The organism is Okeania sp. SIO2B3, from assembly GCF_010672525.1.
Taxonomy (GTDB): Bacteria; Cyanobacteriota; Cyanobacteriia; order Cyanobacteriales; family Microcoleaceae; genus Okeania.
In genome coordinates, this window is sequence record NZ_JAAHGH010000005.1 from 479,358 (window position 1) to 537,028 (window position 57,671).

The following is a 57,671-nucleotide window of genomic DNA, read 5'->3' on the forward strand; positions in this document are numbered from 1 at the left end:
TGTGCTTTTAGGAAAATCTAGATTAAACATTATTTAGGGTTTGCGTATAGAAAGTCTTTTGGTAGGTGTAGGAGACAGGAGACAGGAGACAGGAGACAGGAGAAATGGAAATTATAGACGAGGTAGTATACAACAATTAATAATTAATTAGGGTTTGCGTATGGAAAGTCTTTTAGTAGAGGTAGGAGACAGGAGACAACCCACCCCTAACCCCTCCCAGGAGGGGAGAAATGGGAATTTACAGGAGGTAGGAGCGGGCGTTTTGTCCCTTAATTTTTCTGCCCAAATCTTGACCAAAATCCGCTCCTAATTGAACAATTACCACTTAAAACCTCGAACTTTTTGATACTTAAAAAGTCACTTACCTTTATCTATAAAGACTTTTAGATTAGATCGGTAAGCCCTAATTATTAATAATTAATAATTACCTCTCTTTGAAAAGAAGAGGATTGACTAATTATGAAAAATTTTTCTTTTCTTGGTCGATTGGATATAGTTAGGTAACCCATCCATCCCTCGACCGCTGTTTCTCCTTGAAAGAAGGAGTCAGAATGAATAGCTTCAATACCACTTTTTAGGTCATAAATTCTCTTTTTCTCTTGGTGCGCTACCAGGTGCGACTGGTGTCGTCGCGGGGTCGCACCGCTTTGCGAAAGGAACACCTCATGCACGTGTCTTTTAATCACACTTATTATTTGTAACATTCTTTTTTCAATTTGGTATAACTCCTGTTTCCTATCCCTACTAAAACCCACATTCGGAACTTCAAGAGCGTATCATTAAAAGTAGTATATAAATTTGTATTTTGGTAAGTATTTATACTATGCAAATCATCTCAATTACTTTTTTCGTTCATCAAATTCCGAGTCAAAAATTTACGCATAAATACTTGTTTGATTGATTACTCGATCACGGCAGTTATGATTTTCTTCTCAAATTCTGTCTCCTGTCTCCTGTCTCCTGAGGACTGATTCGGTTGCTACATTTTGTGGTGCGGAATGTGGGCTAAAAGACTTTTTCAGCAAACCCTAGTTAGGAGTCTAATTTGTTTAAAGAAAAGTATGCTTCTCGAAATATTTGACCATGAACCTATCCCACTATTTTTAACAAACTTATTTCTTTAAGTAAAATGTGTTTAAAAAGCTTAATTTTTGGTTTTTAACTCTCAAAATATTTAGGGTTTTTAGCAAAAATATTATTAGTGGGATAGGTTCATAAGTGTCTGTCATTTCTGCAAAGGTATTTAATGACTCCAGTACATATATTTAATCAGCAGAGCAATAGTTAATCCGTACATCTGTGCCATAATCTCTGTGTGCTAATTTGTCTAAAGAAAAGTATGCTTCGCGGAAGATTTGACCATAATTTTCTGTCATTTCTGCAAAGGTATTTAATGACTCCAATACATATTTAGAATTACTTGCGAGTCGATGACGCAATACTTCATCTATCAACAAAGATGTCAAAACATTTGCTAATTCTTCTGGGTTATTGGGAGTATAGAATAAACCATTAATATTTGGTTTTACTTGTTCAACAATGCCAAATACTGGAGTAGTAACTATGGGTAAATTATAAGCCATTGCTTCTAATATGACTCTTGGGAAACTCTCGACCCGAGAAGTACAAACAAATATATCTGCTGCTTGATAATATTTTGCTGTTTCTGGAGTTTCTTTTACTATTTCTACTCGCTGTTGAATTTCTTCTGGTAATTCAGTCAAAAGTTCGTGTAATTTTAAACTGTAAAGATTTGGGCGATCGCCTACTAAAAAACATTTGATTTTTTGACTTTCTGTTTCAGGGATAAATGATAAGGCTTTTACTAAATCTTGTTGACCTTTTCTTTCACAAACAGTACCTAATAATAGAATGACAATTTCATCATTTTTTACTTCTAAAGCTGACCTTGCTGATTGTTTTGACCATTTCTTAGCTGCTGATTTTAACAATTGTAAATCTAAGCCATTATGTACCACTGTAAAATTGTGATGACTATTCAAAGGTAAGTATCTATTTCTAGTAGCATCTGCCACAAAAATTACTCGATAAGGATAGCGGAAACATTCTAATGCTCTAGCAGCTATTTCTGTGCCAAACCGATTAAAATAAGTTTGCCAAGGTTCACTTTCATGTACATTCCAGACACTGGGAATATTTAACATCTGAGCGACATCTACCATGAAAAAGTTTTCTAAAGTATTGATATACATAACATCAATATTTAGCGCTTTTATTTCTTTGGCAAAACTAGCTAATGCTTCATCATAAATATCTCTTTGATAAATATGTTCTAGTGGATTATCTAGAACAACTACCTGAATATTATGCTGTTCATAAATTTCTCTCAATTCTCCATCATTGACAGAAAAAATTATTGGTTCAACAATTCCATCATCTGCCAATTTCAGGGCAATTTCTAATTGATGAAGTGGCGCACCAGTTAAATCTAAGGAATTACTACACATCAATAATTTAATTCTGGGAAAAATGTCTTTCATCTCAGGGAGTAAGTTTTGCTCACTATAATTAACCAGTTCGTTTATTGGTGTTTGATTTGGATAATTTGTCTCTAGTGTTGGATTATTTATTTGTGATTCTTGCTGAGACTCATTAACTTTTGCCTGGCTATTTATTTGTGGTTGATTTGGAGAGTTTATCTCTAGTGCTGGATTATTTATTTGTGGTTGATTTGGAGAATTTGCCTCTAGTGCCGGATTATTTATTTGTGATTCTGACTGAGACTCATTAATTTTTGCCTGACTATTTATTTGTGGTTGATTTGGAGAATTTATCTCTAGTGCTGGATTATTTATTTGTGGTTGATTTGGAGAATTTGCCTCTAGTGCCGGATTATTTATTTGTGATTCTTGCTGAGACTCATCCACTTTTGCCCGACTATTTATTTCTAGTTCATTTTGAGAATTTGCCTCTACTGAGGGATTATTTATTTCTGGTTTATTTTGAGAATTTGCCTCTACTGAGGGATTATTTATTTGTGATTTTTGCTGAGACTCATCAAATTTTGCCTGACTATTTATTTCTAGTTCATTTTGAGAATTTGCCTCTACTGAGGGATTATTTATTTCTGGTTTATTTTGAGAATTTGCCTCTAGTGCCGGATTATTTATTTGTGATTCTGACTGAGACTCATTAACTTTTGCTTGACTATTTATTGGTGGTTTATTTTGAGAATTTGCCTCTAGTGCTGGATTATTTATTTGTGATTCTGGCTGAGACTCATTAACTTTTGCTTGACTATTTATTGGTGGTTTATTTGGATAACTTCCAACTTTTGCCTGACTATTTATTTGTGGTTGATTTGGAGAATTTGCCTCTAGTGCTGGATTATTTATTTGTGATTTTTGCTGAGACTCATTAACTTTTGCCTGACTATTTATTTGTGGTTGATTTGGAGAATTTGCCTCTAGTGCTGGATTATTTATTTGTAATTCTTGCTGAGACTCATCAACTTTTGCCTGACTATTTATTTGTGGTTGATTTGGAGAATTTGCCTCTAGTGCTGGATTATTTATTTCTGGTTTATATAGAGAGTTATCAACATTTTCCAGAATATTTATATCTGATTCTTTCTGAGACTTATCAACTCCTTCCCTCTTCCTTCTTCCTTCTTCCTTCCCAATAAAATTTATTTGTGGTTCATTTGAAGAATTATCAAATTCCTTCTTCCCTCTTCCTTCTTCCCTCTTCCTTCTTCCCTCTTCCTTCTTCCTTCTTCCTTCTTCCTTCCCAATAAAATATCGTCTTGGTTGAATTTCAAATAACTCACTTTCCAGAGAAAAATGAGGACTATAAAACCTATCTACCATCTGAGAATATTTCTGACGATAATTTGCTTCTTCCTGGGGATTATCAGAATAACCGCGACTCGTTCCTTCTTTATGAATTAATTCAGCATCAGGACAATAAACTGAACGATAACCTCTTTCCAAAAGTCGATAACCATAGTCAGCATCATTATAAGCAACGGCAAAATTTGACTCATCAAAACCACCTAAATCTAAAAATAATTGCCGGGAAGTTAACATACAAGCAGCAGTTACCGCAGAATAATTTCTTGACACAGAAGCTTGAGAAAGATAACCCCTATTTTCACTATGTAATAATTTAAACGCATGACCAGCTAAACCATGATGTAAACCATGAATTACACCTGCGTGTTGAATCCTTTTATCGGGATAAATTAACTTAGCTCCCACCGCTCCAACACCAGGGAATTGTGCATAACCAATCATTTGACTTAACCACTGGGGAGAAATAACCTCCGTATCATTATTTAAAAATAGAATATATTCACCATCTACCTGTTCTACAGCACGATTATTAATTGCAGCAAAATTAAACTTACCCCCACTATTAGGAATAGAAAGAACCGATATATTTGCCGAACCAGAAAATGAAACTTTCAGACTTGCCAAATATTCTAAAGTCTCAGACTCATCACTTTCATTATCAATCACAAATACTTGATAATTCTGATAAGTTGTCTTTTTCAAAGACTCAATACAACTCTTCAATAACTTGGCTTGATTTTTAGTCGGAATAATAATACTTACCGACCCACCTTCGTCCGGAAAAGCAGCTTTAAAAATTCCCAAATTTTCTCGCATTGCCCAATCTGGTTGATAAACATCTCCCTCCACACCAAGACGTTTTAAACTTTCTTGAACTGCCGTTTCACCTGCTAGAAAACTTTTCGGTTTTTCCCCACCAGAAATAGCAGTAGAACCTGGAGAAGTTCGCCAATGATATAACACCAAAGGTAAATGCCCAACTTCACGAGAAATTTCCGTTGCTCTTAAAGCAAAATCATAATCTTGAGAACCTTCAAAACCAATTCTTAAACCTCCAACTCTCTCAAAAATTTCCTTTCTAACTACGCACAAATGACCCATATACATATAGGAAAGTAATAGCTCTGGAGAATATTCCGGTTTAAATTGAGGATCGAATCTTTTCCCTTCCACATTAATTTTGTCGTCGTCCGAATAGAGAAAATCTGTTTCTGGATTTTCACTTAAATATAAAGCCACCTCTCCCAAAGCATCAGGAGTAAGTTCATCATCATTATCCAAAAAGAGAATAAAATCTCCCGTAGTAAGTTCAGCAGCAGAATTCGTCGCAGCACTAATATTTCCATTCTCAGAACGGAATATTAACTTAATCCGGGAGTCCGTCTCAGCTATTTCCGTCAGAAATTCCCGAATATTTGGATTACTACTACAATCATCCGCTATACAAAATTCCCAATTTTGGTACACTTGGTTTAGTACACTGGCTATTGCTTTGTCTAAAAATTCCACGGGTGGGTTATAAACTGGCATAACCACAGAAATTTTAGGCAAAACTGTCTGGCAACCCTCTAACCGAGCAATTAAATATTCAACCGAGCGATCGCCCCAATTATTCACCGCCAACCAAGCGTCATAAACATCTATAGTTTCTGGCACTACAAACCCGGGAGGCGCTAATAATTCCCCTTCTTGCCATTGTTGCTGTCGATATATCTGTAATATTTGTCTAGCAATACCAGGTAACTCTGAAGGTAGGGGGATGATGCGACCCAACCTTTGCTTCCTTTCCGCAGTCCGTTTCCCAATAGCTTTGGCAAATTTGGATAACTTCTCGAATTTATCCTTAGCCTTTTCCCAGAAACTATAACGTCTTAGTTTTAAAACTTCTGAGCAAGGGAAACCAACTATTTCCCCAGTTTCCAAATGTGCTTCTAAACTAACTTGCCATTTTCCGGGTGGAAGTTCCACCGTTGCTTCAAACCCACTATCTGAACTTCCGACTAAGTCTGGAAAAACCTCACCCACATCCTTTCGACGCAAACCATAAGCACAGTCCACCGAAATATCCCCACATTTGAGAACTAACTTTGTAATTTTCTGCTCCCGATGGCAACACCAACCCGCAAATAAAATTACTCCCTCCCGTTGTTGCCAATTTGTAGGTGCATCAAAATTTGCTTCAACAGTAGATACCGATACTGGATAGGAGGCAAATTTATGCCACTTTCCTTTTTTATCCTGAGCTTCCAGAATTAATTGATAATTTCCTGGGGAGAGTTGTAAAGGAATTTGGAAACCAGAATTTTTTGCAGCGGAAATATCTGGAAATCTTTGGGCGACATCTAGTCGTTCGATATGATAATTACCTGCAAAAATTTCTTCTCCCACCCTCGCACGAATAGCTTGGATATCCAGACCAGCATTGCGAAAACACCAACCCACTATTTCTATTTGAGAATTAGCAAAATTCCAGTTAGTAGGAGAGTCGATAGAGAAAATGAGGCGCATTTGCAACTTACTCAATTTCCGTTTTAACCCAGACCATTTTTCTCGCAACTTCCAGAACTTGGAAGATTTCATCGCCGAAATTTCTGCCTTGAGAGTTTCATTTTCGTAGTGTTGGTTTATTAATTGGTCTTGAGTTTCCCCCAAAATTGTCTGAGTTTCCCCCAAAATTGTCTGAGTTTTTCCCAATTCAGCTTGAGTCTGTTCAAGAGTGGTTTGAGTCTTTCCCAATTCAGCTTGAGTTTGTTCAAGAGTGGTTTGAGTTTCCCCTAAATCTGTTTCTAATATTCCTATTTTGTTCTGAGACTCAGATAATTTTATTTGAGTAGCATCTAACTTTTGTTGAGTTTGCCCGAATTCTGTTTCTAATATTCCTATTTTGTTCTGAGACTCAGATAATTTTATTTGAGTAGCATCTAACTTTTGTTGAGTTTGCCCGAATTCTGTTTCTAATATTCCTATTTTGTTCTGAGACTCAGATAATTTTATTTGAGTAGCATCTAACTTTTGTTGAGTTTGCCCGAATTCTGTTTCTAATATTCCTATTTTGTTCTGAGACTCAGATAACTTTATTTGAGTAGCATCTAATTTTTGTTGAGTTTGCCCGAATTCTGTTTCTAACTGTTGAAGTTTAGTTTGAGATGCTTGTAATTTAATTAGATTACCGTCTAGTTGTTGTTGAGTTTGACCTAATTCTGTTTCTAATATTTCTATTTTTTGCTGAGATTCTTGTAACCTAATTTTTTTTCTATCTAGTTCGACTAAACTTTGCCCTAATTCTGTTTCCAGTCCTAGTAATTTTTTCTGAGATTCAGTTAATTTTATCTGAGTACCGTCCAGTTGAACTAAAGTCTTACCTAGTTCTGTTTCTAGACTTAATATTTTTGCTAAAGCTTCTTGAAATCTTGTTGCTGAGTTACTGAGTTGTGCTTGAGTTTGCCCTAGTTCTATCTCTAATCTAATCACCTTCCTTTGAGAATCATCTAATTTAATTTTGGCACCTTCAAATTGCGCTTGAGTCTGTCCTAGTTTTCTCTCTAATGTAGCAACTTTGGTTTGAGATTCTTGTAATTTTGTTACCTTGCCGTCCAGTAAAGCTTGGGTTTCTCCTATTTCTGTTTCTAATGCTTCTAATTTTTTAGCAGATTCTTTGAGCTTAATTTCTCTACTATCAAGTTGTTGCTCAGTTTCACCCAGTTGTTTTTCTAAATTATCTACTTTTTGCTGTGCTTCTCGAAAAAACTCCTGCCTTTTTTTGACATCTGTTTCTAACAGATTAATTTGTTTTTCTAAACCTCGAATATTCAACCAGTCTTGAAATTCCCAGAATTGGCAATCATTCTGGATATTTTTGATTAAATCTGCTCCTGACTCCCCTCCTAAACCAACTTTTTCTAGTTGTTGATAAACTTCTAACGTTTCTGGGAAATATTTTTCTATGAGATTAGGTCTACTGGTTTTAATAATATCCTTTACTAATAAAGATTCTTCAAAATTTCCTGGAGGAGGCGTTGGTAAGTCTATTTCAAATTTATCGTTAACTGCCTGAATAAAACCTTCAGGATTTTTGCCAATACTATCAACCTTTGCTATTAAACATTGCTGAGAAAAATTTTGATAAAAATCTAAGATTCTTTGATTAGAATTCAACCACATTTTCACAGCTATTTCTGGTTGTTCCAATAATTTTTCATCCGTAGCTCGTCGATAAAGAGAGTCTGCTACTTCCCACGGCGAACGATAAACAAAAATAAACTTTGCATCTGGTAATAACTCTAACCAAAAGTTTAAAAATAAAGTTGTTCTTGGGTCTTTCCATCCCCAGTTTTTTCCTGAATTATCTTGAGTTTCTTGACGGTTTTTAATTAATCGTTTAGCTGCCTTTAAATATTGTTTCTTAACAGGAATTTCTGTAATTTCAACATTACTTCCTAAATCATCCAAACCTTGGGAACCTAATATTCCTTTTTGCAGTTCCACAAATTCAATATCTTCAAAATGCCCCCTAACATTTCCATACTCTGGTCCCACTAAATTTGCTCCAATATTTACCCCTACACTCTGAAATAAAGAAGCAGTTAAAGAGGTTCCCGAACGGTGCATTCCTGTAATAATAAAAACTGTTGATTTCATCTAATTTTTCTCCTTATATTAAGCAAAGTTGTAAGCAAACAGCGGTGAGCTATAGCGCTGTGCGCAGGCAACAGCTCATCTGGCAACAGAGGGAATAAAAAACTGATAATATAAGACTTTCAGCTATTGGACAGTTATTGTAATTTGTACATAAACCAGCGCACATTGCTATATAAGCTATCAGTTATTAAGTTATTATCGCACCGAAGTCCGAATTAGTCTCCAAAAAGAATTAAAAGTTATGTTTAATTCTGCATTTTGTACCGAAAGAAAGCGGAAGTTAAAAGTCATACATTTAAAAGTCAATCATTTTTAATCCCCAATTGTTTGAGGATTTTGTAACCAGTTATTTTCTCCTTCTCCAAAATACTGAGGCATTTCTACTTCTATTACCCCTGATAATTTCACTTAATTTTTCTCCTCATGTTAAGCAAAATTTGCCAAATTCCAAGATAATATTACTTTTTTTTCTGCTGCTAGTGCCACTACAGGAAAGTTGAAAGTCTAGCATTTCAAAGTCAATTATTTTTAATCCTAAATTGTTTGAGAATTTTGTAATCAGTTATTTTCCCCATCCTACACTAGGGATATTCTGTCTGTAATTACAGCATTTAACTTGATAACTACTTCTTCAAAATACTGATTATTTTTTACTTCTATTACCCCTGATAATTTCACTTAATTTTTCTCCTCATGTTAAGCAAAATTTGCCAAATTCCAAGATAATATTACTTTTTTTTCTGCTGCTAGTGCCACTACAGGGAAGTTAAAAGTCTAGCATTTCAAAGTCAATTATTTTTAATCCTAAATTGTTTGAGAATTTTGTAATCAGTTATTTTCCCCATCCTGCACTAGGGATATTCTGTCTTTACAGCATTTAATTTGATAACTACTTCTTGAAAATACTGATAAATTTTTACTTCTATTACCCCTGATAATTTCATTTTGTTTTTCTCCTGATGTTCAGCAAAATTTGCCAAATTCCAAGATAATATTACTTTTTTTTCTGCTGCTAGTGCCACTACAGGGAAGTTAAAAGTCTAGCATTTAAAAGTCAATCATTTTTAATCCTAAATTGTTTGAGGATTTTGTAACCAGTTATTTTCCCCATCCTACACTAGGGATATTCTGTCTGTAATTACAGTATTTAACTTGACAATTACTTCCCTAGAATACTGAGGAATTTATGCTTCTCCTACTGCATATAATTCCATTTAATTTTTCTCCTCATTTCTCGTCATATTAAAAAAATTGGCAAATTTTACAGATACTATTAATTTGATAACTAATTCCCCAAAATACCGAATAATTTATACTTCTACTACCCCATATAATTTCATTTAATTTTTCTCCTGATATTCAGCAAAATTGGCAAAATTTCAAGATACTGTGTTAACGGCCGTTAACCCCTACTATATGTTCTGAGGCTATTGATATTCTGCCTGTCATTACAGCATTTTATCTCACAACTAATTCCCCAAAATACCGAATAATTTATACTTCTACTACCCCATATAATTTCATCTAATTTTTCTCCTGATATTAAGCAAAATTTGCAAAATTCCAAGATACAATTACCTCCTGCTCTAGTGCTAAGGATATTCTATCTGTAATTACAGCATTCAATCTGACAAGTACTTCTCCAGAATACTGAGGAATTTCTACTTCTACTACAGCATAATTAGTTTTGCCAAATATATGATTATGATTAAAAGCAATAGTTTTTTGTACTAATATTTTTCCATCCTCACTTTTAATAATCTCAATTTCACATTCTATTGAATAAGCAGCAATAGGCTCTATTTGTGGATAAACTCGAAATCTTTTTTGACCTTCAATTTGAAATTGAATTTCAGTCTGACATTGATGACTACCCGGTAAAATTTTATCAGCAAATTTCCAAGTTTCTCCACCATCAAAAAAAGGTAGTTCCTCAACTTCTGTTTTTACTTGCCTCTTTGTTTGGCTATCAGACAATATTTTATCCGACAAATTTTTAGTTTCTTCATTATCAGATATGAGTATTTTTTCCACTTCTATCTTTTTTCCTATCATTTCTTCCTTTGCATTTCCAACTTCTTCCTTCTTGCCAAAATTCTTAACTTCTAACTTATTACTTCTGACTTCTGAGACTTCTAACTTGATATTTGCAACTTCTTCCTTCCAACTTCTTCCTTCCAACTTCTTCCTTCCAACTTCTTCCTTCTTCCTTCTTCCTTCTTCCTTCTTCCTACTTAAAGGTTGAGCAACTAAACCACCAGAAATTGGCTTTTGTAAAATATATAAATCTTGCCCATTTGCCATAGTACTTTGAGGAAATCTTTTAATATGTTTGAACATAGAAAATATTTCCTGATAAGCCGCTGGTGTATGTAATGCTGCAACAGTATGTTGACCTTGACCGTCCGTTTCTCCTTGATGGTCTAGATACAAAAATAATCCCTCTTCTCCAATACTATACATTTCAGCTTGATGAGTATTTCCAGTGCGAAAAATATCATAAACTATCGGAAAAAATTGAGGTCCGTGAAGTGTCATAAATAATATTCCACCAGGGCGTAATACTCGATAAATATCCCAAGCCCAAAGATGTTGTAAATCTAAACGTAGGTGTGTGAATACTGAGACAGCATTAACTAGGTCAAACTGATTATTTTCAAAAGGTAATGGAGGTTTAATATTGTTATGTTTGACTGTGGCAAATTTGATATTTTCTTCACACCATTCAGCACATTCAGGAAAAACGTCACAACCAAATAGTTTTTGATTTGGCAAAAGTTCTGGTTTAAATGCCATTAAATAACGTCCTACTCCACAGCCAAAATCTAGAATATTCTCAAATTGATGAAAATCAAATCCTGCTTTTTGCAGATAATTTTTTACTGTATATTTGAGGTCATCGAATGAACTAAGAAAAGCTTTAACACTGGAATTTCCACTAATTCTGAGTAACAGATGGTTTGGTGGTAATAAGACAATGGAATTAACTGCAGAAATATTAACGACTCGCTCTAAATGGAAATTATTAATAATTTTGACCAAGATAACGTCATCTGGGGATAAATGTTCGCTGTTAATGCTACATGACCATTGATATTTTTGGGTTTGATTTTTGTATTTTGGTAAACAGCTTTTTACTTTTATTCCATTTACTAAAACAGCTACTTCTTCTACTTTTTCTTCAGGATTAATATCTACTGCCCATCCTTCTATATAAATGTCTCCTGTAGATGTAACTTCGATACTTCTACAACCACCATCAGGATGACAATAAAAGTTTAATAATTTATCTCTTTGTTCCTCAACTTCTCCCTTTCCAACTTCTTCCTTTATAACCTCTTCCTTTCCAACTTCTTCCTTTCCAATTTCTCCCTTTCCAACTTCTGAATTTTGACTTTTGAATTTTGAATTTATAGCTTCCCTCTTTCCAACTTCTTCATTTCCAACTTCTTCATTTCCAATTTCTTCCTTTCCAACTTCTCCCTTTATAACTTTTGACTTTTGACTTTTGACTTTTGATTTTATAACTTCTTCCTTCTTCCTTCTTCCTTCTTCCTTCTTCCTTCTTCCTTCCTCATTCCACAGAATATATAGATCGTGATATCCACAAAGACCTTTTTTAATCCGATGCCATTTTGCTTTTCCCTTAGTTGCTTGGTGAATAATTTTACCTACCCATTTTTCTCCTACATAAGTAACTCCATAATCTTCAGTGTTGAGAAAAAGACTTTCACTTTCTGGAGTAAAGTAAATTTCTTCTGCATCTGTTTCTATTTCTATAGTCATTAAAGATAAATCATGGGTACTGAAAATTAATATGCCGTTTTCTGTCAATAAACTATATAACTTTTCTAACCAACCACTAAAAGTTTTTTGGGGAGTATGACTAAAAAATGAACAGGCAAAAATGCAGTCAAATGTTTGATTGAGTTGATAATCTTCAGGATGATTAGTTGAAACTATCCCCTCTACTCCAAGTAATTTTTTTTGAAATTCTACTGCTTGAGAATAAATATCAGAAATCCAAATTTTATGAGCTGGTATTTCCTGAACTAAAAATCTACTAAAACGCCCATAACCACTGGCAAAATCTAGAAAAGAAGAGATATTTTCAAAGCCATCAAAATGCCATTCTACAATTTGTTTAACTGCATCTAATATTCTTTTGCCATTAGAAAAATATCGTAGTAGTGCTTCATCAATCTTTCCTTCAGTATTTTTCAAAGCATAGAGATACATTTCATCCTGTGGATGAATATTTACCTTTATTTCTTCAGGTTTTCTAGTTTGGTCTTGAATAAATGTATCTATAATTAGCTGATTATCTATTTCATTTTTTTCAGGATTCATATTTTTAAATAGGTGTTAGTTTTTAGGAGAAGTACAAATACAAGTTTTTAATAATTTTACGTAAGCATTTCCTGCGGACTGCTGCGCAAACAGCTATTAGCTGTTAGCTCTCAGCTATCATGACCAGGTTTTAATCAATATATACTTTAAACCCAGCTTTGATAGTAAGTATAAATTCTGACTCAATTAGTCAAGCTTTTATCTAAAACTAAAAGTAATAGCTGACGGCTGAATGCTTACAATTTTACAGACAATTTTACTGTAACTATCTTTTTAATTTGATATAAAAAGAGTATTTTTTTTTCTTTAAATATATGGTGGTAATTAAAAGTATTTACATCTACTTTAAAATTAACTTTCTTTCTTCCTCCTTCAATCGTTACAGTGAAATTTTTCCCGCAACTATTAATATATTTGTATTACTGCTAACTCCAAACTCCTGACTCCTTTTTTTCCCAGTTATTCAGGGTATCATTGTCAATATTTAAGTGAGGTTCTATTAAAAAGTCAACTACTCCCGTACCGCATGAATCACTACAATGCTGCACTCTAAACATAGCAATATCAATGCAACGGGATAAATAAGTTAGATGGTCGCCTGCCATACCAACAACTCCAGCATTTAAAAAATATACCCCAGGATTTAGCAAACATTTAAACTTAAATTTCACTATAACTTTCTGTTGTGCTTCTACATATTCTACTGATTTAGTATAACCATGTAATGATGCTCCACCTAACTCAAATCCACTCAGAGTTTTAATCAACATTCCAAACCTAACTTTAGATGTAGAGTTAATAAATTTTACTGTATAAGTATAGTAATATTCTCGACGATTAATTAAATGATTTACTCTCTTACCATCCAAAGTAATAATATGAGGATCAATAATTTCCGACCCTTTATTAGGATAATGTATCGTATTTGAAGGTATCATCTCCGGGTCATAAATTTCTTCATATTCTGTTGATTCTGAAATTAGATTATCGCCTTGATTTTGACCGTTTTTATTTTCAGATTTAGACTCAGCTTCATTTATTTTTTCATCATCCAATAAACTATCAATACTCAAATTAGGAATCTGACGAATTTCTTCCCTAATTGATGAGATTTTATCAGGAAAAGCATAGATTAGTTTCTGATATTTAGATACCACATATTTAGGAGCATGATAAAGTAACATTTCACCACGATCCATCAAAATTGCTGAATCACAAAGTTGTACAACTGTTGAAGCAGCATGAGATACAAATAAAATTGTGCCTCCCCTTTCTTGAATGTCTTGAATACGAGCAAAACACTTTCTCTGAAATGCTTCATCTCCCACCGAAAGTGCTTCATCAACTACTAAAATATCTGGATCAACACTTGTCGCCACAGCAAATCCCAACCTAATAAACATTCCACTAGAATAAGTTTTTACAGGCTCGTCAATAAAATCACCAATGTCAGCAAAACCAGCAATTTGCTCAAATTTTTCCTCTATTTCTGATGGTTTTAATCCTAATAATTGACCGTTAAAAAAAACGTTTTGTCTACCTGTAAACTCTGGATTAAATCCACTCCCAAGTTCCAAAAGTGCAGAAACTCTGCCTTGAACTTTTACAGTTCCAGTTGTCGGTGTAAGAGTACCAACAATTATTTGTAGAAGAGTACTTTTTCCCGAACCATTCCGCCCCACAATTCCTAAAGTATGCCCTCTTTCTATTTCTATACTTATATTTTGCACTGCCCAAAATTCATCGGCACGACTTTTTCCTGGGAATAGAATTTCTTTTAAACGGTCTACCGGATGCCGATATCGTTTAAAGCATTTAGAAACATTTTGCAGTGAAATTACAGTTTCAGCCATGAATTTTCTGGGAAATATTAATCTTTTATAGTAAGCATTTCCTACGGAATGCTGATATTTTATATAATACCAAATTGATAAATTTTTGCTACAAATATCTAGGGTCTTTCTGATAATTCAGCGGTAGGGATAAACGGCCGTTTGCCCTTACAGGATTCATTATGAATGGCTTCAATACCAGTTTTTAGTCATCAATTCTCTTTTTTTCAAAGATACATTTTATCTAAAATATTTTCATAGTACTTATTATTTTAAAACAGAATTTTTTCAAAATTATCTAACATAAATTACCATGTATTAATGCTCAACTTAAGTAACACATAAGCATTTCCTGCGGAATGCTGCGCAAACAACCATCAGCCATCAACTATTGTTTTTGGTTTGAGATAAAACTTTATTAATTAACGCCAAATTAGAGCTTACTAAACTTATTTGAGTTTTTAACCCATATAATTCAAGCTAATGAAGCTGATAGCTGATAGCTGACGGCTGTTTGCTTACAAAACATCTGCAAAAGCAGGACGTAATTTCAGGTAAACCCACAAGCCAAAATAAAATATTAATACAGACATAAAAGCAGCAATTCCTAACTCTCCCCAGTGTTTAATTTCTCCTACCAAAACCAGGTCTCGATATACTTCAGCGATCGCTGTTAAAGGATTACACCAAAATACCCAGATTCTCCAATTTTCCGGAATTACAGATGCCGGATATACTATTGGTGTAACGTAAAACCAAAGATTTAAAATTACTCCTAAAGTTTGAGGAATATCTCGTAAAAATACTGTTAATCCTGCGGTAAAATAACCTAAACCTGCTGTTAATAAAAGCTGCGGTAAAAATACTATTGGTAATAGCCATAATGTTTGATGGAGTACCCCAGATGATATACATATCATTCCTGTTAAAACTATTAATCCAAATGTACTTTCTATAAAAGTTGAAAAAACCGGAACTAAGGGTAATAAACTAAGGGGAAATACTACTTTTTTGACCAAGTTTGGCTGTCCAATCACACATCCAGAAGCTTGAGTTAATCCATTAGTAAAAGCCAGCCAAGGTATTAACCCAGCAAATAACCATAATCCAAAAGTAACCTTACTATCTTCAGGTAGCCCTTCTAGGTTAAGCTTGACTTTAAGAATAATTGAGAAGACGTAGGTATAAATTAAAAGTTGGGATAGTTGATTAAGTAGTGGCCATAAATTACCAAGAATTGATCCTTTATATCTAGCTTCTAAATCTCTTCGTACTAATGTTAATAGCAAGTTTAGATTTACCAACCAATCAGTATTTACCACAGTTAGCCACCTACTAATCCTGCTAGTTTTGCGGACAATTCCTTTCATAGTCCTACTATTTTCCGTTTTCTCCTCTACGCCACACTCAGGCAAAATTGCTCATGTTAAGTGTATATAATCTACTGCTTCCATCTACTAAACAATCAGCAGTTTAATCACTTTTTGCTAGCAGACGGCTACAGTTTTTGAGATTATATCAGGGGATTGGCAAAAATACTTTTTTCTATCTCAAGTTGTTGCCAGATATACATGATATATTTTTAAGTTTAAAGTCAATTCAAACAATATTTTCTAGTTGAGTAATGGTTCTATTGCTTGTTCAATGGCCTTTAATTGTTCGCAGTCGTAACCCCATTGTTGGAGAAAGTCTTTGTAATTACCTCGATCTGTAGTTATGCTTTGATATAGCTCCTGAATATTGCCTTGTATACTTGGTATATTTAGGCTCTTTATTAGTTTTGTGATGCGCGATCGCACTGTTTGTGATTCATTAGCTGCCTCTTGGTCTTGATTTCTTTGATGGTGGACTACCATTCCAGAAGACATGGCCAGACTTTTGACTAATAATTCTGTCACTGTTTCTGGAGATGATTCTAAGGCTCTGATAATTGATGGTGAGGGATTATCTACTAAAGGTCTAGGGTCTCTCAGATAAATAGCAAAAAATGCTCTAGCAGTATCTTTCCTCTTGACTAAATCTCCAATTAATTCTTCTATCTTTGCTGCCGATAGCTGGCCTGTTTCCATCTCGGACATTATTTCTTGAGTCAGGGCGAGTGCTTCTTCAAATGTTATATTTTCTTTTACGGACAATGATGTTGATTTCATAGTTTGGGACATTTTCTTAAATATACTTTCTAGTATGATAAACATTGTACATAAATATAGTCTAAAGGCCTGATATTTAATGCTACAATTAAATTGGCTAATAATTCCAGACTAAATAATCATAAAAAATCCTAAATTATCGAATATTAATATAATCTAACCCCCTTGATTTATGAGATTAGTTGAGAGACATATCCCATACAAAAAATCATCGGTTTTATCTGGAAATTGACCGACTATGTCTCTTGTCGAAAAATCTCTATAATTATGCTAATTATTTGGTTCGTAAGTCTTTCATATTTGAAAATACTTATCTCGACTATTACGATCTGCAAAAAACACTCTCTACCCAATCAGATTATCAAGCAATGCCAGCCAAAGTATCTCAACAAATCTTGATGATACTAGATAGAAACACCGAAAAGCTTTTTAGCAGCGAACAAAATTTATCAACACCAAGCCATCAAAGTTTAAATCTCATCCTCGTCTTCCTAGATATAAAAATAAAGTAACACCGAAGAAATATTGTAGTTTATACAACACAAGCTATCAGCAAGAGGCAATTAAAGCAAGGAATTATTAATCCCAGTAAAACAGGGATCTATCTAAAAACATTAGTACCTACTTCACAAATTAAACAAATTCGTCTCGTCCCTAGACTTAATCATTATGTAATAGAGGTCATTTATGAAGCTACTCAAAAACAATACGAGTTAGAAAAAAATCGTTGTGCCAGTATTGATATAGGATTAAACAACTTAGCTACATTAATCTTTAATCAAGCCGGAATCAAACCAATCTTGATAAATGGCAGACCGTTAAAATCTATAAATCAATACTATAATAAAGTCAAAAGCTTCCTACAATCTCAACTCCAAGAAAATCAATCAAGTAAGAGACTAAAAAAGCTTTGTAATAAGAGAGAATTCAAAATCAATGACTATCTTCATAAATCATCTCGTTTGATTATTGATACTCTAACTAATCAGAAAATAGGAACATTGATAATAGGGCACAATGAAGACTGGAAGCAGAAGATAAATCTAGGGAAGAAAAATAATCAAAATTTTGTATCTGTCCCCTATAACAAGTTAATAGAAATGTTATCTTATAAAGCTAAGATGGTAGGGATAGATGTAATAATTACAGAAGAATCTTATACCTCAAAAGCAAGTTTTATAGATAATGATATTCTTCCTGTATACAGAAAAGGTCAGAAAAATCAAGTCACTTTCTCAGGAAAAAGAGTAAAGCGATGCAGCGCGGTCTTGGGGGTTTCCCCCATGAGCGACTGCATCAAGACAAAGAGGTTTGTATCGTACCGCCAACAAAGGATTAATTAATGCTGATGTTAATGGTTCTTTGAACATTATGAGAAAAGCAGCTCCCTTTTGTTTTTGACTATGGGATAGAGAAGCCAGTACGCCCTTGCGGGTTTCCCGACTTGAAGCAACTGGCGTGGTGTTGTAGTGCCTCCTCCGGAGGAGCTGCGCTAACACGAGCGTCAGGATAACACCTGCAAAATAAGGATATGTCTTATTGTGACTATATTTTTATGAACTATGATAGTCAATAAATAACTTAGCTCTCATTTCCCAGTTATGGCCATAATATCTTCCAAAAAACAATCTCCACAACCAGAAAGGCCAGATAAAAACATTTTCTTAGCCTCAGAAAGTAAAAGTTCATATAAAACCAAAAAATCAAAATCCAAAACTGAAACAGACGAAATAGAAGCTTTATTAGAAGCAGAGGCAACTGCTGAAGACAAGAATAATAGTAACAACGAAGAAAAAATCAGACCCCAAAAGTTAGCCGAATATATCGGACAAAAAGACCTCAAAGAAGTATTAAATATTGCGATTTCGGCGGCAAAATCTAGAAAAGAACCTTTAGACCATCTGCTACTTTATGGCCCTCCAGGGTTAGGGAAAACTACCATGTCTCTAATATTGGCAGCAGAAATGGAAGTTAACTGTAAAATTACTACTGCCCCTGCCATTGAAAAACCTAGAGATATTGTAGGTTTGCTAGTAGGTTTACAAAAAGGAGATGTTCTGTTTATAGATGAAATTCATCGCCTTTCCAAAATGACAGAAGAAATTCTATATCCGGCGATGGAAGATTTTCGACTGGATATTACAGTGGGTCAAGGTAAAACTGCTAAGACTCGGAGTATTCCTCTCAAACCTTTTACTCTAGTCGGAGCAACTACTAGGGTAGGGTCTCTAACTTCCCCTCTGCGCGATCGCTTCGGAATTATTCAGAGGTTACGTTTTTATGAGGTTGATGAACTGAGTCTAATTATTCTCCGAGCAGCAAAACTTTTAAATACGGCTATTACAGAAGATGGTGCTGAAGAAGTTGCCCGTCGTTCCCGGGGTACGCCTCGAATTGCTAATCGTTTACTCCGACGGGTGAGAGATTATTCGGAAGTGAAAAAGTTGACTCCTGTAAATGCTGAGGTAGCAAGTGAAGCGTTAGAGTTGTTTAATGTTGACCCTCTAGGTTTAGATTGGACAGACCGTAATTTATTAAGGACGATGATTGAAAACTATAATGGTGGGCCTGCTGGTTTAGAGACAATGGCAGCAGCGACAGGGGAGGATGCTCAAACTATTGAGGAGGTTTATGAGCCATATTTGATGCAAATTGGGTTTATGCAGCGCACTCCTCGTGGTCGGGTTGTGACTTCTGCAGCTTGGAGGCATTTGGGTTTTACTCCGCCGGATGAGCAGTTGAGTTTGAAGTTGTAGGAGAATAGATAATAGATATATTCATCAGAATTGTGTTGCTATAATTTAAAAATAGAGTTATTAATGGTGCATTCTATCTGAATTCTCAGAACTACTATGAGGTAGGATAATGCTTGGTGATTTTTTACTGGACGATTCAACATCAACAGAGCAAGTTGAAATTAAAACATCAATTATTAAGATCCGAGGCAAAACTTTAATATATGGGAATGTTGTTGATCAAATTCGCAACATTACAAGTATTGGTTTGGTCAACCGTACAACTGTGAAGCAGACACCTAAGTGGTATTGGAGTTTGCCTTTTGTGGGTTTTATGCTGCTTCTTGTTCCCGACATATATGCAAGAATATTTGGAGCTTTAATTATTGCTTTAGGTGTTTGGTTGCTTTATCAACAGCATATCAACAAAATTTCAGAAAGATATGGTATGACTATTTACACTAATTCAGGGGATAAAAGAACTTTTGTTAGTCGGAGTGAAGACTTCATTAAGAAGGTAATCTTAGTGTTATACAACGTGATGAATGGTGAAGAAAACGAGGTTATAAATTTAAACTTTAGATACAATGACAATAGACCGTTCTGTTAATTTTAAAATTGGAAAAAACATTAGTTCTCCTATTGTTGGGGGAACTGTAACTGGCGATGTTGTTAACAAGGTTTAGAAATTAATTAAGCAAATTTTTGAATATTAAGGAGGTCAAATATGTCAGATAAGCCTATCAAAAAAAGATTTTACAAAGACTGGAAGTCATATCGAAATTGGAACTAATATAGATTCACCTTTTGTCTCAGGTAATGTAGAGGGTGGCTTTTACAACAATAAAACTGTACAATATACACCTGAACAAAAGCAATCTCTAACGGAAACTGCTGAAGAAATTCAGAAACTTTTAAACCAGCTTTCTAAAACTTATTCCCCTGAAGAAGCGGAACAGAAAGCAGCAGAAGATTTAGCAAATAGAGCCAAGCAAAACCCTTCGTTCAAAGAAAATCTCAAAAGTTGGAGTCAATCTCTACTAAGTAAAGGCAGTGAAACAGTAGTAACTGAAATAGTAAAGGAAGGAGTTAAACGAGTTATTACTCTTGCTATGACAATGCTAGTTTAGATACATAATCCAAAAATTTTTTAACTAATGTTATTAGATGCCTACCTCATCTACCTCTACGAGTAGGTGAGGCTTTTTGTTTTAAATATCAAAACCTCAATATTTTAAATGCAAAAAGTTGAATTCTTTGATCTTCCTAACTTCAATAATATAGTTATGGTATAAGATTTTTGCTTTTTTAAGATTGCTTCTTAACTAGATTGATTAACCTCTAAGGGTAAACTATAAAGTTAAGTATAAAATTGAGACTTATTTTGGCGATCGCTACATCTTTGTTTTATATAAATAGCTAAAACTAGACAGCAAAAAATAGAACAGAACATAGACACTGCTCAAAAGTCCTCTTTCTCCAGCGAACTATTTATATAAATTGTTTAATTTCTTCTCTTATTACCCTTCTTTTTCGGCTTTCTCTTTTTGACTTTTGATTTTTTATTATTGAATCTTGCTCTTTGCTGAACCACTTCAGGAGGCGGACCATAATCTCCATCCGAAAAATATACTCGCTGCTTCATAAAACTGATATAAAACGTCACATAGCGTGACATTTCAATGTTTACTTCCTGCTTCCACCGGAACTGTCGGCAGCACTCCGTCCACAGGCATCAACGGTCAAGCCGACCGCATTCCTTAAATTAATTGAGGCATTAAAGTCTCGGTCTATTGATATACCACATTCTGGGCAGTCATAAGTTCTAATGTTTAAAGGCATATCCTGTACATGACCACAATTAGAGCAAGTTTTTGATGATGGAAAAAATCTATCAACTATTACTAATTCACAATTGTACCATTGACACTTGTATTCTAGCTGTCTTCTAAATTCATAAAATCACTATCTGCTATCTGATTTAGCTAGCTTATGGTTGGCTAACATTCCAGATACATTTAGGTCTTCTATCACAACAGTGCCGTGGTTCTTGGCTACATAAGTTGTCAGTTGATCAAGTGCATCTTTACGGATGTTAGCTACTCGTCTATGTTGTTTGGCTAGCTTGACTACTGCTTTGTGCCAATTCCTTGAATGCTTTACTTTTTTACTCAGTTGTCGTTGTAATTTAGCCAGTCTGTTTTGCGCTTTTTTGTAAGGCTTAATACTCTTGAATACTTCACCTGTGCTTAGTGTTGCTAGTGTCTTAATTCCTAAATCTACACCTACAACTTCTGTGGTTTTTGGTGTTGAAGTCGGAGTAAATTCATAGCTGCAACTTAAATACCAGTCACCAGCTTGTCTGCTGATTGTTATTTTTTTAGTTGTTGCTTCAATTGGTTCGTAAGTTTTGACTATACCAATAAAAGGTAATTTGTGATTCCATCCGTTTAATTCTATTGGTTTTCCACAATTGTCTATTGTGAATGAATCATGTTTACCTTTTTTCTTAAACCGTGGCCGTTTTCCTAGACCTTGTTTGCGCAGCATTCCGCAGGAAAAAAACCTTTTAAATGCTTCACTCAAGTTAATAAAAGCATATTGATAAACTTTAGATGATAAGTTTTTCATCCAGGGGTAGAGGGGTTTGGTGTGATTGGTAAAAACCTGTCTGAGTTTACGAGAGTTGGGCTTGTAGCCATCAATATATGCAGCATTCCATAAACTTAAACCCCAGTTGTAGCACCATCTACTATAACCTGCATGTTGAGCCATCAGAGTTTTCTGTTTATTATTAAGTTTCAGCTTTGTTCTAATGGATTTCATTTATATGTGATCTGGATGAGTGCAGTCTGTGTCAAAGTATGCTTTTCAACGTATTATATCGTTATTCTCTGATTAAGTCAATGCTCCCGCAACCTACCAGTAGAAATATTAAGTAAAAAAGCAGCTTCGGTGGTAGTAACTAAAGAGATATTCATAACTACAACGTTGGGGTTTTTAGATATTAGATAATAAATTAACAACAATGCAAAAAGCACTATCCTAGTTAATGTTAAGAAAGACTCCCATTAAATTTCACACCACAAAATATCCACAAAAATTAACGAGACCTGATTTAACAAGTGAGTGTCACAGAAATATATTAAAGCAAAATTAACTACAGTGGCTCAAAACATTCAATTTATTTTTTTGAATTAAATAATCTACATGACGCTATGTCCCATATAAATCAATCTCCAAATAAAAACTGGACATCACTACATGACCAACTACATAAGACATTACGTCAACGAAAATTATTACCAAAAAACCAAAGAATATTAATCGCAGTATCTGGTGGTCAAGATTCCATAAGCCTAACTAAATTACTGTTAGATTTACAATCAAAATGGGGTTGGTATTTAGTAATAGCTCATTGTGACCATAGATGGCGACTAGACTCAGAAGCTAATGCTAATTATGTGAAAAATTTAGCAACAAATTGGCAACTGCCATTCTTTTTGGGAGTAGCAGACCGAGTTTATCAAAGTGAAGCAGAAGCTAGAAAATGGCGTTATCAAACTTTAAGTAAAATTGCTTTAGAGTCCAATAGTCAATATATCGTAACTGGCCATACAGCTAGCGATCGCGCAGAAACTCTCCTATACAATTTAATTCGTGGTAGTGGTACTGATGGACTACAAGCTTTGACTTGGCAACGTCCTCTGACAGAAAATTCTTCTATATTACTGATACGTCCCTTATTAGAAATTACTCGTAGTCAAACAGGCAACTTTTGTCAAGAGCAAAAAATTGGTATTTGGGAAGATTCTACAAACCAAGATTTACGTTATGCTCGTAACCGTATCCGCCTCGAATTATTTCCTATGCTACGCCAGTTTAATCCTCAAGCTGAACTAGCACTGGCACAAACTGCAGAAATACTAAGCGCAGAAGTAGATTATCTTGAAAATGAGACAGAAAAGCTATTGGAGAAAGTGACAAAGATAGATATAGATAATCTGAATATTTCTGAGTTTGAGTCTCAACAGGTTCAATATATTAACCGTTTAGTATTACGCGAAGTTCCTCTAGCATTACAAAGAAGAGTAATAAGACGTATTTTACAAAAAGTCTTACCTATTCATCCTAACTTCAGTCATATTGAAAAGCTAACAAATCTAATTGATGCTCCTAACCGTTCTCAAACAGACCCAGTTCCTGGTGGAGCGATCGCCAAAGTTCAACACCCTTGGATTTTATTATTCTATACAGGGAATAGGGAATAGGGAATAGGGAAGAAAAACATAATAAAAAAGGTTTAATTTTTAGATTTTATGGAAGATGGATTTTTTTATTGTAGGAATAAATCACAAATTTAAGATGTAACTGCTTTCCCTTCAGCATAGCTGCCTTCTTCAATTGGGTGGTTCGGAGATCTATAAGTCCCGCATTATCTTTTCTTTTACTGGCTTAATACCCCACCGTCTATACAGTGCTTAAAATTGCTTAGGTTTTGTAGACACAAATATGACGTGTCGAAGATTATCCATAAGCAATTTTCTCTTCTGCCTTCAGCATAGCTGCCTTTTTCAATCCGGTTGACCAATTATATTTTCAAGGACTTGCTGTAACTGCTCCACCTGTGTCCCTATACCCTGTATTTGATTTACTCCTCCTGCTACTTCTTCTAGTTGCTGTCTGACTTGTTCAAGATAATCTTGCATAGGTAACATAACTTCTTGATAAATAGCTCCACTTCCTCCTTGTGAATTTGCCTTCTGCTTTTCCCGTAAACTCGACTCTAGCTGTTCAATTTCATTTTTTTTCGCTTCTTGTTGCTGAGTCTGACTATTAATAACTTCTTCTTTTTGGGCAATATCTGTTTGTATCTGTTGAATTTCAGCTTCTAAACTTTGTAAATTCTCTGTCAGTTGCTGCCTTTGAGCATCAACCTGTGATAACGTAGGCTTTAAGTCTATTTTGTTTTGCTGTTGCTGGCCAGAAGAACTACCTAATCTGCGCCAGAGAACCTCTTGATGTTGACTTAATATTTCTTGTCTTTCCTTAAGATTTCTTTGGGAACCTACTAAAGATTCATTTAACATTCTGTAACAATCTTGTTCATCTGAAAGCTCTGACTCTAAGCTAATTCTGTCATATTCAGTAGCTTGATCTATTCTTCTTTGCAAAGCATCCATTTCTTGCCGCTGTAATGCCAATTCTTCTTCTTGGTCTTTAACAAAACTCATATCTCTTTGTAAGTCTTGTTGTAAACTTTGAACCAATTGCTCTAACTCATTAAGAGAAATTTTTTCCAGAGCTTCAACATCTACTTTCTGAGTAATACCATCATTTTCTAATGTTGTTGCTAGATGACTCAGTTGCTCATAAAGTTGTGTCTGTATCTCTATTTGACTATTCAATACTTGACGATACTCTTGCTTACTTGCCAATAAAGTTTGTTGGGACCTCAATTCAGAAATAGATTCGGCTAGAGACTCCCTGTCTTGTCTCCATTCTAGCCATTGGTTTTGGACATGACTAACCAAACTTTCTATATTTTCCTGTTGTTCTTCGCTAGAATTAGTAGTTGGCTGTTCTTTCCATCGTTGTCCATGTTGCTCTAGACTTTCCTGTTGAGAACTAACTATTTCTAGAGACTGACTTAACTTTTCTCCCAAAAGATTTGTAGGAGCGATCGCCTCATTCAACCAAGTCAGTACATCTCGAATATACTGAGATTGGTCTTCATCTAAAACTGCTCCTTGAGACAATTGTCCCTTATTTTGCTCAAACTCTTCTTGTTGTCTGTGTAATTCTAAACGAGTGGCTTCTAATTCTTCTCGGTTTTTTTCTATCTGTTCCTGAAGTTGCTGAGATGTTTCTTGAGCTTGACTAACTTCCTGACGTTGTTGCTCCAATCTATCAATTTCGGCTTGTAGTTCTTCAAGCTGCTCTTCCTTAGCTTGCAATTCCATTTCTCTACGATTCAATTCTTGGGCCTGAAAAGTTAGAGAAGCTTTCCATTGCTCTATTTCCTCCCATTGTGTTTTAGATTTTTCTTGAGAGCGAGAGAAATTTTGCAGAATTTTTACCAACTGACGGGCAGCATCTTGAATTTGCTGCACCTGCTTACTATTGTTCAAATCTACTAATACTAATGAACCAGGAGAAAATTCCTTAGCTTCATCAGCTGGAATAACTTCTTCCCCAGGTACAGCCACCCAATTATGTTCACCACGTTGAGAGGCTAGTAACTTCAAATCAGTTTTACCACCACCTAGACCAAAACCACTTGGTCTTTTTTGTACTTCTGCTAAATACAGCACACTGTTATCCTCTTGAGGTTTCTATGCTAAAAGCTTGATTTTTGTAGTTTTTTATGTTACCAGTAAAGCAAAGACTATTACTATAGTGCTTTGAATTTAAGAAATATTAATTTTTTTTACTTAAGTTACTTATAGGATAAGTTTTACAACCATATATTTTATCGTAGTATTCTATCGTTCCTTAACTCTAATCAAGATACTATTGTTTTAGGTTATAGGCAACCCAATAATATAGTCAACATACTTTTAACTGAAATTTTTTCTTCAGAATCTAGTTTAGTCCTTTAATTATGACTATATTATAGTATTATATTACTTCCCTATTAATTGTATTTTTGAAATTTATTAATAAGTATGTTTATGATTTTTTGTAGCCATACAAAAATTATAAATTTAAGTAATAAAAATCATGTAAACTATATCTTAATAAAATTTTGCTTTATGAGGTTTTATCTAAAAGTGAGGAATCAAAGTATAATTAAAGCAAGGCGTATAACTATAGCTTCTCAGGTTTTGAAATAATAGGTAGGTAGGCAGTATGAAGTTGGGAATAATATTTTATTACTTGAAAAATTAATAATTGTAAAAAATCATGTTCCATAATCACTATGTATTTTTATTAATCTGACAAAGCAACTATAAAAGTAACATAAAGCATAGCAATACCATAAAATTTTAGCTATATCTACTTTATAAGATACGATAAACTCTGGTACTATTGCACAAATGCCTTATGATATTTAGACATCTGCGCTTGAAACATAAGTAGTCAGATCAGAGTATAGTTTAGATAGTTTTCCCTAAGATAACATTAACTATCTTAAAGCATATTCTCATTGATGATAATACTTACTTGTTTTTGAAAAAATGAAAGGGTATTTTAATCTTCCCTAGATATATATAAATTGAAATTGTTCATCAAAAGTTATAGTTATATTTTACAAGCTGCATGCAGGGAAATTTGAGTGAAATTGATATCCGCAGCATCCTGCAACTTATAGAGTTAGGTCAGCGAACTGGTGAACTGTTTGTGGAGTCTTACAGCTCACCAGTTAACAATAATGTTGCCAAACCCCAACACCACTTCCCCACAGAACCATCTTGGTTTGTATTCTTTCTCAATGGTCAAATCATCTATGCCACCCAGAGTGCGGGTAGCTTATCTCGTTTAAGAGACTATTTACGTCGCTACAAAGCAGATAAAGAGATTGACAATATTAAAGTTCCTTCTTTTGCCTCTGTTCATGCACCTGAATATGGATATTTATGGGCAATGCTTGAAAAAGGAATTCTGACACCAGCTCAGGGACGTGGAATTATACATAATATGGTTCGTGAAACTCTCTTTAATTTACTAAGTCTTCGTCGAGGATCATTTATCTTCGATCTTAGTCCAGCTCTCACACCTCAGTTAACAACCTTTGAAATCAGCTCGTTGTTGGCCAAAATTATGAAGCAGATACAAGAGTGGAATCAGTTTTCTCCATATATTCAGTCTGCTGAACAGTGTCCAGTCATTTCAGACCCAGCTCAGTTACAGAAAGCATTAAAACCCCATATATATAATAGATTAAGAAATTGGTCAGATGGCCATACATCTATGCAGCAAATTGCTAGATATCTCAACAGAGATGTATTAACAGTAGCTAAGGCCATATATCCATTTGTGCAAAAAGGGATAGTGCAACTAATAGTCAAAAAAACAGAGCCATTACCACCACCACCAATAATTCAGAAAGTAGTGTGTATTGATGATGATGTAATTATTCGGGAAAAGGTTGAATCAATTCTCAATCGGAATGGTTATAAAGCAAGTAGCTTAAGCGATCCTCTTAAAGCATTAGGTGAAGTATTTCTGATGAAGCCAGACTTAATTCTATGCGATATTGCTATGCCTGAACTAGATGGCTATGAAATTTGTGCAATGCTACGTAACTCTACAGCATTTCGCCAAACACCTATTATTATGCTCACTGGTATAGAAGGATTTATAGACCGGGTTAAGGCCAGAATAGTTGGAGCTACGCACTACCTGACCAAGCCTTTTGGAGAAAGTGAGTTACTGATGTTGGTAGAACAGTACATTGGACCAGGAGTAGCCACAAACTCTCAAGTTGACAGAACTTTGTCAAAACTTCAAAATACTTAATCCATAACTCTCACCGTTAAATAAGAGCGATTATAACGGGAGATTCTTGTATCAAAGATTCTCGGGCTAGGTAACAAATCAAATCAAATAAACTGAGTTGTACCCCCGCTACTACCATCTCCACAAGCTTTCTTGCTCCATCTTTACGCCCTCGGAAACCGTTGACTCGCAGGCGGTGCGCTTTTGTTTAACCGTGTGTCCCATGGCTATTGATACAATTATAACGCCAAAAATATTTCGTGTATTGCTCAATTATTTTTCTGGTTGAAATTCATCTCTAGGCTATCTGCGTCGTTTTCCCGCGCAGTTTATACGCCCCGTCTTATCATTAAATAAGAGCGATTATAACCGGAGTCCTCTTTCAACATTTATGATAGAAGATTGTCAAGAGAAAATATAATATCATTTGAAATACCATTGGCTGCCATCTGAATTTTAGTCAGCGGGCCAAAAACTTCGAGATTGGAACTTAATACAGACAAAGTTTCTGGGTAAACTATATTACATTAAGCTCAAGAGAATAATGATTAATTGTCCATTATTAAGTTGTCAAATTAAAACAACAAATAGATTGTATGTAATAAAATATGTATTTAATTTTATACCATTTTTATATGAGGTTGCATAGAATGATGAAATTCATTAGACCAATCTATCTCTATCTACGCCTATATCTAGTAAATTATGCTTTAAATATTATTCTATGCAGCTTCATTTCAATTTGGTATTAGACAGAACTATAATGTCTAAATATGCACAGTTCAAGGAAATTCTTAGAGTAAAAAACTTACCTATTAAGTAGATAAAACAGCTTAATAAATACCAATACTGTTATCATAAAGAAGAGTGACCAGAACATGAAATATTGAAAATAGATATTTATTGGTGGCTCTAAATTTAAACTAATTGAGCTAGGGCAAAAAGCCAATCTAGAAAAATGTTAATAAATATATATGTTTTAACTATCAATAAATCTAAACCAAAGCTATCAGGTAGAAAAAAATGAGTAAAGTTCTAGTTGTAGAAGATAGCGTTACCCAAAGAGAAATGATTTCCCAGCTTCTCAAAAATAGTGGATTAGCAGTTACTGTAGCTAATGATGGAGTAGAAGCTTTGGGACGACTTAAGAATACTAAACCAGATATAGTGGTACTAGATATTGTGATGCCAAGAATGAACGGCTATGAAGTTTGTAGGAGGATTAAATCCGATCCTAAAACCAAGAATATTCCAGTAGTTATGTGTTCTTCTAAGGGAGAAGAATTTGACCGTTACTGGGGTTTAAAGCAAGGTGCAGATGCTTACATTGCTAAACCATTCCAGCCCACAGAACTTGTAGGAACAGTTAAACAATTGTTAAGAAGATAGGTAAAATTTTTCAGAACTATGGTAGGAAATCAAGACTTTTTACCAGGCCAAGGTACTGGAATTCAAGAACTAGAAAATCCTGAAGGTGAACTTCATCTGCGGTTTTATCTACCTTCAGGCAATGAGTTCGCTTTACCAGCAATGGATATTCGAGAGGTTATCTCTCAATCTCCAGAAGGTATTACAGCAATTCCAAATGTTTCTCCTTTACTTTTAGGTACGATAAATTTAAGGGGACGAGTAATTTGGGTGGCTGATTTAGGTCAATTCCTCGGAGATCAAGTCCCAATCAATCCAGATAAATCTGAGATTCCTGTAATTGCAGTAGAAGACCAAGACACTATATTAGGATTAGCAGTTGAACGAATCGTGGAAATGGAGTGGCTTGATGAAAAGAAGCTAAAAATGTCCACAAATATTGCAGATGGCATGGCTCCCTTCTTAAAAGGAGAGTGGATTTTTGATGAAAAGGGAGAACAGGTTCTCAGGTTACTGGATCAAGAAGCAATTATTCGCTCGGCTCGATGGGCAGCCTAAATAAAAGTCAAAATTGGTAAGTCAACATAATTGTTTGATTGAATTGTTTATATATTAAAATTTCTGACTGAGGCTGATTCCCAATTCCGTCAACAATAAAATTAAAAAACTAAAAAATAATAAAATTATATTGAGAGAGGGACAGCATGACATCATCAAGCACAGACTTTTTACAAGATTATCAAAAAGTAGAAGATGCCTACAGTCAAGGTAATTATGAAGAAGCAGCAGCTTTAATTTATAATTTAATTCAGGATTATCCAGAAGACCCTAGTGCTCGTCTTCTTTGTGGTCATATATATTGTTATGGACTCCATCAATATGATGTGGCAACAGAACAATATCATTTGGTATTAGACCTAACTGACGACCCAGATTTTATTAACTATGCTCAACAAGGTATAAGTGATAGTGAACAAGTTATTACAAATAATCCTGCTGCTAGTGAATCAGAAGAATTTCTAGAAGATATTAACTTTGATGACAATTTGGATGAGGTGGCTATGGAAGAAGAGATTTATAACTCTCAAGAATCTATAGCAGACAAAGAATTATTTCTGGATGAAAATAGCCTAGAATTAGATACAAAATACTTAGAAAATATTACGGATAAAGAAATTTTTCTGGATGAAAATAACGATGGATTAATAACGGAAAAGTTTGAATTAGATCGATTTGATAAATTAGATTTAGAAGATTTAGATGATTTAGAACTGACAGAGCAAGATAATAATCCTTTTAGTACAAATGGTAATTCTAGTAATCAAAAATATGAAGATTTAGCAGATTTAGCAGATTTATCAGATTTAGAAGATTTCACAAAATATGAAGAACCTTTTGGTGAAGATGACCAAGAATCAGAAAATAGGTTATTGATAGAAAATAATAAAGATACAGAAAAATTGCTAGATGATGCTGTTTTAAATAGTAGTGAGAGCCTAGAAAGTATATCTGGAAAAATATCAGATTTTAGTTTGAATGAAGACTTAGATGAAATCTGGAACAAGCAACAAGAAGAATTATTGAAAGAAGAAGAAATAGCAGAAAATGACAGAACAGAGTCTGAAGATATAAAAAATAATACGGTTAATTCAAATGTGGAAAAAGAACGTCAAATAGAAGACTTAGACTTAGATGAACTTAATGATGATTTTGAGAACGTAATAGATGAAATTTTAGATAGTTCAGAAGGGATGATTACTGAACAAACAAATAATATACACAGCAATAATTCTCGTTTACGAATAACTCCAGAAACGGAAGATAAAAAGCCTAACCGTAATTTTTCAGATTTAGATCAAGCCACTTTGTTGATGGGAAATAATAATAGCTTCGGATGGGAAGAAACAGAAGATATTGATGGAATAGATGAATTAGGAGACGGATTATATGAACAATGGAATAATATAGAAGATTTAGGTACAGGAGCAACAGAAAAACTGGATAGTTTTGAGATCAATGAATTTGATGAAGCAGCATTCAGCGAAGCTTTTGATATAGATGAAGAAGGAAATACTAAAGGTAGAAAAACAAATGGTTTTCTAGAAGATGATGAATTTGGTGATTTTGAAGAGTATGGGTCTCTAACTGATGAGATGGAAATGCCGACCGATATGACTGCTCCCGATATGAGTACTGCAACATCCAATATAGAAGCAATGGACACAGGAATGGTAGTGGGTGCTACAACAGGAGCCTTGTTTGACAACAGAACCGATCCTAGTGCGATTGATAATGAAGAAACTATCCCCATAGATAATCAACTCCCAACCTTCAGTAAAATTAAAGGAGAGGCTGTAGATACAACTGTAATGGTTGAACAAGGTGGGTTGGCATTCTGGGAAAATGCTTCCCTATCTACAAAACAACTATACACAGCCATAGGAACAGGATTAGTATCATTAATTACGGTAGCCCTTGTCAGTAATGTTGTTTCCTACAGAGCGTATCAAGAGCAAAAAACAGAAGTAATTTCTTATTTGCGTAGCACTGGTTGGATTATGACTGGTATTGCAGGAGTAAGTAGCTTTTTAACTGCTTATGGTCTTGGTAGTCTAACCACAAAACAAATAGAAAGAGCTAACAAAGATTTACATACTCAATTCGATATTATTTCTGACGGGAACTTAAAAGCTAGAGCAACGGTTTATTCAGAGGATGAATTTGGTAAACTGGCTGCTAAGTTTAACCACATGGCTAAGGTGATTCAAGCAACTTACACTGATGCTCAAAGGAAGGCAGAGGAAAATGAACAAGCTAAAGAAGACTTACAAAGGCAAGTAATTCGTTTACTGGATGATGTGGAAGGAGCAGCTCGTGGAGATTTAACTGTTAGTGCAGAAGTTACAGCTGATGTTTTGGGAGCAGTCGCAGATTCCTTTAATTTAACAATTCAAAATTTACGGGAAATTGTACATCAGGTAAAAGAGGCTGCCCAGAAGGTGAGTAGGGGTTCTATGGATAGTGCGACTTTTGCTCAGGGTTTGTCTACGGATGCTTTGCGACAGGCAGAAGAGTTAGCAGCGACTCTACAGTCTGTGCAAGTAATGACTGATGCTATTCAAAGGGTGGCTGAAAATGCTCGTGAAACTGAAGATGTAGCAAGGTCAGCAGCAGCTTTAGCATTGAAAGGAGGGGAGACAGTAGACCGTACTGTAGCTGGTATTCTCCAAATCAGAGAAGGTGTGGCAGATGCAACTCGAAGAGTTAAGCGCTTATCAGAGTTTACTCAGGAAATTTCTAAGATTGTAGGTTCGATTTCTAGTATTGCCTCTCGCACAAACTTGTTGGCTTTGAATGCCAGTATTGAAGCAGCTAGGGCAGGAGAAGCAGGCAAAGGATTTGCAGTTGTGGCTGATGAAGTTAGACAATTGGCAGATAAGTCAGCTAAAGAATCTAAGAACATCGAACATACAGTGATGCAAATCCAAACTGAAACAGGAGGGGTGATGACTGGAATGGAAGAAGCAACTCAGCACGTTATTAAAGGAACGGAGTTGGCAGAGGAAGCAAAGCAATCTCTGGAAGATATTGTTCAAGTTACAACCAGAATTGATGTGTTAGTACGTTCTATTGCTGCAGATACTGTAGAACAAAATGAAGTGGCTCAATCAGTATCAAAGGTGATGCAGGCAGTAGAGTTGACTGCTCAAGAAACTTCTCAAGAATCTCAACGAGTTTATAGCTCCCTACAAAATTTAGTGGGTGTTGCTCGCGATCTATTAACTTCAGTAGAGCGTTTCCGGGTAGACCCAGCAGAGCAATAACGAACTCAGAACTCAGAACTCAGAACTCAGAACTCAGAAATGATTTTTGTAACGGGGATTTGAGCAAGCCTCCAAAAATATTTCGTCTTAAAAGGCGGGGTTTTAGACCCAATTATTTTGATCAAGTCAAAAGATTAATTAGACATCTCCACCATGCATAGGGAGTAGGGAGTAGGGAGTAGGGGAGTAGGGGAGATTGAAGTGATTATAGAATTATCAACATATACTATATAACCGGATTCTATATAATAAAGTTAAGATTTAATGGATGATATTTGAAAGAATAAAAGACTGGCATATTTTTCAATGGATGCAAAAAAAAAGTTAGTAGTTGAAAAGATATACTGTTGAACCCAGAACTATAAAAAATATGCAAATAGAACAAACAGAACAAACAAAAAAAATTATACGCTATTTTATTGAAGAGGCAAAAGACCACTTTAATACTATAGAACATGGAATATTAAACTTACCAAATACTATAGCAGATCAAGAACTATTAAGCGAATTATTTAGAGCAGCTCATTCTGTTAAAGGTGGAGCTGCTATGTTAGGAATTAATAGTGTACGAAATATTGCTCATAGATTAGAAGATAGCTTCAAAATCCTGAGAGAAACTTCCATCGAAGTAGATAATAAATTAGAATCTTTATTTTTAAGTGTTTTAGATACTTTACAAGAATTATTAGAACAACTTTCCAACTCTGGTTTAACAGAAAAGGAAGAAAAAACTAAACTAGAGAAATTAGAACCAGTATTTCAAGAGTTAGAAGAACACCTAGATGATTTAGCAGGAGAAACTAAGGGGATAATTGTCGGAAAAATACCATCATTCAGTGGTGAAAAACAAAGTTTTTTCATGGCAGAAGTCTCAGAAAAAATGCGAGAAATGTTGCTTTTATTCAAGCAAAATGATGATGCCAGTACAAGGAATAAATTGAAAAATATATGTATTTTTTTAGCAGACAAGGGCAAACAAGATCCTGTGTCATCAAATTGGTTAGAATTAATAGAGGTGATCGACAAGGCGATCGCTAACACCGAAAATTCATACTATACTCTTGCTCATAACATAATTAAAAATTTGAAACAAGCTCAAGAATTAATTATAGATAATCGAGAGCAAGAAATAGTAATAGATGAAAATTTAAAAGCTTTAACGAAAAATTCAGAATATATCAACCAAAATATAGGTGAAATAGATATGTTAAATGAAACAAACAATCAACAAAACCCAACTAACATTAACGAGGGAATAAACAACAGAAATGACATATTAACTAAAAAAGAAGAATCTATAGATGACTGGTTTAATAGCTTAGAAGCTACGGAGATAGATAATAATAACTATGACTTACTAGGAGATCGACAAGAAGTAAGACAAGGACCAGAAGTTGGAGTAAAAGAACTAAATAGTTTAGCAGATTTATTTGAAGGAGAAACACCAGAATTAGATTCTAGTTGGGAAGAAGAAGAAATACTAGATCAAGGTAATGTGGAAGCAGGGGAGTTAAAGATATCTGAAATTGACAGCGATGATTCTGGTGATTTGTCCGACTTATTATTTGATGTTAATGAAGTTGTACAATCATCGAAAATAAAAAATCATAATGAATTTAGTTTTTTAACTCCAGTAGACGAAGATTTGTCAGATTTGTTTAGTAAAAGTACAGAAAAGACACTACAAAATCAGAGTAATGTTAACAAGCAAAATACTAACTTAAAACTAGATAATAGTAAAGCAAAACAGACAGAAGATTTGGATAACCTATTCAATGCTATAAACGAGGGAGATTTGGCAGCATTAGAAGATGTAAAAAACTCTGAAAATTACTGGAATTCACAAGTAGATTCACCAAAAAATAATCCGCAAAAAAATATCAAACCAATCCCCCAAAAGACCAACAAAAAATCTCAATTAGATGAAGATTTTAGTGATTTATTAGCAATCCAAGATGAAGAAAAAGAAATTAAAAATGATGTAAAAGTAGAAAATAATCAAAGCCAAATTCAAACCAAAAATGATTTAAACTCAAAAGTAGCAGACTTAGAAGCACTGTTTGAAGATTTAGAAATAGTAAATGAACAACAAGAAAATCAAATAGAATCAGAGGATTTGACATCCAGTTTTCCCCAATTATTCGATCGAGAAGATTTAGAATTGTCATACTCACAGAAATCAATCAATGTGGAGCAGGTAAATTGGGAAGATGAACATAATGATTTGAATAGTTTATTCAACGATCCAAATCTAGATTTTATTAACTTAGACTCTAATGAATCATTAGATAGTTTAATTGAGAGCAATAATGAAAATGAAACTCAAGAAAATTCAGAACTTTCAGTAAATATAGAAGATTTGTGGCCTACCGCAGAAAAACCCGAAACTGTAGTAGATGATGTAGACTTAAATAAGTTGTTAGATGATGTAGTGAGTGAAACAACTTCTGTAGAGTCAGAAAGAAATCAACAATTAACAGTTAAAAATCAAATAGAATCAGAAGACTATAAATTTATTGAATTAGAAGCAATACTAAATGGAGAAAAGTTAGATAATTACAATATTTTTGTACAACTAGAAAAACTATTAAATGGTACAGAAATTAATTCCAAACTCAAATCAAAGACAGCAGTTGTAGAAAAGACACCTCCTAGCGATGAAGCTGCCAGTATAACAAAACAACCACCAGAAGAAGATCCATTTAGTGACTTAGATAAATTATTAGAAACTCCTAATATAGATACTTATAAATCTAGTGGAGCTTCTACTACTAATACTCCTCGCCGAAATAGACGCCCTCCAGAGCAAACAGTTAAAGTACCTGCAAAACAACTAGATAACCTCAGTAACTTAGTAGGAGAGCTAGTAGTCAATCGTAATAGTTTAGAACAAGGTCAAGAAAGAATGCGCCAGTTTCTAGATAACCTGCTCCATCAGGTAATGCTACTAAGTGATGCTGGACAACGAATGCACGACTTGTATGAAAAAACCCTTTTAGAAAGAGCAATTTGGGACAGTCGTCAAGGACATCATTCTACTCAGACCTCTAATTTATCTAATAAAGCCACCGACAAGATAAGTGGAAAGAGAAAATTTGATGACTCTCTCGATCTTGACCGGGTAGAAAATTTCACTCCTTTCCATTTATTGGCTCAGGAAACCATAGAATATATTGTCCGAGTAAGAGAATCTTCCTCTGATATTGAATTTCTGGTTGATGACGCAGAAAAAGTAACTCGTATACTCCGACAGGTGACAACTCAACTACAAGAGGGGTTAAACAAGGCAAGAATGATACCATTTTCTCAAACAGTACAACTATTACCTCGTGCTGTGCGAGACATTTCAATGGAATGTGGCAAAGAGGTGAATTTACAGGTAGAAGGGAAAGAAACCTTAATTGATAAAATGATTCAGGATAAGCTTTCTGACCCAATGAAACATCTAATTAATAATGCCATAACTCATGGAGTTGAAACACCTCAACAACGTTTAACAGCAGGTAAGTCTCGTAAAGGTAAAATCACAATTCGTGCTTTTCACCAAGGTAATCAAACCGTGATTTCGGTGGCAGATAATGGAGCGGGAATTAATCCCGAAAAAGTAAAGAAAAAAGCGATAGAAAAAGGTGTAATTACTCAACAACAAGCTCAGGGGATGTCTAACATTGATGTTTATGATTTGCTCTTTCATCCGGGTTTTAGCACAAAAGATAAGGCTGATAATTTTTCAGGTCGTGGAGTTGGGTTAGATGTAGTGAAAACTAATTTAACTGAAATTCGAGGTACTATTTCTATTGACTCTACTATTGGTAAGGGTACAATGTTTACAATTCGCTTACCTCTGACTTTGAGTATCTCAAAAGCATTATGTTGTATTAGCGATCGCTCCTGGATTGCTTTTCCTATGGATGGGGTAGAAGATATGATTAAAGTGTCTAAAGAGGATATTAAAACAGGAGAAAACGAGGAAAATTATATAGAATGGCGTGGCTCAAAGTTGCCTTTCCGTCACTTACGAGAGCTGCTGATTTATAATCGTCATCTTCGTCGCGGTAATGTGTATGGTATGAATGCTGAGGAAGATATGATTTCAATTGTTGTTTTGCGCTCTGCTTCTGCTGGCATATTTTTGGCGGTGCAAGTCGATCAAGTTTTAGAGCAACAGAAGGAAATTGTAATTAAACAACTAGAGGGTCCTATACCTAAACCTATTGGTATTGCTGGAGCAACAGTTTTAGGAGATGGTAATATTGTAGCGATCGCAGATGTCATTGAATTAATTAACCTAGCAACAGGAAGACTACGCCGAGATGAGGGTAATATGTGGTCATCTAGCGAAGAAGATGAGGCATCTTTGCCTATGCACCAAAAGAGTGAGTTAACAGTATTAATTGTTGATGACTCAATTACAGTCCGTGAATTGTTATCCATGACATTTAGTAAAGCTGGTTATCGAGTTGAACAGGCAAGGGATGGTAAGGATGCCTGGGAAAAAATGCGCGCAGGTTTACCGTGTGATTTGGTATTCTGTGACATTGAAATGCCTCGGATGGATGGCTTCGAGTTATTATCTCGGATGCAAAAAGATGCTAATTTGAATACTTTACCTGTGGCGATGTTGACATCTCGTGGTGCAAAAAAACACATGGAAATGGCATTTGAGTTGGGAGCAAAGGGGTACTTTACCAAGCCATATATTGAAGAGAAGCTATTAGAAGGGGCGGTTAGTATACTAGAAGGTAAAGCTGTTGGAGATGTATTAAGCGGTGGTGGTCATTGATTTTAATATTGGGAGGCAACAGGCAACAGGGGACAGGCAACAGGGGACAGGGGACAGGGGGAACCACCCCTAACCCAACCCACCCCCGCCCCTCCCTGGAGGGGAGCCAGGAGGGGAATATCAAGAAAGATTTGACAATGGCGCATCGGTTGGAACATTTTTTTATACCGAACCCGAGGTAATTTTATATTATATCAAATCTGTTTGCTTCGGAGTAATATAGTTGCGTAGATCATTATACAATTTGTAGGGGTAATTAACAGCTTGACATAATCTATGATTATCTAGTATATTCTATGATTATCTATATTTTATTTTATGCTACTAGGATTCAAAACGGAGTTACACCCAAATAACCAACAAGAAACCTTGCTAGCTAAACACGCAGGTGTGGCTCGCCATGCCTGGAATTGGGGATTATGGCTAACTAGAAACATTCTTAATCACAATTCCAATAATCCTTCAGGTAAACTTAAATTCCCCACTGCAATTGACCTTCATAAACTATTAGTAGCAATGGTTAAACCTAATAACTATTGGTATTATGAAGTATCTAAAACAGCGCCTCAATATGCTTTGAGATATTTATCATCAGCTTGGAAACGTTGCTTTAGTAAAGTGTCTGGTCAACCTAAATTCAAGAAAAAAGGTAGGGATGATAGTTTTACTTTAGATGGCTCAATTACGGTCGGCTTTAATCACATAAAATTACCGAGAATTGGATGGGTTAAAACCTTTGAAATATTACCAGACAATGTTACTCCCAAGTCAGTAACTATTAGTAGAAAAGCTGATAGATGGTTTGTCAGTTTCGCTCTGAGACTCAGCTTCCATAAATACTGAGAAATCTGTAGATGTAGTTGGTGTAGATTTAGGTATAAAATCTCTAGCTACGTTATCTACTGGTGAAGTATTTGTTTGCGTTTGCGTAGCATCCCGTAGGGAAGCATTCCGAAGGAAAGGCGCTAAGTCTTACCGAAAGTTAGAATCTAAATTATCACGACTGCAATACCTCAACAGACATAAAACTAAATTTTCTAATAATTGGAAAAAATCTCAACTTAAGATAGCTCAGTTACAAGGGCAGGATAGCCAATATCAGGAAAGATACATTGCATAAACTGACTACCTATCTAGCTAAAAACCACAACCCACCCCCATCCCCTCCCGGGAGGGGAGCTAGAGGGGTGGGTGAAGACCTAAATGTATCAGGAATGATGGCAAATCACAAGCTAGCTAAGGCTGTTGCTGACATGGGTTTTTATGAATTTCGTAGACAGGCGCGAGTACAAGTGTGAGTTATTAGGTTGCTGAGTTAATCATCGTTGATAGATGGTTTCCTAGTTCTAAAACTTGCAGTAGGTGTGGAACTGTTAAAGAGTCTCTATTGTTATCAGAGCGCGTTTTTAATTGCGAACACTGCAATTTAAGTTGTGATCGAGATTTGAATGCAGCATTAAATTTAGCTATGGCGGGCAGTTTGCTCCGCAACGCTAGCGCGTTTCGCGCCAGCGTTGCGTTACGCCAGTTTTGCGAAGCAAAAGCAAACGTCCGTGTCAGCTTGTGGACTGGACAACGCCGACGTTGCCAGATAGAAGCAAGAATAGAACAGATAATCATAGATTTATATAGATTATCGTAGGTTTCTAAGAACAGCGTTAACGTAGTAGACTGACACACCTAAAACTGTGCACTCTTATTTTTGTTTCTAGGTGTCTTTTTCTCCCCATCTCCCCATCTGGCCATCTCCCCATCTAACGCACCATTTTAGCTGTGTCGGTCCAGTAATTATGCCCTAGCTAATAGCCATTAGCCCCTACTTGACAAAAATTACGTTTGTCAGAGATAATTGGAGATTGTGTGTCTAAATCCTGCTCGGACCAGGTTCAGACATAATAAAAGCTGGTAAATAAATCAAGGCATTTGCCCATTTTAACTAACTACAATACCATTTAAGGTATTAGTGTTAGAACCAGCTACCTGTACGGCAAACCTATCAACACAAATTTAATGAGTTACGCAATTATTGAAACAGGTGGAAAACAACTGAGGGTAGAAGCAGGTCGCTTTTACGATATTGACCTTCTACAAGCAGCGGAGGGAGATCAAGTTTCTCTGGATAATGTACTTCTAGTTCAACATGAGGGAGATGTTCATATTGGTCAACCTCTTGTAGAAGGTGCTCTTGTCGAAGGCACGGTGATGAGACACTTGCGGGGCAAAAAAATTATTGTCTACAAAATGCGGCCTAAAAAGAAAACTCGTAAGAAAAGGGGACATCGCCAAGAACTTACTCGTCTAATGATTGACTCCATAAGTATTAATGGCAAAGTATTAACAGCAGTAGAATCTCAGACTTCGGTTACAGAAGTAACTCCAGAAGCAAGTGAAACTGTTACAGAAACAGCAACTGAAGCTACAGAAATTCAAGAATCAGTAGAAACTATTAGCGAGCAAGCTTCAGAAACTACAGCAGAAGTTGAAAATGTATCTGAAGAAAAACCAGAAAATCAGGCAGAATAAGTATAGAAGTTATTATACATAATAAAATTTGGAGGAAATTATGGCTCATAAGAAAGGTACTGGTAGTACTCGTAACGGTCGCGACTCTAATTCCCAGAGATTAGGTGTTAAACGCTTTGGTGGTCAAGTTGTTAAAGCGGGTAATATTCTTGTCAGGCAACGTGGTAGCAAATTCCATCCAGGCAATAATGTTGGTGTCGGTACTGACTATACTTTATTTGCTTTAGTTGAGGGTGTAGTGACTTTTGAAAGAAAAGGTAAAAGTCGGAAAAAAGTGAGCGTTTATCCAGTAACTCAAGAGACTAATGTCGCAGTTGCTGAAGCTTAAACAGTTTTGATAAGTGTCTATTTTTAAGGCTTTGCTGGCGGGAATTCCCGCACTTTAATCTTCGATTCAGTGCCGTATGGAAAAGCCAGAAAATGGCGTACTGAATCGAGACAGGGGGAGGACATCACCTCTGTATAAACTGCAACTCCTTTGTGGGTTGAAGAATCCTGCGTTGTCGCTCAAGTGCAACGTCGGGAGTATCTCAAGGCGTTGCTGATTTGAGGTATGATATCCTCAGATAAGAGGGGGAGCAAAAAACTTTCTCCTTCTACCCCTGTTTCAAAGGTAAGTGCCTTTTTGGGAGCTTTAAAAAGTGCAAATTTTTCAGCTATTGATGCTCATGCGTGTTAATATTTTAGGCTCATAGTTGGGCAGAAAAATCCCAAATTGACATTCGTCTATCTAGCAAAATTCAATTTCTATAGCAGGGAACAGGGAACAGGGAACAGAGGTGCACCAAGCAAGTAGAAAAATACTCTCATCTCCCCATCTTCCCATCCCCCCATCTCCCCATCTCCCCATCTCCTCCTCTGTTTTTAAATAGATCCGTTTAGGGGTTCTATAGAATGTCTTATATTATACCAGTATCAGGAAAGGTGAGGATATATCAAAAACTTAAAACTCAGACAACACAAGATTTTTTAGTTCTTTAGTCCTTCCTTCTGCTATTCAGCCAAAAACAAGATATTTTTCGATCGCTAATTTAAGTGGACATGATATAATTTCAGTTGGATTAGAGAATTAGTAGTCATGCATAGTAATAGTTAACTATAAATCATCGCATTATTCTAGGCATAAAATTTTTCCTTTTAAGGAGATAAAAAATTGCATATATTTACTAAATTATCAACTGCTATATATCCTCATCATAAGCTACCTAGTAAATTAATAGGAATAGGAGGTATATTTTTATGGGCGATCGCATTAACGAGTTGCACTACTCAACGCTACAGTCTCACCCTTTCTAGTGGTGCTAATGGAGGTGCTTATGAGAATATAGGCAGGCAAATAGTAACTTCAGCTCGTGAAGTAGGGAAAATAAAAGTCCGCGATAATTATGATTCCTACGGTTCGCAACAAAACCTCAAACGCCTACTCAATGGAGAAGCGGACCTTGCTCTAGTTCAACTAGATGTGGCCAGTGAAGCAATGAAAATGGGCAAAGTCCAAGCAATAGCTGTTCTTGCCCATGAATATTTACACCTAATTACACAATCTGACTCAGAGATCGATACTTTTACTGACCTTGACGGAAAGCGAGTCATTTTTGGTGCTCCGGAAAGCGGTATTTACTTCACTGCTAGACGACTATTTAGTGCCACAAATCTAAACATTATTGAAGCGAATATTGATATCAGAGAAGGATTAGATAAACTGAAACAGAAAGAAATAGATGCTTTCGTCTATGTTGGTCCGGTGGGAAGCAGTAAGAAAATTCAAGCAGAGCTAGCAAAACCTCCCTTGCTCAGGTTAGTTCCGATATCAACTGCCTTTATTAACTACTTAACTATTCAATTTCCAGAATCATATCAAAGTGCAACTATGCCAAAGGGTAGTTATATTCCTCTACCACCAATACCTAAGGAAGATTTGCCTACTATTTCTACTGCTGCTGCTTTGGTAACTCGTCCTGATGTCAGTAAGGAAAAAATTGCTCTTTTAACTTGGTCAATTATCTCATCTTCTCGACAATACTCATTATTTTACCCAGAGCTTGCTAACGGAAATGCTCGCTCTTTATTACAGGGTGGGTTGGTATATCTTCATCCTGGTTCCCAGCAAGCATTTGAGCAAGGTGACCCCAGACAAGTTTGGATGCGCTACTTGGAGGAAAACCAAGATTTACAGGCAGGTATAATTATTGTTATATCTACAGGTATTCTCGGATTTTTGTTGCGAATGTGGCGTCATAAACAGTGTCTCAATATGATTAAAAATAGCCGTTTAGCTCTCAGTAACATTAGTTTAAATTTAGAAGAAAATCCAATTCAAGCTCTTAAAGAAGTAGAAGAATTAAGGCAGCAACATAGGTCAATGTTGATTGAGGGAGATTTACCTAAAGAAGCTTATGAAAAGTTAGAAGAAATGACAAAGATGCTGGTAGAAGAATGCCGAATTTTGCAAGAAAAACAAAATCAGAAAGATATTCAAAATACCATAGAATTAATTGATGAATGGCAATCTATGTCGGAAGTATGCCCTGAAGAAGTTAAGGATAAACTGGAAAATTTAGAAGAGAAATATCGAGAAATGTTATTATCACGTCAAATTGATATTCAGACTTTCATTCATCTTACCCAACTTATTAGTCATTATGTGAATTTAAACAATAATAATACCCATCATACTGATAATAATAACCTTACGGTTCCTTTGACAAGCTATCAATCTACTCAATCTTAAAATAGGAGTTTGGTTTATCAACTTTAACTTTAACTTCTACAGATCTGTTTTAAGTTCCCAAGCGATTAGCTGTTATATCATGTCCGGTAGCATCGGTATTGTATAGAGAAGGTAAGGAAGAAGGAAGAAGGAAGAAGGAAGAAGGAAGAAGCTTTAAGAGAAGGAAAAACCTTATATGGCGCTAAATATTTCCCCAATTTTATACACAAACGATACCAACGGACATGATATTATTTACCCCATTTTTGTTACCCAATAAAGTTATCTCGTCTGGAAGCAATTTTCAATGCTTAATCAGTTCATCTACTTCCCAATATCTTTTCAAGAGCACCCCACACAGAAATAATATGACACGGGAGCAAGATGCTCCCACGGTTGTGCTTTGTCAAAAAAATAATGGCAATGCACAACCATGACGATGCACCACCACCAAGGCAGGAAAATTTTTAATCTCTTCCCTATTTTCCTATGTAATAGATGTGGTTATTGACATACTCCCGACGTTGCGCATAGCGCGATAACGCGGGATTCTTCAGTCATGAAAAAAAATGACCGCTGTTTTAACAGAGGTGATGTCCTCCCCCTGTGTTGACGTTGATAATAACATGCATACCTCCTAGCTTGTCAAGGATATAGGAAGGTTTTATTTGTGGAGGTATCCGACTGTTGGCCCTGGCTTTCCCATACGACGCTCCCCTGACCGGAGAGCGCGGGACTTCCCGCCAGGGAAGTTAACCCCAAACTTCTGTCAAATCTAAAACAAATCCAGGCAATACATCTTCCCCAGATAAACTATTAGGATTTTCCAATATTTCTACTTCCCTATTTTGGCGATAAATCTCTACTTGCCGATTTTTACTGTCAATTAACCAACCTAATTTTGCACCATTTGATTGATACTCTTTCATCTTTTTCTGTAACTCGGAAATAGTATCATTTTTAGAACGTAATTCTACTACAAAATCAGGACATAAAGGGGCGAAAGTTTCTTTTTGTTCCGTAGTCAAACTATCCCATCTTTCCTGTTTTACCCAAGCTGCATCGGGAGAACGACTACTACCATTAGGCAGATGAAAACCACTAGAAGAATCAAAAGTTTTCCCCAGTTTTGTTTGATGGTTCCATAACCAAAGTTGTCCTGTAATACTTGAGTTACGATTTCCGGTACCGCTTCCTGTTGGTGCCATAACAATTAATTCTCCTTTGGCAGTTCTTTCTAATTGTAAATCTCGGTTAACCAGTGCTAGCTCAACAAATTGTTCGTGAGTAATTTTGAGATTAATTTCTTTGGGAATATTAACAGCTATTGTCTGAATTAAATTAGTTGTAACCATAATTTTTTACCCTTGCTGAAAATAATGATAGAGTCTTTTATCCAATTTTAAAGAAGCGGTCAGCACTCAGCAGATTTTTTTTGAGACACTGTTGTTTACGGAGCATTTCGGAACGGAAAGCAATCTCAAGTCCTAGTTTTTGGTACCTCATGCGTAAGTCCTGATATTATATTGTACCAAAGTGGAAAAAATATTGTTATATTCAATTTTTAATGGTGGTGCATTGTCATTATTTTTGTTACGAGGCATAGTAGTGGGAGGATCTTGCTCCCGTGCTTAGAAATTTTCGTGCCTCGTGCGTAAGTCCTGATAATATATGTTGATAATTCTATAATTACTTCAATCTCCCCTACTCCCCTACTGAAAAATCTGATTTTTCAGGGATAGTAGAAAATATTGTTTATATTGGTACAGATACTCGTGATGTGGTGTGTTTAACTGACAAAACTAAGATAGTTATCCGCAGATAAAATATTAATCCTTTTCATCTGAATCAATATGCTATTGGTGAGAAGGTTAAAGTTAATATTTATGTGGAAAATATTAGTGTTTTATAGGAAAATTTGTCAGAAAAAGAAAGGGTTAAGTTGGCAAAGCATTCTTATAATTGAGATGGAAAAAAAGTTCTAAATCTAATGTTAATTTGGGATTGCCAATTTATCAAAAAGTAAATTATACTCAGAATTTTTATGCTAGAAATAAACTTTCAACAAATTCGTCCTTATAATGGTGGTTTAAGAGAAGCATTTGAAGAATTATGCTGTCAAATATTTCATCGTTTGCCTAATATTTCAGACCGAAATTTTCAATTACCAAAAGATAGTCAATTTCAACGTTTTCGAGGTGCTGGTGGTGATGGTGGAGTTGAAGCAATTTGGATTTTGCCTAAAGGTGATAAATGGGGACTTCAGGCGAAATATTTTGATAAATTAGAAAAGGCTCAATTTGATCAAATGGAGGACTCACTGAAAACAGCAGTAAAAAATCATCCTGAACTTACACAATACATATTTTGTATTTCATTCAATTTTACGGGGCGAACAGGTAGAGGAAAAGGAAAAATTGATACATTAGAAGAATGGAAAAAGAAACAATTACAACAACTAGCATCCAATAATATTTATCTTTCTATTGAATTTTGGAGTGAAAGTGTACTGAGAGATTATTTACTTGCTGTTGATAGTGGGGGTGGTTTACGTCGCTATTGGTTTGACCGAGAGGTAATGACAAATAATTGGCTTCAACAACGATTAAATGATGCTGAAGTTCAAGCTGGTCAACGTTATTCTCCTCAACTTTCTGTAAATGTTCGTGCTTTTGATGCTTTAAATGCTTTTACTTATCAAGATAGTTGGAAAGAAAAAAATGAGCGATATTTTGAAGAATTTACAGATAATTTTCAAAGATGGGATAGTCATGTAAAAGTTGATAATGATTTATCAGAAAATAGCAGTCGAATAGTTAAAAATATTACTCATCAACTGATTTATCTGAAGGATGTTTTAAGTAAAGATTGTCAATCTTATATTGATGCAAAAAAAGTCAGTTCACAAGTTTATAGTTTAGTAGAAAATACAAGAAAAACCGAGAAAATTTTCCTTAATGCTCTTCTTGAAAAACATGGTAAAAATGCAGATACTCCTGGATTTAGACAATTTGAAGCCGAATATAATTGTCACTTTCCTGCTGCAAAGCTAGATACTACTCGCGATTTACTTAAATGTCTAAAGAAAATTTTTGAATGGATAAATACTCAAGAATTTCTTTTGCCTAGAAGTCAATTTATGCTGCTTCGGGGATGTGCTGGAGTTGGTAAAACTCACGCTATTGTAGACCATGCTCTACATATTCATAAAAAAGAACAAATATGTCTAATATTTTATGGTGAAGATTTTACTGGAGATGAACCTTGGAAAATTATTATTAATAAATTGGGATTCTCTGGAAATATCAGCCGAGACGAACTTTGGGGAATGATTGATGCAGCAGCAGAAGCAACTGAAAAATCTGCAATAATTTATATTGATGCACTTAATGAATCACCAGAAAGGGGAAGATGGAAAATATCTTGGTTAGCACCTTTAGTTCAACAAATTACTAATTTTCCTAGATTAAAATTATGTGTTTCATGTCGCGATACTTATTTAGATGAAGTATTTGATGAAAGTCAAAAAAATAAATTTATTGAGTTTGAACATAATGGTTTTTTTGGGCGTGAATTTGATGCGATTAAACAATTTTTTGAATTTTATCAGTTAGATCCACCAGCTACTCCATTACTACAATCAGAATTTACTAATCCTTTATTTTTACATTTAATTTGTCAAGCTATACAAGGTTTAGAATCTCGCTCAATTCCTCTTGGTAGTGTGGGATTTACTGATATTTTACGCTTATTACTTGAGGAAAAAAATCAAAGAATAGCAGAAATTTGCCGTTACGATAAAAGAGATGAAAATGTGACTCAAGCTGTTAATGCTTTAGCTACAAAAATGGCTGAATCAAAAACTCGCCTACTTTCAAGAGAAACAGCAGAAGAAATTGTTAACCAAATATTTTTTGTTAATGATAGCGATCGCTCACTATTTATTCAGTTAGAAAAGGAAGGATTAATTGCTTTAATTGAACAAAGAAGTAGACCTATTGCACCTAAACAATGGTTTTGTCGTTTTACATTTGAGCGTGTGGCAGATTTTTTAATTGCTTTGTTTTTCTTGGAGGGAATTGAATCTTACCAACCGAATTCTACTAATCCTAATACTATACAATCAGTTAATAAATTAAGGGATATTATTATTCCTGATGCTTTTGATGAAAATTTCAGTCAAAATAAGGGTTTGCTAGAAGCATTTTCGATTATTTTACCTGAGAAATTTCAGGTAGAATTAACTGATGTTATCCAAAATGAAAATATAGACCGTTACAATTTTTTATTGCCAATTATTAGTTCTGGATTTCAATGGCGTGCTATTAAAACTTTTTCTGAAAAAACTAAAGAGTTAATTATTGAAGGATTATCTAATTCTAATTCTTGTCCCACAATTTTAGATGCCATTTTTGGAATTGCTGTCATTCCAAATCATCCACTTAATGCTGAATTTATTGATGAGTTATTAAATCAACATAGTTTAACAAGTAGAGACCCTTTTTGGTCTGCTTTGCTTCAGGAAGATTTTGAGAAAAAAGGCGGAGCTTGGCGTTTAATTGAATGGTCGCTTCAAGCAGATTTATCTTCATTTAGTCAAGAAACAAGTCGTTTATGGGCAATATTTTTAAGTTGGTGTTGTGCTGCTTCAGATAGAAGAGTTAGAGATAGAGCAACTAAAGGTTTAACCAGACTTTTTATGAGTCATTCTAGTATTATTAAAATTACTCTAGTTCGATTTTTTGATATTGATGATGATTATGTTTTGGAAAGGGTGAGTTTAGCTACTTATAGTGGAATTTTACTTTTAGATAATAATGATTTACTTCGGGATGTTGCCAATACAATTTATACTCAGGTTTTTGATCTAGAAAAGATTCCTGAAAATGCTCTTATCCGTGATTGGTTAAGATTAATTATTGAACTAGCTTATAGTCGGAATTTGTTAAGCGATACTATTGATGCTAGTAAATTTAGACCACCTTACAATAGTCAATTCATTGAAATTCCGTCAGAAGAAGATATTGCTCATTTAAGAAAGAAAGATGCTTTTAAAGGAAATATGAAATTAGCTGGAACTGATTTTGCCAGATATGTTTTAGAAGGTCGTGTTCTTTCTCATTATTACAGCGTTGAAAATTTAGAAATAGGGCAAGACATTTTCCAAGAAAATATGAATCTAAATGAATTATTCTTCGATACATTAGTTAAAAATCTAGAAATAGAGCAAGATATTTCCCAAGAAAATATGAATCTAAATGAATTATTCCTCGATACATTAACTGAAACTGATTTTGCCAGTTCTATGTTAGAATCTCATGTTATTTATAATGATGACAGCGTTGAAAATCCAAGAATAGAACAACAAGAAATTCATCGTTGGTTTATTAAAAGTGTTTCTGAATTAGGTTATCCAGGTTTAAATGAAAAATGCTACAAATACGATTTATCTCTTCTCAGAAAATATGGAAGTGGAAGAGGACGACAAACTTGGGCTGAAAGACTTGGCAAAAAATATTACTGGATTTTATTACAACGTTTAGCAGGAATTTTAGCAGACCATTTACCAAGAAAAATAAATTCATGGGAAAATGAAACTTCTCTCCCAAGATTACAAGGTATAGATATACGAGATATCGACTCTACTGATTTACGAGCTTTCTTATCTAAATCAAAAGTTAATACAGAATGGTATAAACCTGTTGATTATAGTTTCGATAAAGTCTCTGATTTAAATGATAGTAAATGGATAGAATTACAGGATTTTCCTAACATAGAACAAATAATACAAACTACCGATAATCGAGGGGAAAAATGGTTGCATCTTTCACTAAATTCTTCATTGAAAAAAGTTGTATCTAATCAAACTAATGCCAAATACCCCTGTCGAGATTTAGTAACCATTATTAGAACAGTATTTGTACCTTTTTCTGATATTGAGGCTATCAAAAAAGAATTATATTCTACTAAATTTTATCCTGATTTACAACTGCCAAATGATTATAAATTATTGATGGGAGAGTATCCAAATACCATAGCTTCTCAGCAGCGTTTTGAAACTGGGGAAATATCCTTAAAATACAATCTACCAGGTACAGACCATGCTGAATTTACAACTATTGAACTATTAAGAGGTAATGACTGGGAATATGATTGTAGTCAAGAAGAGTCTATCCCAAGTTTGAATGTTCCCGTGCCAGATTTAGTGAATTTTGGAAACTTAAAGTGGAATACTAAATCTAGTTGGATAGATGAAGGAAAAGTTGTTCAAATTACTGAAGTTTCTACAGAAAGTGATTTTGGTCTTTTGATTAAAAGTAATTATCTGAAACAATTTATTAAAACCTCCTCCTTAGCTATAGTTTTTATTGGATTTCAACAAAAATTAGTCAGTAGTGAACCTTTTTCTATTCCTAGTGTTCATGAAATTAGAACTGTATCTATATTTGATAAAGACAATATCATTAATATTTATAATATGAACAGAATTGGTAATAATTAATAGTTAGTCTTGTACAGGGGTTTAATAACCAAACCCCTACAAAAATATTTAATCAATACCATATTGCGATCGCAATACCATATACAAAATCCGAGATAACTCCCGTCGTTTCAAAGGTTGAGCATCCAAAGGTGTACCGGAAGACCCAAATAACTGAAACACATCAAAATCTCCACTTTTACCAACAATAAACGCTAACTGCTCCCGCGTACATTGTAAATTTGGCGCAAAATATCCATTTCCCACTCCCGAAACAATACCTTTTGCTGCCATAGTTTCAACAGCACGATAGGCAAAATGCTCCTTCGGTACATCGAGAAAAGTGGGAAACTGAGGATTAAGCATTTCAAAACCCATCACATTTACCACCGCTACCGAAACAACTGCTCGGTTTACCGTTCCCTCTGGTAGAAAATATAAATGATTGTAATTCTCAGTCCGTACAAAACCTGCCACCGCAAGAATTTGTATCGCCTCAAAGTCAGGGTCGTCATGGGAAATATCGTTATACCAAAATAGGGGAATTTGATTACGAGTTAACAAACCCTGAAATTTATAAATGAGTCGTTTATTTGTAGCAATAGTCCGAATATCCACCCCTTCATTCAGAGCAAAAGCAGCTAAATGACCCCCTGCTTCACCGATCGCCCACTCAACAGCGTGCATCCGATATACAGAATTACTCAAATGAGTCGTGCCAATACTTTTCGCCGATAAAATTAGATTATCCGTATTGATAGGCACCATTGCTTTTAACGCAATAGTAAAAGGCAAACATTTCATCTCATCTTTACTGTTAAAAACAAGATGGTTCGGGTTATCGGTGGGATGAATATCAAACAAAGCATAATGACCGATACCAACGCTGTCTTCAAAACATCGTCCCCGTGCTTGTTCGCCATAATATTGTTGCGCAGTATCTCGATAAACAATAGTTGTTAATGCTATCCCTCTTCTTGCTTCACGGATATAGGGTTCGAGGGCAATACCATCATTAGTCCAAGTCAAGTCTCCCCGTGGTTTTAATTCCCCTACCTTACCTATTAATATCCAGTTGTTGGTTTTCAATGTTTGCGACTGGAGGTAATAGATATAAGCTTGGGTATATTCCCTTGCTTGCTGAAGATGTTTTTGGCGGTCGCTCCGACTCACCCCAGTCAACAAACCAACTTTATAATCATTGGACTCATAATTGAGGATAGTTACATCACCATTACTCGTAGTTGGAATATATCCTTCCTTGAGACGTCTTATCCGTCGATAAGTAAAAATTGCAAACCGCTCAAAAAATGCTCGTCCTTGATAAGTGCTGGTAAATTTATCTGTCTGTAACCAAGGTTCGATGCCATAACCTTCTGGTTTAGCGATGGGAACACCTGCTCCCTCAGCAGTTTTTTCCACAGCAGCACAAAAAGTGATTGACTGTTGACATTCGGGAAAAGGTTGTTGGGGAAGAAGTGGTTCACCCGTGTCGTTTTGTGATTCTTGTCCGACTCTGGATTCAATATTTCCTAATTCTAGTAAGTCTCCCAAGTCTGTCGCTTCAATAGTAATTTGAGCATTGACTGTAAAACGTTGATTATTCTGCACATCTTGAAATACAACACCCGTTACCTGTCGTCGTTCATTGGGAGATTGACTAAACAAAATTTCTACAGGTTCAGCAAAAGGAATGAGGGTTAATTTGCCGTTGCTGAGAAAATCTTCGATCGCTTCGTTAAGCGCTTGTGCCATAACTACAGTTGTCGTGGCAAAATTACTTACCCAACCCCCACCAGGGTTATCAATTTTCTTACCATTAACTGGTTGGAGTTCCCGACTACGTTCGCGGAATTGCCATTGAGTCTGGGAAAAGGCGTATTTGTCTCGGTCTACTTTATCTTCATATATTTCCCCTGGATTAAATTTTTTGTCTAGTTGAGGGTCGTCGGAAGCGGGTAATGCTTGAGTTGTAAATTGTCCGCCTAATATTTGTTTTGGTTGCACCAGGCAAACATTTGCACCCGCTTTTAATGCACCCAGGGTTGCCGAATATGCTGCAGTGGAACCACCCACTATTAATATGGGAAATGAGAAAATTTGACCATCGGTGGGTCTGGTAAAAAAGCGATCGTCTAATATACTGTTGCTCATGGTTATTTTGGATGTGGAACTTTATAGCAAAAGACTGATTATATCATGTCCGCTTGAATACTTATATAGCGCTACGCGCAAGTCAAAAGTTAAAAGTCAAAAGTAATATCATGTCCGGTTGAATAATTAGACTTTGGTGGAAGGAAGGCAGAAAGCATCCCCCCCAACCCCCCTTTGAAAGGGGGGGGGTAGGCAGAAGGTTTTCTCAAGAGTGTCACCTTAATTTTATACACAAACGATGCTACCGGAAATGATATAGTATCTGACTGAGTTTGAGCATTGATAAATGTCCTAACCTATTTGCGTTATAAATAAGGGAGTAGGGATATTTGCCCTGTGTAACAAGCATGATCGATATTTGCTACAAATAGCTAGGTTATTTTGGCGTTGGTGAAAAGAGGTATGATATCTTGTCCGGATAAGAGCGCAAACAAAAAACTTTCTCCCTTTACTGCTCTTTCTTCTTCTTTATTCCCCTCCTGGGAGGGGCTAGGGGTGGGTTGACTCCTCCTTACTTAACAAATTTATAACTGTTTAACCGGATTTGATATAACTGCCTCATCAAAAATAGCATTAGTTAAATTTGCATCCTCAAAAGATGTTTTTGATAACTTCTCCAACTTGATAACAACTTGAAAAAACAAAATTATCGCCAATCCAAAAACTATTCCGGAACACAAAAATAATAACAATGCCTTAACTATATTTCCAGCAAAAAAAGAGATAATACCACTCGAACCAATAACTGCTGAAGTACCTGTTAAAACCGCAGCAATAATCTCATTCTCAGCATTAGTAATGGCAACCGCCACAACCCCAGTTCCAATTAAAGCAGCAACCCCTGCCATTTCACCAGCAACAAAACTAGCAAAAGCACTCGCAATAGTAACAGCGATCGCCGCTCCAGCACAACGAGCGATCAAAGTCCTAATTTTGCTCCTACATTGTCCAATTTTTGCACCTCGAAAATTTGCCTCTGCTAGGATAGCATCCTGAAAATTGCAACCTCTCAAGTCAGAACCGCTAAAATTAGCTCCTGTCAGGTCTTGACCTTGAAAATCACGATGTCGTAGGTCTTGCTGAGAAAAATCCAAAGGTAATAGTTGATTCATAGTATTTTCAAAAAGGAATTAAGTAGAGGTAATAGACATCTGGTGAAAAAGATATAGACTTTTTGCACATAGCAGGCAACAGGGAATAGATTTTTAGGAAAAAAGTACGAAAAATGATTTAGGGGGCTGACTTTTACAACTCTAGCTAATGTTAAATAAAGGGTAAGTTTATTTTCTGGAGATGTCTAATTATTAATTATTAATTGTTAATTATTAATTATTAATTTTTGCCATAGGTCGCAACAACTCCCCAACCAAAATCACACAATCGAGAAATTCTCTAGGAGCGATGTAGCTGCCGCACTTGCTCCGCCAACGCGTCATCTTCCCCTAAAATCATTTCCTGTTGATATCCATCTTCAGTAGGTTGTCAATACACATACAACTGACGATGATTCACATCCAACACCCAATAATCCTCTATTCCAGACTTTGCATACTCTTTTCCTTTCACCTCAAAATCACTTTTTATTAGCTAGTATTTATATTTTAATATGCTAGGTTATAATTATATCCTGTATATCCTGAAAAACCATAAATCTAAACCTCAACTTAGATAATGCCACAATACGATTTGTATCACAACGAAGTTAAAAATGCGTTGAGCAAAGATGGCTGGACTATCACTAACGATCCTTATACTCTAGAATATAAAGGGCTGCGTTTGTATGCAGACTTAGGAGCAGAAAAACTATTAGCCGCCGAAAGAGCAGAACAGAAAATAGCCGTAGAAATCAAAGTGTTTAATAGTTCTTCACAAGTAACCGAACTACAAAAAACTATTGGACAATATAATATGTATCGAAGCATATTGCGTCGTGTTAATCCAGACAGGAAATTATATTTAGCAATTCCCCAAGAGGTTTACCAAGATTTTTTTCAACAACCAGCTATTCAAGATATTGTCAGCGACCAAACAATTAATTTATTCATTTTCGATCCAGATAAGGAGGTAATTATTCAATGGCTAAATTAGAACCTAAATTAGAACATTACCGCAAAATTATTATCCAAATTCTCCAAAAACACGCCCAATATCAACCCAGTCATGGAAACATTGAACCACTATTGGTTTGCGATCCAATAATGAATAATTATTTATTGCTTGATACAGGATGGGATGAAACAGGGCGAGTTCATGCTGTTGTTTTGCATCTGCGCATTTTGGGAGAAAAAATTTACATTGAGTCAGATGGAACTGAAAGAGGAGTTGCTTTAGAACTTTTAGAATTAGATATTCCTAAAGAAGATATTGTTTTAGGATTTATTCGACCAAAAAGTAGGCATTTAACTAATTTTTCAGTAGATTTTAGTTAGTATTTCAGATTAAGTATTTAAATTATAGTAGTGGAATGACATATCTAAAATAGTGCCCTGCGACGGATTTTTAAATCCCTTTAAAAGTGACGAATAATTTTGGATTGAGAATTTATTTAATTAGTAATAATTTTAGATAATTATGAGTATTTATGTGACATTACTAAGAATAATTCAGTAATATGCCGTCAACTGTTAGATTGATTTTTCACATATTCTTTAATAACAGGTTAAAGAGTAAAAATAGACCCTTCCTTGCTCACATTTTTTTTGATTAATCCCCGTTTTATTAAAGACTGTATTGCTCCTAAAAAATCGTTATTTGCAGAACAATATGCTGGTTTACTAGAAATATTTCCTCCTATTTCCTGATTAGCTAACCACTGCATAACTAACTTTTCAGACTCGGATAAGCGCTGATAATGTTCGTGTAATATTGGTTTTAAATCTCCTAAAAATAGATAGGAATAAGATAAAAATTGAGCCACACTACCATTGAATATATCTTGGATAGTAGAAGCTATAATGTTTAACCATAAAGGGTTGCCACTGTAAAGATTAATCAGTTCTAACCATCTATCTTCATCAGTGAATTTTTTCCCTTTTAATAATTCTGTTGCTGACTCTCTTAAACCCTGAATTTGTAAAGTGTGGCAGTGACAGTTTTCTGTTTCTAAATTAGCTATTTCTATGGGTTTTTCCCAACTGAGAAGGAGTAAACAACTGTTGTGAGGAGAACGTGCTATTTCTTTGATGAACTTACCGTAATTTTTGTATTCTGGAATGTAAGTACCGACAAATTCTCCAGTAGTTAATGTTTCTTGGAAGTCGTCGAGAATGATTAGACAACGATGGAAACGCAAGTAATCTAGAATTGATAAATTTTGTTTTGGTTGGGGTGGGGAGAAAAACTCAATTAAGTTAGTTTTGAGAGCGTTGAGTGTGGAGAATTTTCGATGACTTCGCCAGAGGATGCGGTCGAAGTTATCTTGGATATCTGCAACAAGTTGTCTGATGAGGGTGGTTTTACCGATACCAGATAATCCTGTTATGGTGACGATGCAAGTATTTTCTGTGAGTATCCATTGTTTAAGGGTAGCGAGTTCGTTCGTGCGGTTGTGGAAGTTACGGAGTTTTGGTGCGTCGGTCAGGTCGTGGCGTTTTTCTGGTTGAATGTTGTCTGAGTTAGTGGGGGTGGTTGGCGATCGGTTTTTTGCAGTTTCGTCAGAGTGACAACTTTCTCTATATACACTAATCCTGCTTTCATAAAACTTACTTTGTGCAAAATCACCAACATTAGAGTTGCAAATATAATATCGTTCCATTGCAGCGCGGAAGTTTGTTTTATTAACTTTTTCGTCTAGTTCTTCCGATATCATTTTCCATAAGTTACCTGCTACTGTTTTGACAGTACCTTTACTATAGCGATACTCAATCAGACTTAGGCACTCCTGCTGCAATTAACTCATTAGCTATTCCTGCTTCTGTTCCATCTCGTTGAATCCAAATTTTCCCTGACCTAATCTCAACATGAATAACACATCCAAACACTCGTCTTTCTCCACACCATCCAATGTGAAACATCAAATAGCGATCGCGTTCTAGGTCAAAAGCAATTTGAGTTTCTATTTCTCCGTTGTCATTATCACCCTCAGAATGTTTTTCGACAATGGACTTAATTAGTTTTCGATATTCCTCTATGTCCATGTTACAATCTCCTCTCCAATAGGATTAAATATAAGTAAATTTAGCTGCATCCGCGTTACTGATATTTTAGCTAAACGGCGATTCAACAATTAATAATTAATAATTAATAATTACCTCCCTACAGATTATTTCGTTTACGGTTTGTTCGGGAGCAAGTAATGAAAGGGGTATTCATAATTCTGATGTTGATTACGGTTAGTCCAAATATCTTAATTCTTATGTTGATTCACCAACGCCAAATTTTTATATTATTAGGATACGGCGATATATTTGTCAGTATGATGAGTCAAGCAAGTTTAGCGATCGCCTTCTATCATTCTCACTGAAATTTCCCAAATAGGATATCGAACTAATGATTGCCCAACCACAAAACCAACCGATGACCTCCCAAGAATATCTCGAATGGGAGGAGCAACAACCCATCAAATACGAATATGTTAATGGAAAAGTCTATGCCATGACTGGGGGAAGTCTTGGACATAACTCAATTGCATTAAACTTAGCTTCTGCACTGAAAAATCACCTCCGGGGTAAGGGGTGTAAAGTTTTCATGGCAGATGCCAAAGTAGGCATTTCCGAAAAAGGTCCTTTTTATTATCCTGATGTCATGGTCACTTGTGACGATCGCGATCTAACTGCTAGGCAAATAGTTGATTATCCTTGTTTGATTATAGAGGTATTGTCTCCCGGTACAGCACATTTCGACCAAGGCAGAAAATTTAGGAATTATCGTCGAATTGATACTTTAAAAGAATATGTTCTGATTGAAGCAGAAACTATGAATGTGGATATTTACCGACTTAATGAAAAAGGAAAATGGGAACTTACGAATTACTCAACCGAAGAACCCACTACCAATCAAACAGACCAAGAGGTTTACTTTACCACTGTTGATTTTCACTGTTTGCTCTCCTTAATTTATGAGGACGTAATTTTTTAGTTAGGGAGTAGGGAGTAGGGAGTAGGGAGTAGGGAGTAGGGAGTAGGGAGTAGGGAGTACGGAGTAGTCCTAATTAACTTTAATATCATGTTTGGAATATTGGGAATATTAGCAGGGTTTTCTGATCGAGATTTAATAAAAAAGTTAGGTAAATTAGGTTTTCTTTTTTATCCTTTAGCAAAAAGAGACATAAAATTATATAGCTAATATAATGTCCGCTGGTATTGTTTGTCTAAAACTAAGGGTGAATATCTACAGGAAATTTACGTTTTTTCAGCTTTTAAGCCTTCTTCCCTCTTCCCTCTTCCTTCTTCCTTCTTCCTTCTTCCTTACTTCACTATACAATACCGATGCTACCGGACATGATATAAGAAAGAATTGGTGTTTGACTTATGGGAATGATGAATCTTAGACTAGGAAACGTTTTTCCAACTATTTCCTGTTCCCTGTTCCCTATTCCCTACTATTAATGAGATAATAAGACTACCAAAAAAAAGTTAGTCAACTTTCCCATTATAAATTATGTCACAAACTCCCTTTTCCCCAGAAGAAATAGCATCTGAAGGCATCAAACCAGAAGAATATCAAGAAATTCTCAACCGCCTCGATCGCCATCCCAATAAAGCAGAACTGGGAATGTTCGGTGTCATGTGGTCGGAACACTGTTGCTACAAAAACTCCCGCCCTCTCCTCAAACAATTTCCCACCACAGGTAAACGCATTCTCGTCGGACCTGGAGAAAACGCCGGAGTCGTAGACCTAGACAATGGACTCCAACTCGCCTTCAAAA

General features: G+C 35.3%; 34 protein-coding genes and 2 pseudogenes (2 of these 36 cut by a window edge). 22 read left to right on the forward strand and 14 right to left on the reverse strand.

Annotation, left to right across the window (positions count from 1 at the left end; translation table 11 throughout):
• The 7 genes from F6K15_RS07585 to F6K15_RS07615 all read right to left on the reverse strand — a co-directional run.
• Window positions 1–30: the 5' end (the start) of a class I SAM-dependent methyltransferase gene (locus tag F6K15_RS07585; RefSeq protein ID WP_293059202.1), read on the reverse strand. 1,116 nt of this gene lie to the left of the window's left edge; 30 of the gene's 1,146 nt are visible here — the first part of the coding sequence; it begins with the start codon at window positions 28–30; its stop codon lies off the left edge, out of view.
• A 1,235-nt stretch (window positions 31–1,265) separates the two neighbouring features.
• The gene (locus F6K15_RS07590; RefSeq protein ID WP_293059205.1) at window positions 1,266–8,453 is read right to left on the reverse strand and encodes a glycosyltransferase; all 7,188 of its coding nucleotides are present in this window, start codon (window positions 8,451–8,453) and stop codon (window positions 1,266–1,268) included.
• Between the two features lie 851 nt (window positions 8,454–9,304).
• Window positions 9,305–9,475, reverse strand: a complete 171-nt coding sequence (locus tag F6K15_RS07595; protein WP_293059208.1) for a hypothetical protein — start codon at window positions 9,473–9,475, stop codon at window positions 9,305–9,307.
• Between the two features lie 520 nt (window positions 9,476–9,995).
• Window positions 9,996–12,803 (reverse strand): methyltransferase, encoded by a 2,808-nt coding sequence (locus tag F6K15_RS07600; RefSeq protein ID WP_293059211.1) that lies wholly within the window; start codon window positions 12,801–12,803, stop codon window positions 9,996–9,998.
• 425 nt (window positions 12,804–13,228) lie between these two features.
• Entirely contained in the window at window positions 13,229–14,656 is a 1,428-nt protein-coding gene (locus F6K15_RS07605) for an ABC transporter ATP-binding protein (RefSeq protein WP_293059214.1), read from the reverse strand.
• Between the two features lie 497 nt (window positions 14,657–15,153).
• Window positions 15,154–16,005 carry an ABC transporter permease gene (locus tag F6K15_RS07610; protein WP_293059216.1) on the reverse strand — a complete coding sequence of 284 codons (852 nt, stop codon included), beginning with the start codon at window positions 16,003–16,005 and terminating at the stop codon, window positions 15,154–15,156.
• Between the two features lie 243 nt (window positions 16,006–16,248).
• Window positions 16,249–16,785: a hypothetical protein gene (locus F6K15_RS07615; protein ID WP_293059219.1), complete on the reverse strand. Its 537-nt coding sequence runs from the start codon at window positions 16,783–16,785 to the stop codon at window positions 16,249–16,251.
• Between the two features lie 182 nt (window positions 16,786–16,967).
• On the opposite strand from F6K15_RS07615, the gene F6K15_RS07620 reads away from it, so the two are divergent.
• The 4 genes from F6K15_RS07620 (at window position 16,968) to F6K15_RS07635 (ending at window position 20,130) form a co-directional block, all read left to right on the forward strand.
• A complete protein-coding gene (locus F6K15_RS07620) occupies window positions 16,968–17,297 on the forward strand; it encodes a hypothetical protein (protein WP_293059222.1) in 330 nt (109 codons plus the stop codon).
• Window positions 17,298–17,417: 120 nt separating this feature from the next.
• Entirely contained in the window at window positions 17,418–18,128 is a 711-nt protein-coding gene (locus F6K15_RS07625; protein ID WP_375341051.1) for an RNA-guided endonuclease TnpB family protein, read from the forward strand.
• A 258-nt stretch (window positions 18,129–18,386) separates the two neighbouring features.
• A complete protein-coding gene (ruvB, locus tag F6K15_RS07630) occupies window positions 18,387–19,541 on the forward strand; it encodes a Holliday junction branch migration DNA helicase RuvB (protein ID WP_293059225.1) in 1,155 nt (384 codons plus the stop codon).
• A gap of 109 nt (window positions 19,542–19,650) precedes the next feature.
• On the forward strand, window positions 19,651–20,130 hold the full coding sequence (locus tag F6K15_RS07635) for a DUF6232 family protein (protein ID WP_293059228.1): 480 nt from the start codon (window positions 19,651–19,653) through the stop codon (window positions 20,128–20,130).
• Window positions 20,131–21,206: 1,076 nt separating this feature from the next.
• Here the strand turns inward: F6K15_RS07635 and F6K15_RS07640 are convergent.
• A pseudogene (locus F6K15_RS07640) lies at window positions 21,207–22,346 on the reverse strand (RNA-guided endonuclease InsQ/TnpB family protein).
• Between the two features lie 392 nt (window positions 22,347–22,738).
• On the opposite strand from F6K15_RS07640, the gene tilS reads away from it, so the two are divergent.
• Window positions 22,739–23,791, forward strand: a complete 1,053-nt coding sequence (gene tilS / locus F6K15_RS07645) for a tRNA lysidine(34) synthetase TilS (protein ID WP_293059231.1) — start codon at window positions 22,739–22,741, stop codon at window positions 23,789–23,791.
• Between the two features lie 303 nt (window positions 23,792–24,094).
• Here tilS and hmpF read toward each other — a convergent pair whose 3' ends face one another.
• Window positions 24,095–25,834: a pilus motility taxis protein HmpF gene (gene hmpF, locus F6K15_RS07650; RefSeq protein WP_293059234.1), complete on the reverse strand. Its 1,740-nt coding sequence runs from the start codon at window positions 25,832–25,834 to the stop codon at window positions 24,095–24,097.
• Between the two features lie 949 nt (window positions 25,835–26,783).
• On the opposite strand from hmpF, the gene F6K15_RS07655 reads away from it, so the two are divergent.
• The 11 genes and pseudogenes from F6K15_RS07655 to F6K15_RS07705 all read left to right on the forward strand — a co-directional run bounded on the left by F6K15_RS07655 (window position 26,784) and on the right by F6K15_RS07705 (window position 43,191).
• Window positions 26,784–27,983 carry a response regulator gene (locus F6K15_RS07655; protein WP_293059237.1) on the forward strand — a complete coding sequence of 400 codons (1,200 nt, stop codon included), beginning with the start codon at window positions 26,784–26,786 and terminating at the stop codon, window positions 27,981–27,983.
• Window positions 27,984–28,985: 1,002 nt separating this feature from the next.
• A complete protein-coding gene (locus tag F6K15_RS07660; protein WP_124143464.1) occupies window positions 28,986–29,351 on the forward strand; it encodes a response regulator transcription factor in 366 nt (121 codons plus the stop codon).
• A gap of 18 nt (window positions 29,352–29,369) precedes the next feature.
• The gene (locus F6K15_RS07665; protein ID WP_293059250.1) at window positions 29,370–29,888 is read left to right on the forward strand and encodes a chemotaxis protein CheW; all 519 of its coding nucleotides are present in this window, start codon (window positions 29,370–29,372) and stop codon (window positions 29,886–29,888) included.
• 146 nt (window positions 29,889–30,034) lie between these two features.
• Window positions 30,035–33,154 carry a methyl-accepting chemotaxis protein gene (locus tag F6K15_RS07670; RefSeq protein ID WP_293059253.1) on the forward strand — a complete coding sequence of 1,040 codons (3,120 nt, stop codon included), beginning with the start codon at window positions 30,035–30,037 and terminating at the stop codon, window positions 33,152–33,154.
• A gap of 370 nt (window positions 33,155–33,524) precedes the next feature.
• Window positions 33,525–37,937 (forward strand): response regulator, encoded by a 4,413-nt coding sequence (locus tag F6K15_RS07675; RefSeq protein WP_293059255.1) that lies wholly within the window; start codon window positions 33,525–33,527, stop codon window positions 37,935–37,937.
• 318 nt (window positions 37,938–38,255) lie between these two features.
• Window positions 38,256–38,780: a transposase gene (locus tag F6K15_RS07680; RefSeq protein WP_293059258.1), complete on the forward strand. Its 525-nt coding sequence runs from the start codon at window positions 38,256–38,258 to the stop codon at window positions 38,778–38,780.
• Window positions 38,781–39,049: 269 nt separating this feature from the next.
• Entirely contained in the window at window positions 39,050–39,235 is a 186-nt protein-coding gene (locus F6K15_RS07685; protein ID WP_293059261.1) for a hypothetical protein, read from the forward strand.
• A 23-nt stretch (window positions 39,236–39,258) separates the two neighbouring features.
• Complete coding sequence (locus F6K15_RS07690) at window positions 39,259–39,579, forward strand: zinc ribbon domain-containing protein (protein ID WP_293059411.1); 321 nt, start codon at window positions 39,259–39,261, stop codon at window positions 39,577–39,579.
• A 368-nt stretch (window positions 39,580–39,947) separates the two neighbouring features.
• Window positions 39,948–40,337 (forward strand): annotated as a pseudogene (gene rplU / locus F6K15_RS07695) (50S ribosomal protein L21); the annotation flags it as partial.
• Window positions 40,338–40,500: 163 nt separating this feature from the next.
• The gene (rpmA, locus tag F6K15_RS07700; RefSeq protein WP_293059263.1) at window positions 40,501–40,788 is read left to right on the forward strand and encodes a 50S ribosomal protein L27; all 288 of its coding nucleotides are present in this window, start codon (window positions 40,501–40,503) and stop codon (window positions 40,786–40,788) included.
• A gap of 825 nt (window positions 40,789–41,613) precedes the next feature.
• Window positions 41,614–43,191 (forward strand): TAXI family TRAP transporter solute-binding subunit, encoded by a 1,578-nt coding sequence (locus tag F6K15_RS07705; protein ID WP_293059266.1) that lies wholly within the window; start codon window positions 41,614–41,616, stop codon window positions 43,189–43,191.
• Window positions 43,192–43,922: 731 nt separating this feature from the next.
• Here F6K15_RS07705 and F6K15_RS07710 read toward each other — a convergent pair.
• Complete coding sequence (locus F6K15_RS07710) at window positions 43,923–44,525, reverse strand: Uma2 family endonuclease (RefSeq protein ID WP_293059269.1); 603 nt, start codon at window positions 44,523–44,525, stop codon at window positions 43,923–43,925.
• A gap of 689 nt (window positions 44,526–45,214) precedes the next feature.
• Here F6K15_RS07710 and F6K15_RS07715 point away from each other — a divergent pair.
• Complete coding sequence (locus F6K15_RS07715) at window positions 45,215–49,672, forward strand: hypothetical protein (RefSeq protein WP_293059272.1); 4,458 nt, start codon at window positions 45,215–45,217, stop codon at window positions 49,670–49,672.
• Between the two features lie 48 nt (window positions 49,673–49,720).
• Here the strand turns inward: F6K15_RS07715 and F6K15_RS07720 are convergent, their stop codons facing one another.
• Window positions 49,721–51,805: an FAD-dependent oxidoreductase gene (locus F6K15_RS07720; RefSeq protein ID WP_293059275.1), complete on the reverse strand. Its 2,085-nt coding sequence runs from the start codon at window positions 51,803–51,805 to the stop codon at window positions 49,721–49,723.
• Between the two features lie 524 nt (window positions 51,806–52,329).
• Entirely contained in the window at window positions 52,330–52,917 is a 588-nt protein-coding gene (locus F6K15_RS07725; protein ID WP_293059278.1) for a pentapeptide repeat-containing protein, read from the reverse strand.
• A 559-nt stretch (window positions 52,918–53,476) separates the two neighbouring features.
• Here F6K15_RS07725 and F6K15_RS07735 point away from each other — a divergent pair.
• Together F6K15_RS07735 and F6K15_RS07740 are read left to right on the forward strand one after the other, a co-directional pair.
• Window positions 53,477–53,893 (forward strand): element excision factor XisH family protein, encoded by a 417-nt coding sequence (locus F6K15_RS07735; protein WP_293059282.1) that lies wholly within the window; start codon window positions 53,477–53,479, stop codon window positions 53,891–53,893.
• Entirely contained in the window at window positions 53,881–54,234 is a 354-nt protein-coding gene (locus tag F6K15_RS07740; RefSeq protein ID WP_293059285.1) for a XisI protein, read from the forward strand. The genes F6K15_RS07735 and F6K15_RS07740 overlap by 13 nt, the downstream gene beginning before the upstream one ends.
• A gap of 230 nt (window positions 54,235–54,464) precedes the next feature.
• On the opposite strand, the gene F6K15_RS07745 is transcribed toward F6K15_RS07740, so the two are convergent.
• Both F6K15_RS07745 and F6K15_RS07750 read right to left on the reverse strand, forming a co-directional pair.
• A complete protein-coding gene (locus F6K15_RS07745; protein ID WP_293059288.1) occupies window positions 54,465–55,694 on the reverse strand; it encodes an NB-ARC domain-containing protein in 1,230 nt (409 codons plus the stop codon).
• On the reverse strand, window positions 55,666–55,941 hold the full coding sequence (locus tag F6K15_RS07750; RefSeq protein WP_293059291.1) for a XisI protein: 276 nt from the start codon (window positions 55,939–55,941) through the stop codon (window positions 55,666–55,668). Before F6K15_RS07750 ends, F6K15_RS07745 begins: the two co-directional genes overlap by 29 nt.
• A gap of 158 nt (window positions 55,942–56,099) precedes the next feature.
• Between F6K15_RS07750 and F6K15_RS07755 the strand changes: the two genes are divergently transcribed.
• The 3 genes from F6K15_RS07755 to purL all read left to right on the forward strand — a co-directional run.
• Complete coding sequence (locus F6K15_RS07755; protein ID WP_293059294.1) at window positions 56,100–56,267, forward strand: hypothetical protein; 168 nt, start codon at window positions 56,100–56,102, stop codon at window positions 56,265–56,267.
• Between the two features lie 26 nt (window positions 56,268–56,293).
• Window positions 56,294–56,881, forward strand: coding sequence for a Uma2 family endonuclease (locus tag F6K15_RS07760; protein WP_293059296.1), 588 nt, complete (start codon window positions 56,294–56,296; stop codon window positions 56,879–56,881).
• A gap of 522 nt (window positions 56,882–57,403) precedes the next feature.
• Window positions 57,404–57,671 carry the beginning of a phosphoribosylformylglycinamidine synthase subunit PurL gene (purL, locus tag F6K15_RS07765; protein ID WP_293059297.1) on the forward strand. It continues 2,063 nt past the right edge of the window, so the window shows 268 of its 2,331 coding nt (coding positions 1–268); the start codon lies at window positions 57,404–57,406; the stop codon falls past the right edge of the window.

Excerpts from the sequence above, each read along its gene's own strand:
- F6K15_RS07725 (WP_293059278.1), bottom strand. The coding sequence starts at position 52,917 with ATGAATCAACTATTACCTTTGGATTTTTCTCAGCAAGACCTACGACAT.
- F6K15_RS07605 (WP_293059214.1), bottom strand. The coding sequence starts at position 14,656 with ATGGCTGAAACTGTAATTTCACTGCAAAATGTTTCTAAATGCTTTAAA.
- F6K15_RS07660 (WP_124143464.1), top strand. The coding sequence starts at position 28,986 with ATGAGTAAAGTTCTAGTTGTAGAAGATAGCGTTACCCAAAGAGAAATG.
- F6K15_RS07720 (WP_293059275.1), bottom strand. The coding sequence starts at position 51,805 with ATGAGCAACAGTATATTAGACGATCGCTTTTTTACCAGACCCACCGAT.
- F6K15_RS07715 (WP_293059272.1), top strand. The coding sequence starts at position 45,215 with ATGCTAGAAATAAACTTTCAACAAATTCGTCCTTATAATGGTGGTTTA.
- ruvB (WP_293059225.1), top strand. The coding sequence starts at position 18,387 with ATGGCCATAATATCTTCCAAAAAACAATCTCCACAACCAGAAAGGCCA.
- F6K15_RS07680 (WP_293059258.1), top strand. The coding sequence starts at position 38,256 with ATGCTACTAGGATTCAAAACGGAGTTACACCCAAATAACCAACAAGAA.
- F6K15_RS07610 (WP_293059216.1), bottom strand. The coding sequence starts at position 16,005 with ATGAAAGGAATTGTCCGCAAAACTAGCAGGATTAGTAGGTGGCTAACT.
- tilS (WP_293059231.1), top strand. The coding sequence starts at position 22,739 with ATGTCCCATATAAATCAATCTCCAAATAAAAACTGGACATCACTACAT.
- F6K15_RS07665 (WP_293059250.1), top strand. The coding sequence starts at position 29,370 with ATGGTAGGAAATCAAGACTTTTTACCAGGCCAAGGTACTGGAATTCAA.
- F6K15_RS07740 (WP_293059285.1), top strand. The coding sequence starts at position 53,881 with ATGGCTAAATTAGAACCTAAATTAGAACATTACCGCAAAATTATTATC.
- F6K15_RS07675 (WP_293059255.1), top strand. The coding sequence starts at position 33,525 with ATGCAAATAGAACAAACAGAACAAACAAAAAAAATTATACGCTATTTT.
- F6K15_RS07590 (WP_293059205.1), bottom strand. The coding sequence starts at position 8,453 with ATGAAATCAACAGTTTTTATTATTACAGGAATGCACCGTTCGGGAACC.
- F6K15_RS07750 (WP_293059291.1), bottom strand. The coding sequence starts at position 55,941 with ATGGACATAGAGGAATATCGAAAACTAATTAAGTCCATTGTCGAAAAA.
- F6K15_RS07655 (WP_293059237.1), top strand. The coding sequence starts at position 26,784 with ATGCAGGGAAATTTGAGTGAAATTGATATCCGCAGCATCCTGCAACTT.
- F6K15_RS07670 (WP_293059253.1), top strand. The coding sequence starts at position 30,035 with ATGACATCATCAAGCACAGACTTTTTACAAGATTATCAAAAAGTAGAA.
- F6K15_RS07755 (WP_293059294.1), top strand. The coding sequence starts at position 56,100 with ATGAAAGGGGTATTCATAATTCTGATGTTGATTACGGTTAGTCCAAAT.
- F6K15_RS07710 (WP_293059269.1), bottom strand. The coding sequence starts at position 44,525 with ATGGTTACAACTAATTTAATTCAGACAATAGCTGTTAATATTCCCAAA.
- F6K15_RS07735 (WP_293059282.1), top strand. The coding sequence starts at position 53,477 with ATGCCACAATACGATTTGTATCACAACGAAGTTAAAAATGCGTTGAGC.
- rpmA (WP_293059263.1), top strand. The coding sequence starts at position 40,501 with ATGGCTCATAAGAAAGGTACTGGTAGTACTCGTAACGGTCGCGACTCT.
- F6K15_RS07760 (WP_293059296.1), top strand. The coding sequence starts at position 56,294 with ATGATTGCCCAACCACAAAACCAACCGATGACCTCCCAAGAATATCTC.
- F6K15_RS07600 (WP_293059211.1), bottom strand. The coding sequence starts at position 12,803 with ATGAATCCTGAAAAAAATGAAATAGATAATCAGCTAATTATAGATACA.
- F6K15_RS07615 (WP_293059219.1), bottom strand. The coding sequence starts at position 16,785 with ATGAAATCAACATCATTGTCCGTAAAAGAAAATATAACATTTGAAGAA.
- F6K15_RS07635 (WP_293059228.1), top strand. The coding sequence starts at position 19,651 with ATGCTTGGTGATTTTTTACTGGACGATTCAACATCAACAGAGCAAGTT.